48 protein-coding genes and 1 riboswitch (1 of these 49 running past the window's edge) are annotated in these 57,671 nt (G+C 44.0%); of the genes, 28 read left to right on the top strand and 20 right to left on the bottom strand.

All coding sequences use genetic code 11. From position 1 onward, the window contains the following. Positions 1–1,047 precede the first annotated feature (1,047 nt). The 3 genes from IEY18_RS16110 to IEY18_RS16120 all read left to right on the top strand — a co-directional run bounded on the left by IEY18_RS16110 (position 1,048) and on the right by IEY18_RS16120 (position 4,067). Positions 1,048–1,899: a nucleotidyltransferase domain-containing protein gene (locus IEY18_RS16110; protein WP_188922728.1), complete on the top strand. Its 852-nt coding sequence runs from the start codon at positions 1,048–1,050 to the stop codon at positions 1,897–1,899. Beyond that, a complete protein-coding gene (locus tag IEY18_RS16115; protein WP_188922731.1) occupies positions 1,892–2,692 on the top strand; it encodes a hypothetical protein in 801 nt (266 codons plus the stop codon). Before IEY18_RS16110 ends, IEY18_RS16115 begins: the two co-directional genes overlap by 8 nt. Positions 2,693–2,807: 115 nt before the next feature. Then, a complete protein-coding gene (locus IEY18_RS16120) occupies positions 2,808–4,067 on the top strand; it encodes a DUF3644 domain-containing protein (RefSeq protein WP_229779994.1) in 1,260 nt (419 codons plus the stop codon). 248 nt (positions 4,068–4,315) lie between these two features. Here IEY18_RS16120 and IEY18_RS16125 read toward each other — a convergent pair whose 3' ends face one another. Next, positions 4,316–4,858, bottom strand: coding sequence for a hydrolase (locus IEY18_RS16125; protein ID WP_188922735.1), 543 nt, complete (start codon positions 4,856–4,858; stop codon positions 4,316–4,318). Positions 4,859–5,144: 286 nt separating this feature from the next. Between IEY18_RS16125 and IEY18_RS16130 the strand changes: the two genes are divergently transcribed. The 4 genes from IEY18_RS16130 to IEY18_RS16145 all read left to right on the top strand — a co-directional run bounded on the left by IEY18_RS16130 (position 5,145) and on the right by IEY18_RS16145 (position 8,690). After that, positions 5,145–5,483, top strand: coding sequence for a P-II family nitrogen regulator (locus IEY18_RS16130; RefSeq protein ID WP_188922737.1), 339 nt, complete (start codon positions 5,145–5,147; stop codon positions 5,481–5,483). Between the two features lie 9 nt (positions 5,484–5,492). Beyond that, positions 5,493–6,743 (top strand): ammonium transporter AmtB, encoded by a 1,251-nt coding sequence (amtB, locus tag IEY18_RS16135; protein ID WP_188922739.1) that lies wholly within the window; start codon positions 5,493–5,495, stop codon positions 6,741–6,743. A 680-nt stretch (positions 6,744–7,423) separates the two neighbouring features. Next, complete coding sequence (locus IEY18_RS16140; protein WP_188922741.1) at positions 7,424–8,161, top strand: winged helix-turn-helix domain-containing protein; 738 nt, start codon at positions 7,424–7,426, stop codon at positions 8,159–8,161. Next, positions 8,154–8,690 (top strand): hypothetical protein, encoded by a 537-nt coding sequence (locus IEY18_RS16145; RefSeq protein ID WP_188922743.1) that lies wholly within the window; start codon positions 8,154–8,156, stop codon positions 8,688–8,690. The genes IEY18_RS16140 and IEY18_RS16145 overlap by 8 nt, the downstream gene beginning before the upstream one ends. A gap of 143 nt (positions 8,691–8,833) precedes the next feature. Here the strand turns inward: IEY18_RS16145 and IEY18_RS16150 are convergent, their stop codons facing one another. Then, on the bottom strand, positions 8,834–9,421 hold the full coding sequence (locus IEY18_RS16150; protein WP_188922745.1) for a hypothetical protein: 588 nt from the start codon (positions 9,419–9,421) through the stop codon (positions 8,834–8,836). A 10-nt stretch (positions 9,422–9,431) separates the two neighbouring features. Next, positions 9,432–10,253 (bottom strand): C-GCAxxG-C-C family (seleno)protein, encoded by an 822-nt coding sequence (locus IEY18_RS16155; RefSeq protein WP_188922747.1) that lies wholly within the window; start codon positions 10,251–10,253, stop codon positions 9,432–9,434. Between the two features lie 514 nt (positions 10,254–10,767). On the opposite strand from IEY18_RS16155, the gene IEY18_RS16160 reads away from it, so the two are divergent. The 3 genes from IEY18_RS16160 to IEY18_RS16170 all read left to right on the top strand — a co-directional run bounded on the left by IEY18_RS16160 (position 10,768) and on the right by IEY18_RS16170 (position 13,738). Then, the gene (locus tag IEY18_RS16160) at positions 10,768–11,667 is read left to right on the top strand and encodes a winged helix-turn-helix domain-containing protein (protein ID WP_188922749.1); all 900 of its coding nucleotides are present in this window, start codon (positions 10,768–10,770) and stop codon (positions 11,665–11,667) included. 29 nt (positions 11,668–11,696) lie between these two features. Then, positions 11,697–12,209, top strand: coding sequence for a hypothetical protein (locus tag IEY18_RS16165; RefSeq protein ID WP_188922751.1), 513 nt, complete (start codon positions 11,697–11,699; stop codon positions 12,207–12,209). A gap of 101 nt (positions 12,210–12,310) precedes the next feature. Continuing rightward, the gene (locus tag IEY18_RS16170) at positions 12,311–13,738 is read left to right on the top strand and encodes a hypothetical protein (RefSeq protein ID WP_188922753.1); all 1,428 of its coding nucleotides are present in this window, start codon (positions 12,311–12,313) and stop codon (positions 13,736–13,738) included. A 44-nt stretch (positions 13,739–13,782) separates the two neighbouring features. On the opposite strand, the gene IEY18_RS16175 is transcribed toward IEY18_RS16170, so the two are convergent. The 6 genes from IEY18_RS16175 to IEY18_RS16200 form a co-directional block, all read right to left on the bottom strand. Next, the gene (locus IEY18_RS16175) at positions 13,783–16,017 is read right to left on the bottom strand and encodes a PAS domain-containing protein (protein WP_188922755.1); all 2,235 of its coding nucleotides are present in this window, start codon (positions 16,015–16,017) and stop codon (positions 13,783–13,785) included. Between the two features lie 103 nt (positions 16,018–16,120). Further along, positions 16,121–16,723: a TatD family nuclease-associated radical SAM protein gene (locus IEY18_RS16180; RefSeq protein WP_188922757.1), complete on the bottom strand. Its 603-nt coding sequence runs from the start codon at positions 16,721–16,723 to the stop codon at positions 16,121–16,123. A 233-nt stretch (positions 16,724–16,956) separates the two neighbouring features. Then, entirely contained in the window at positions 16,957–20,085 is a 3,129-nt protein-coding gene (locus tag IEY18_RS16185) for an efflux RND transporter permease subunit (protein WP_188922760.1), read from the bottom strand. Continuing rightward, positions 20,085–21,326: an efflux RND transporter periplasmic adaptor subunit gene (locus IEY18_RS16190; protein ID WP_373290765.1), complete on the bottom strand. Its 1,242-nt coding sequence runs from the start codon at positions 21,324–21,326 to the stop codon at positions 20,085–20,087. Before IEY18_RS16190 ends, IEY18_RS16185 begins: the two co-directional genes overlap by 1 nt. A 282-nt stretch (positions 21,327–21,608) precedes the next feature. Beyond that, entirely contained in the window at positions 21,609–22,838 is a 1,230-nt protein-coding gene (srmB, locus tag IEY18_RS16195) for an ATP-dependent RNA helicase SrmB (protein WP_188922763.1), read from the bottom strand. A gap of 114 nt (positions 22,839–22,952) precedes the next feature. Further along, positions 22,953–23,711 carry a tRNA1(Val) (adenine(37)-N6)-methyltransferase gene (locus IEY18_RS16200; protein WP_188922765.1) on the bottom strand — a complete coding sequence of 253 codons (759 nt, stop codon included), beginning with the start codon at positions 23,709–23,711 and terminating at the stop codon, positions 22,953–22,955. Between the two features lie 520 nt (positions 23,712–24,231). Here IEY18_RS16200 and brnQ point away from each other — a divergent pair. The 4 genes from brnQ to recJ all read left to right on the top strand — a co-directional run bounded on the left by brnQ (position 24,232) and on the right by recJ (position 29,245). After that, positions 24,232–25,563, top strand: a complete 1,332-nt coding sequence (brnQ, locus tag IEY18_RS16205; RefSeq protein ID WP_188922767.1) for a branched-chain amino acid transport system II carrier protein — start codon at positions 24,232–24,234, stop codon at positions 25,561–25,563. Positions 25,564–25,645: 82 nt separating this feature from the next. After that, on the top strand, positions 25,646–26,542 hold the full coding sequence (xerD, locus tag IEY18_RS16210; protein ID WP_188922769.1) for a site-specific tyrosine recombinase XerD: 897 nt from the start codon (positions 25,646–25,648) through the stop codon (positions 26,540–26,542). A gap of 164 nt (positions 26,543–26,706) precedes the next feature. Beyond that, a complete protein-coding gene (gene dsbC / locus IEY18_RS16215) occupies positions 26,707–27,429 on the top strand; it encodes a bifunctional protein-disulfide isomerase/oxidoreductase DsbC (protein WP_188922771.1) in 723 nt (240 codons plus the stop codon). A 91-nt stretch (positions 27,430–27,520) separates the two neighbouring features. After that, positions 27,521–29,245 (top strand): single-stranded-DNA-specific exonuclease RecJ, encoded by a 1,725-nt coding sequence (gene recJ / locus IEY18_RS16220; RefSeq protein ID WP_188922773.1) that lies wholly within the window; start codon positions 27,521–27,523, stop codon positions 29,243–29,245. Between the two features lie 109 nt (positions 29,246–29,354). On the opposite strand, the gene lpxL is transcribed toward recJ, so the two are convergent. After that, positions 29,355–30,281, bottom strand: coding sequence for an LpxL/LpxP family Kdo(2)-lipid IV(A) lauroyl/palmitoleoyl acyltransferase (gene lpxL, locus IEY18_RS16225; protein ID WP_188922776.1), 927 nt, complete (start codon positions 30,279–30,281; stop codon positions 29,355–29,357). A gap of 104 nt (positions 30,282–30,385) precedes the next feature. Here lpxL and hldE point away from each other — a divergent pair, with 104 nt between their 5' ends. From hldE to IEY18_RS16255, 6 genes are all read left to right on the top strand, one after another. Continuing rightward, complete coding sequence (gene hldE / locus IEY18_RS16230) at positions 30,386–31,816, top strand: bifunctional D-glycero-beta-D-manno-heptose-7-phosphate kinase/D-glycero-beta-D-manno-heptose 1-phosphate adenylyltransferase HldE (protein WP_188922778.1); 1,431 nt, start codon at positions 30,386–30,388, stop codon at positions 31,814–31,816. Positions 31,817–31,943: 127 nt separating this feature from the next. Continuing rightward, the gene (locus tag IEY18_RS16235; RefSeq protein ID WP_188922780.1) at positions 31,944–32,783 is read left to right on the top strand and encodes a hypothetical protein; all 840 of its coding nucleotides are present in this window, start codon (positions 31,944–31,946) and stop codon (positions 32,781–32,783) included. Between the two features lie 142 nt (positions 32,784–32,925). Beyond that, positions 32,926–33,417, top strand: coding sequence for a TetR family transcriptional regulator (locus IEY18_RS16240; protein WP_188922782.1), 492 nt, complete (start codon positions 32,926–32,928; stop codon positions 33,415–33,417). A 283-nt stretch (positions 33,418–33,700) separates the two neighbouring features. Continuing rightward, complete coding sequence (locus IEY18_RS16245; protein WP_188922842.1) at positions 33,701–35,491, top strand: assimilatory sulfite reductase (NADPH) flavoprotein subunit; 1,791 nt, start codon at positions 33,701–33,703, stop codon at positions 35,489–35,491. Between the two features lie 88 nt (positions 35,492–35,579). After that, positions 35,580–37,280, top strand: a complete 1,701-nt coding sequence (gene cysI, locus IEY18_RS16250) for an assimilatory sulfite reductase (NADPH) hemoprotein subunit (RefSeq protein WP_188922784.1) — start codon at positions 35,580–35,582, stop codon at positions 37,278–37,280. Continuing rightward, positions 37,273–38,046: a phosphoadenylyl-sulfate reductase gene (locus IEY18_RS16255; RefSeq protein ID WP_188922786.1), complete on the top strand. Its 774-nt coding sequence runs from the start codon at positions 37,273–37,275 to the stop codon at positions 38,044–38,046. Before cysI ends, IEY18_RS16255 begins: the two co-directional genes overlap by 8 nt. Before the next feature lie 72 nt (positions 38,047–38,118). Here the strand turns inward: IEY18_RS16255 and arcA are convergent, their stop codons facing one another. Then, the gene (gene arcA, locus IEY18_RS16260) at positions 38,119–38,835 is read right to left on the bottom strand and encodes a two-component system response regulator ArcA (protein ID WP_188922788.1); all 717 of its coding nucleotides are present in this window, start codon (positions 38,833–38,835) and stop codon (positions 38,119–38,121) included. Between the two features lie 557 nt (positions 38,836–39,392). Here arcA and IEY18_RS16265 point away from each other — a divergent pair. The 3 genes from IEY18_RS16265 to IEY18_RS16275 all read left to right on the top strand — a co-directional run bounded on the left by IEY18_RS16265 (position 39,393) and on the right by IEY18_RS16275 (position 42,758). Next, a complete protein-coding gene (locus IEY18_RS16265) occupies positions 39,393–39,824 on the top strand; it encodes a DUF3293 domain-containing protein (RefSeq protein WP_188922790.1) in 432 nt (143 codons plus the stop codon). Between the two features lie 133 nt (positions 39,825–39,957). Continuing rightward, positions 39,958–40,134, top strand: a riboswitch (Lysine riboswitch). 149 nt (positions 40,135–40,283) lie between these two features. Next, a complete protein-coding gene (gene lysC, locus IEY18_RS16270) occupies positions 40,284–41,636 on the top strand; it encodes a lysine-sensitive aspartokinase 3 (RefSeq protein ID WP_188922792.1) in 1,353 nt (450 codons plus the stop codon). 3 nt (positions 41,637–41,639) lie between these two features. After that, positions 41,640–42,758, top strand: coding sequence for a succinylglutamate desuccinylase/aspartoacylase family protein (locus IEY18_RS16275; RefSeq protein ID WP_188922793.1), 1,119 nt, complete (start codon positions 41,640–41,642; stop codon positions 42,756–42,758). Between the two features lie 63 nt (positions 42,759–42,821). On the opposite strand, the gene IEY18_RS16280 is transcribed toward IEY18_RS16275, so the two are convergent. The 6 genes from IEY18_RS16280 to IEY18_RS16305 all read right to left on the bottom strand — a co-directional run bounded on the left by IEY18_RS16280 (position 42,822) and on the right by IEY18_RS16305 (position 49,546). Next, positions 42,822–46,697: a S8 family serine peptidase gene (locus IEY18_RS16280; protein ID WP_188922795.1), complete on the bottom strand. Its 3,876-nt coding sequence runs from the start codon at positions 46,695–46,697 to the stop codon at positions 42,822–42,824. A gap of 214 nt (positions 46,698–46,911) precedes the next feature. Then, positions 46,912–47,373, bottom strand: coding sequence for a transcriptional regulator AsnC (gene asnC, locus IEY18_RS16285; protein WP_188922798.1), 462 nt, complete (start codon positions 47,371–47,373; stop codon positions 46,912–46,914). 95 nt (positions 47,374–47,468) lie between these two features. Next, a complete protein-coding gene (gene rluA, locus IEY18_RS16290) occupies positions 47,469–48,146 on the bottom strand; it encodes a bifunctional tRNA pseudouridine(32) synthase/23S rRNA pseudouridine(746) synthase RluA (protein ID WP_188922800.1) in 678 nt (225 codons plus the stop codon). 153 nt (positions 48,147–48,299) lie between these two features. Beyond that, positions 48,300–48,590, bottom strand: a complete 291-nt coding sequence (locus IEY18_RS16295) for a hypothetical protein (protein WP_188922801.1) — start codon at positions 48,588–48,590, stop codon at positions 48,300–48,302. Between the two features lie 24 nt (positions 48,591–48,614). After that, the gene (locus IEY18_RS16300; RefSeq protein ID WP_188922803.1) at positions 48,615–49,136 is read right to left on the bottom strand and encodes a class I SAM-dependent methyltransferase; all 522 of its coding nucleotides are present in this window, start codon (positions 49,134–49,136) and stop codon (positions 48,615–48,617) included. Further along, on the bottom strand, positions 49,136–49,546 hold the full coding sequence (locus tag IEY18_RS16305; RefSeq protein ID WP_188922805.1) for a hypothetical protein: 411 nt from the start codon (positions 49,544–49,546) through the stop codon (positions 49,136–49,138). The genes IEY18_RS16300 and IEY18_RS16305 overlap by 1 nt, the downstream gene beginning before the upstream one ends. Positions 49,547–49,731: 185 nt before the next feature. On the opposite strand from IEY18_RS16305, the gene IEY18_RS16310 reads away from it, so the two are divergent. From IEY18_RS16310 to IEY18_RS16330, 5 genes are all read left to right on the top strand, one after another. After that, positions 49,732–50,721 (top strand): 2-hydroxyacid dehydrogenase, encoded by a 990-nt coding sequence (locus IEY18_RS16310; protein ID WP_188922807.1) that lies wholly within the window; start codon positions 49,732–49,734, stop codon positions 50,719–50,721. An 88-nt stretch (positions 50,722–50,809) separates the two neighbouring features. Then, positions 50,810–51,562, top strand: coding sequence for a spermidine synthase (locus tag IEY18_RS16315; protein ID WP_188922809.1), 753 nt, complete (start codon positions 50,810–50,812; stop codon positions 51,560–51,562). Positions 51,563–52,002: 440 nt separating this feature from the next. Further along, complete coding sequence (gene ahpC, locus IEY18_RS16320) at positions 52,003–52,572, top strand: alkyl hydroperoxide reductase subunit C (RefSeq protein ID WP_188922811.1); 570 nt, start codon at positions 52,003–52,005, stop codon at positions 52,570–52,572. A 76-nt stretch (positions 52,573–52,648) separates the two neighbouring features. Then, the gene (gene ahpF / locus IEY18_RS16325; protein ID WP_188922813.1) at positions 52,649–54,211 is read left to right on the top strand and encodes an alkyl hydroperoxide reductase subunit F; all 1,563 of its coding nucleotides are present in this window, start codon (positions 52,649–52,651) and stop codon (positions 54,209–54,211) included. Between the two features lie 100 nt (positions 54,212–54,311). Then, positions 54,312–54,725: a hypothetical protein gene (locus IEY18_RS16330; RefSeq protein ID WP_188922843.1), complete on the top strand. Its 414-nt coding sequence runs from the start codon at positions 54,312–54,314 to the stop codon at positions 54,723–54,725. Here the strand turns inward: IEY18_RS16330 and IEY18_RS16335 are convergent, their stop codons facing one another. The 3 genes from IEY18_RS16335 to IEY18_RS16345 all read right to left on the bottom strand — a co-directional run. After that, entirely contained in the window at positions 54,726–55,529 is an 804-nt protein-coding gene (locus IEY18_RS16335) for a substrate-binding periplasmic protein (RefSeq protein WP_188922816.1), read from the bottom strand. A 158-nt stretch (positions 55,530–55,687) separates the two neighbouring features. Then, the gene (locus IEY18_RS16340) at positions 55,688–57,124 is read right to left on the bottom strand and encodes a TlpA family protein disulfide reductase (RefSeq protein ID WP_188922818.1); all 1,437 of its coding nucleotides are present in this window, start codon (positions 57,122–57,124) and stop codon (positions 55,688–55,690) included. Positions 57,125–57,328: 204 nt separating this feature from the next. Continuing rightward, a protein-coding gene (locus tag IEY18_RS16345) for a hypothetical protein (protein WP_188922820.1) crosses the window boundary here: on the bottom strand, positions 57,329–57,671 show its 3' portion. The gene runs 107 nt beyond the window's last position; the window shows 343 of its 450 coding nt (coding positions 108–450); its start codon lies beyond the right edge, outside the window; the stop codon is at positions 57,329–57,331.

Genomic DNA, 57,671 nt, shown 5'->3' on the forward strand with positions numbered 1-57,671 from the left:
ACGCTTCCGATGGGGCGTCCCTTCCCCTCGAAAGCTAGCCAGACATCCATGTCTGGGCTTACGCCATTTACGCCAACACATTTCGGCAACTTCGATGGGGAACCATCGCAACCTGAAGGTTAATCTCGGTACTCCGAGTGAAGTGAAATCGAAGAGACGATTAACCCGTACAAGCGCGGCTGTGGATTTCCAAAACAGGGACGTTTTGGTGAAGCCCTCAGGGACGAGTCTACGGCATTCCACAGAAGCGCTTGTGCAAAAGCCTGCGGCAAGCAATAGATTGGATTGAAGTTATGGCCTTCAAACTGCCAATTTGATTAGCGGACAATTCAATTCCTTTTGGCCTCACGGCCAACCCAAGTCGTGGGTCTTCTACCCACACCTGACCAAGAGGGAAACAACAGCTTTCCCCTCTTGGATCTCCGAGCCGTCCCCATCTCGAAGTTGTTGTCCTCATGTTTATGGCAAAATGACTAACGCTTCCGATGGGGCGTCCCTTCCCCTCGAAAGCTAGCCAGACATCCATGTCTGGGCTTACGCCATTTACGCCAACACATTTCGGCAACTTCGATGGGGAACCATCGCAACCTGAAGGTTAATCTGGGTATTCCGAATGAAGTGAATTCGAAGAGACGATTAACCCGTACAAGCGTGGCTGTGGATTTCCAAAACAGGGATGTTTTGGTGAAGCCTACATGGAAGTATTTACGGCGTTCCACAGAAGCGGTTGTGCAAAAGCCTGCGGCAGGCAATAGGTTGGTTTGAGGTTATGGCTTTCAAATTGCCTAGTTGATTTGAATACAGCCATGAGTAACAAAAAATCACAGAGCACGACTAGTGTCAGCCCAAATTACCATTAATATGTAGCAATGCACAATTTACTAGTTAAACGTGCTCGTTTTGTCTACACCACCTTGATATAGTGTATATAAATCAATGGCTTTTCAGAGCGATTCTTAGATAATAGGTTTATTAAATGTGCATGCGCGTTTCGTCAATATACGCGCATGCGCACTATACAAATGTTAGAGCGCAAAAGGAGTTCAGTTGCCATATACAATCCCAGTGTCATTCGATAAATTTATCGAAAGGATATCAATTACAGGCAATCAGGCTGATACAGCAGAATCTCGATGTAAATCTATAGTCAATCTGTTGGATAAAGAATTTAATATATTAGAAGCCTTTCCCTTAGGTTCTTTAGTTAGTGGAACATCTTTGAGTGGGTTTGCAGATGCAGATGTAATGTTAGTCCTAAATTATGGAGCGCACGCTGAAAATAAGTCACCAACAGAATTCTTACAATCAGTACGTGATAAATTAAGTGAATATAACACTCGCATGGCTAAAAAAAATGGTCAAGCTGTGACACTGTATTTTAAAACTTGGCCTAGTGTGGATATCGTTCCCGCATTCAGAGTTTCCGATAACGGAAGCTTCTATTGCTACAAAATACCAAATATGAATAACAACTCATGGATCGAAACGAGACCAAAAATTCATATTAACAACATGAAGCAAGCGTCTGAACAAAAAATTCATCTTGTTAAAATGATCAAAGAATGGAACAGAAAACATTCTTCATATTTATCATCCTTTCATATCGAGGTTATGGCATTAAGCTATGATAATTTTTATAGCGATTATGCTTGGCATGTATTTCAGTTTTTTGAGCACATGCATACAGAAATACAAGAATACATTCCATCTCCATCTGGGCTTGATGGTTATGTAGATGATTGTTTAAGTTATTCTGACAGGCTAGAAGCAAGCAATAGAATTGAAACTGCGTTGGGTAAAAGTCGTGATGCTTGGTCTGCTCATTACAATAACAACGACAAAGAATCTATTGAAAAATTTGGCAAATTATTTGGAGATAGGTTTCCTTCATATGGCTAGTATTCAAAGTTTATCAAGCGCTGTTTTAGATAATGCAAAGAAGTATTCGAAATACGAAAATTTGCTGCATTTAGTAACTTTTATATGCGCTGCATCGTCAATTTTTCTTGCAGGTAACTGGTTGTATGTTGTCGCTTTAATAGCAATAACTTCAGAGTTTTCTTCATGGCTGCTATCAAAAACTACTAATAGTAAAAAGTCACTAGGCCAAGAACTGATTAGGTTAAATATAATTCAAAAGTCCTATGGCTCAGATATGTCTGTAGACTTAGCTTACTTAAAAAGTAAAGTGACAACCGATGAGTTCAAAAATGCTGGTAAGTTTGAAAATACTGATTATTACGCTACAGATGATTTTGAACCAGAGGTAAGGTTAGTAGAAATAATTCAAGAGAGTTGTTTTTGGTCGCAACACTTATATCAAGCTTGTAAACAAAGAGCTATTAGAAACTCAATCCTGTTAGCAGTATTGATTATTGCTTTAGTTGTCACAGGCTTATCAGTTACTTCAACTGATGCTAACTATTCCGTACCTAGATTAGCTCTTTTGTTTTTAATGTTTTTCCCTTTATGGAATGGCATTGATAAAGCTATTAGTTTTGGTCACGCGACGTCAAAACTTACAAGTATCGATCAACAACTAGGTGCTGCAAAATTAGCAACTCCTAATCTATTGTCATTATTTGCAGAATATAATGTTATTACGTCTAATACGCCTTTGATTCCGCAAAAAGTATTTGAATCAGAACAAGAAAAGCTAAATACATTATGGGCTGAAAGAGTTGCTAAGTAGCGCTCTAACAAGTCATTCAAGCAGGACAAAAAACAGCTGGTTTTTGCTCGTGCCTCGCTAATTTTAACCAGCTATTTTATTGCCTCTTAATGAGGCGTTAAATGGCTCAGGGAGTATGCCGTTGAATCGGAATCAAAGAGTAGAGCTAGCTTTTGATTTTATGCTAGCAAAAGAGAAAGCAGGAGAAGCTTTTACAATGGCTGAGCTTGCAGAAGCATCAGGCTGGGCACTTAGTAGTTGTCGTACATATCCGACTAAAAGGTGGCATCAATTCGTTCAAAAAGATGGTAGTCAATATACCTCTACAGGCCTTATCTATTTGAGTAAAGACGAATTTAGTCTTATACACTCACAAAAACTACAAGATCCAAATAACCAATCTTCTAAGAGCATACTACTTCACAAAGCAAGAGAATTCGCACTATTAGCTGTATCAACATACAACAATCCTTATACAGAATTTAAGACGTATGGCTTCATTGTAAATATTGTTATTGCTTACACAGCACTCTTTCATGCTATTTTCGAGAAAAAATCGGAAAACTACTTCTATCTCGATGATGAAGGAAACCCTAGACTGATTGATGGTGAAGAAAAAGCTTGGGAATTATCTCGTTGTTGCAGTGAATATTGGGGCGGTCAAGAAAACCCAGAAACCAAAAACTTGAATTTTCTAATTGGACTCAGAAATAAGATTGAACATAGAAGTTTACCTGCGGTTGATCTTGCTACTAGCGGTGAATGTCAGTCCGCGCTAAATAATTTTGAGTATTTATTAGTTGAAGAGTTCGGCGATAGTCATGCACTAATGGCAAGACTGGCAATTGCTATGCAGTTAACACGAACATCAGAACAAGCTCAATTGGAGGCATTAAAGCAATTTCAAACTGAAAACTATCGAGTTGTTCGTGAGTATATGGAAACATATAAAGATGATTTATCAGATGAAGTATTGGAGAGTCAAAAATATAGAATAAGAGCTTTCTTAGTCCCCAAACTAGGAAATCATGCAAAGTCAGCTGATTTAGCCGTTGAGTTCATAAATGTTAATAAACTCAACGATGATGAAATGGAAAACTATGAACAAGGTGTAGCTTTTATTAAAGGTATTGAATCTCCATTTAAATTAAAACCTAGTAAAGTTGTGCCAATCGTAAAAGAAAAGATAAAGGACTTTAATCCTACTTTGCACACAAAGTGTTGGAAGTTTTACAATGCTAGACCACGTGAACTTGTCACCACTTATAAAGGTGAATATGCGGCATATGTTGAAGGGTTCGACGGTTACTTATATTCACGTCGTTGGGCTGACTTTTTAATTAGGCAATTAAAAAACAAAGAAGAACTTGCAAGGGTGCGCAGACAAGCCATTTAACAAGTCGTTCAAAAGGACAAAAAACAGTTGGCTTTTGCTCCTTCGTCGCTAATTTTAGCCAACTATTTTGTTGCCTCTTAACGAGGCGTGAACCATTTGGGGTGTTTGTATTAGCGCAGCGAAATGCTGCATCGTTTCTCTAACAGCGAACTTAACTCATTATTCTTAAGCATTGGCAAGTGCATTGAAAACGCCCACAGGCCTTGGCAAAGTCTGTGGGCGTCTTTATAACTGCTCTACTTTTAATTCTACTTAATAATCTTCAACAGCTTTTTAAAGCGCTCGCCTTGGGCTTCATGCTGCAATTCAAATAGTAAGGTTTCTAACCCAGTAACTTGTGCGCCTTTGGCTTGCATCATTTGAATGCCTAGGTTTTTATTCTCAGCAGTTCGTGAAGACACACAATCAGAGACCACATGCAGGTTAAATCCTTGATCGATCAGATCAGAGCAGGTTTGATAGACGCAAATATGCGCTTCAATGCCAGCAATTATAATGTTTTTACGACCAAGTTCGGCCAATTGATTACGAAAAGCTTCGCAAGGCCATGCACTAAAGTGATGCTTGGCGATGGGGCTGCTTGTTTGCGCGAGCAAAGAATTTAAAGGTTCTGCGGTTGCACCAAGCTTGTCGGGGAGTTGTTCAAGCCAAACGATAGGCATCTCAAAAAGCTGCGCACCTAAAATAAGCCCGGTGAGCTTATTATGCAGTGATTCGGTTTGGTGCATAATTTGTGCGAGCTTACCTTGTACGTCAATAAAGACAATGACAGACTCTTCTGGCTTTAGCATTCCTTTCCCCTAAGTGATTCCTGCTTTTTCATAGTTAATCATTTGTTCCCCCTGTTCGCCAAGCAGAACAGTTAAAAAACTAGACCAAAGTCTGTTTTGGACGCTGCTTCGTTGTGCGCTGGATTGTGGCAATTGCACAAGTTTGGTGCGTTAGTCAATTGGTTTTATCGAGCTCAATTTGTTATCTCTTTGTATTTAAAGGGTATTTAATGTTGGCCTAACACTTGAATTGTCAGTGTAAGCAATAAATTAACAATTACAAGATTCGAAGGCTCGGGAGGTCTAGATGAAATTAGTCAGTGCGATTATCAAGCCATTTAAACTTGATGATGTTCGAGAAGCCATTGCGGCAATCGGCGTTGAAGGGATAACGGTAACAGAAGTTAAAGGATTTGGCAGACAAAAGGGGCATACCGAGTTATATCGTGGCGCTGAATATCAGGTCGATTTTTTACCGAAGGTGAAAATCGAAATCGCAACGAGCTCCGATAGTGTTGACTTGCTCATTGAGGCAATCACGAAAGCGGCACATACCGGCAAAATTGGTGACGGTAAGATTTTTGTAACTGCACTTGAGCAAGCAGTGCGTATTCGTACTGGCGAACTAGATAGCGAAGCACTTTAGGAGACGATGATGGAAGAATTAACAAAACTGGGGCTAACGGTCACTGAACTGCGTTTTGCTCTCGACACTTTTTATTTTTTGATTTCAGGCGCGTTAGTCATGTGGATGGCTGCGGGTTTTGCCATGCTAGAGGCGGGTTTGGTTCGCTCAAAAAACACCACTGAAATTCTAACCAAGAACGTTTGTTTATACTCTATAGCCTGTGTGATGTATCTGATTGTGGGATACAACATTATGTATGTGGATAACCCAGAAGCGGGCTGGTTACCTTCTTTAGGTAGCCTTATTGGTACCCAAGCGGGTGATGCGGACCATGCATTAGAATCAGATTTCTTCTTCCAGGTTGTTTTCGTTGCCACTGCAATGTCAATTGTATCTGGTGCGGTAGCTGAGCGTATGAAACTTTGGGCCTTCCTAATCTTCTCTGTTGTGATGACTGGCTTCATCTACCCAGTAGAAGGTTACTGGACTTGGGGTGGCGGTTTCGTCAGTGATGCTGGTTTCGTTGACTTTGCTGGTAGTGGTATTGTTCACATGGCGGGTGCTGCTGCAGCGATTGCTGGTGTGCTTTTACTTGGACCTCGTAAAGGAAAGTATGGGGCAAACGGCCAAGTTAACCCGATTCCTGGTTCAAACTTGCCACTAGCAACTCTCGGTATGTTTATTCTTTGGATGGGTTGGTTTGGATTCAACGGTGGTTCACAGCTACTTGTATCGGATGCTGAAAATGCTTCAGCAGTTGCAAAGATTTTTGTAAACACTAACTCTGCAGCAGCGTTCGGCGCGGTTTCGGCTCTGATTGTTTGTCGCCTTGTGTGGGGTAAAGCGGATTTAACGATGATTTTGAACGGTGCGCTTGCTGGTTTGGTTGCGATTACTGCTGATCCATTGTCACCTTCATTGATTGTTTCGGGTGTGATTGGTTTGCTTGCTGGTGCGTTAGTTATCTTCTCGATTGTTGCCTTTGATAAAATCAAAATTGATGACCCAGTAGGTGCAATTTCAGTTCACGGTGTCGCGGGTCTGTTTGGATTGATTTTGGTACCCGTTTCAAATGCAGATGCAACATTAACTGGTCAGCTATTTGGCGCAGGCGTTATCTTTACTTGGGTCTTCCTTGCTTCACTTGCAGTATGGTTTGTTTTGAAAATGACCATGGGCATTCGAGTTAGTGATGAAGAAGAGTACAACGGTATGGATGTATCTGACTGTGGTGTGGACGCGTACCCTGAGTTTGTGACGGTTAAATCTGGCGGATAACAAGTTGGAAGTGAGCGCTGACTTCGGTAGCACTATAACGACTTAATATTCACCTGTAGTAAAGAAAACCAGCTTCTAGTATTAGAAGCTGGTTTTTGTTTTGAAAGTTGTAATGCACCGCACTGACTGTACTTTTCGCCGTGCTCTGTTTTGATCCAATTTTGCGTTTGTTGTGGGCGTTGAACTTAACGTTAATCTCATGAGTGCACTATTGATGTGCGCAGTGGTCTAGACATTCGGACAGGAGCATTTGCGCTTCGTTTAAATTGCTTGTATCCCAATGTTGGAGCAGAAAATGTTGCTAGAGCGTTGAGCTCGTTTGGTGGTATGACGAAACAGACAGTGGGCGTTGGCGTCATTCTTTTTTCGATTGTTCGTGCTTCGGTTGTCGCTTTAATGGAGGGAGCGCGAGGATTTGATGCTTTTAGGGGCACCTGCCGTGGGTGCAGGTCATTACGTTGTGTTATTTCGGTAGCATTCTAGTTCACATTTGGCGCAATAGTGCTACATTTTAAACATTCCTATATTATGTTTTTCACCTTTGTATATGATACTTAAGGGTAAATGTGGAGTTGTTCACGAATTAGAAGTAAGCCCAATTGTTTCATGTTGCGATCACATTGATCTCGAAAATCTGCCTGTATACTGAGCAATAATTCGCAGATGTACGAGATGAAACCATGCAAATTGGCAGTTGCTGGTTTGATGCAAGCCAGCAAGAGTTGCGCAACCAAGCCTCAAATCAAGATTGGAAGATGGCACCATACGAAAGTGAGGTGTTGAGTCAACTCGTGCAGCATCGCGGCCAAGTGGTCTCAAATCAAGCCCTGCAAATAGCAATTGAACAACATGGTGAGACTGAAGCGAGTTTGCTCGCAATTATTCAAAAAATCCGCAGCTTTTTAGGCAAAGAGCATGATTCTTTAATAGAAACCGTATCCGATCAAGGTTTTTTACTACATCGCAAAACAAGCAGCAATCAGCAAAGCTTATTAGACCGACCTAAGCGGATGATTCCCTATGGGCGCTATTTTGCCATTAGTGCTTTGACCCTCGCGATCGTCGCTCTAATGTATAACGCGATCGGCCATGCAGACTTTTTCCAGCCACACTTCCAACATGAGGTTGTTACGCAGCAAGGCAAGCGAGTGGTTCTGCACTGGTATGCAACCGATGAGCAAGAAGCTCAATTACAAGAGCAAGTGAATGGTGTAGCGAAGGTATTACAATCTTGCCGAATCGTGCCTTGGACTTCCATATTATTGGCCATGTCCCATGACCAGCATATTGCCAGTGTATTGCTTAAGTCAGAAATGAAAGAGTCAGAGCACTATAAAAATATCAAAGTTATGTTGGATGAGCCCGGCCTGAGTTTTTTCAATAAAGAGTGGGCTGAAGAGGTGGGGGCTTGTGAGTAGTGTATTGGGCGTTTCTCGCCCGCAACCAAAGTTTTCTTTGTGGCCGATGTTTTTTACTGCGTTTTTCTTATTATGGGTCTGTTTAGGTTTGAACCATTTTGCCGCCTCTCGAGATATCCCTGAGTTTCGCTGTAACGCTGAACTACTGACTTCAAACCTACTGGGTCAAAGCGATGGCGAGTTGCTATTAAATATTAACCACCGTAATGACAGCGTGGTTTTAGAATACTTGCATCGAGTTGAAGGGAATATCCTCGGCTCATTATCGTTAACCTCTGATCTATTAGGATTAGAGATTGCCAGTATGACGTATAAGTTGCTGTTGAAAGAGGGGGAAATCACAGGAAATACAGCCTTAGATATGTTGCCTCAAAATATTCAAAAATTATTGATCACCCATACGAGTCAACCAAATCAAAGTCGTCTACCATTTGATATCCAAATCCTTGATATGGATAAAAATGCGGGTTATAGCGTGTTGCGCTTAAAGCCGGGTAATAACCTTTGGGTCTGTGAAATTCAGCATTAGTATTTAAAAGCACACGATCTTGCTATAAGTTGCTTCTTACATGGACAAGAGCTTCGCATCTGTTGCTTATGGTTACTGGTATTGGTTTGAAGCCCCAAAAAAAAGAACTCACTGATGAGTTCTTTTTTAGGGGAAAAATACAGCTAGATGGTAGGTTTATTCAGTTCGACTACATTTGTCGCTTGTGCGCCCTTAATCGAAATACCCACTAGATAACTCTTCACTGCTTTGGCTGGATCATCTGTCATTAAGTCCAAATCTGTTGCATTAAAAGCGTAACTGCCTTTGGTCGCGGTCTCACTTAAATTGCCTTGGCATTCTGCTTCATCACTGCTCTGACAATGGTACACATGTGCCACATGCCAACGTTTCCATGCTTTTGGTTTACTTGATTTCTCATTCGGATCAGGGAACCCCATGAACGCAATGTCGTAATCCTTTGCATTGGTTATCGCAAGGCCGTCGTCATCTTTGAGATCAAAAAGCAATGTACCACTGGCACTGTCATAGCTAGTCAAAGTTAGATTAATTGCTAATGCTTCGTCTGCTTCAATTGTAGTCACTTCCACTGGAGGGGTGACGACGACCGGTGGTTGTGGTGGATCGACGACAACAGGTGGTTGCGGTGGATCGACCACAACAGGTTCTTCAATGATCTCTGGATCGTCGGTACCGCAACCCGTTAATGCAATTGAACCAAGCATCATGGCTGTAAGAAGTTTGTGCTTCATAACAAACTCCTTAGTTGAAGTGGCCAGTATGGCAAGTTTGGCATTCCATGCCCGTCATTACGCTTGGGGCACCCATCATGGTTTCAGCTTTACCGTGACACGTTGTACAAGAGCCATTGTCTTCGTGCTTGGTTCCCTCAATTGCTTTTCCATCGTAAGCATCATTTAATAGCTCCACAAGCTTCATGGCAATTGCAGCGGCAAGCCTTGGGCAGCGCTCACCTTTTTGGGCGACCGTTTTCCCTGATGCTTCTGACCAGTTGGTTAATGAGGAGTGACATAAAGAGCTATTGGCTATTGATGCGGAAACAACGCTTGTGGCAGTCACATCTTGTGTTGATCCAATGCCAGTCACGAAAGCATCATCCATGTATGGGAGCTCTGTGATTTCATAAAAACGGAAAAGCGCTGCCACGACGGCACCATTTTGGCCATTGATGTCATCTAGAATATTGACCAGCATGCCTGCACCATTCAGGTTGCCACATACTGTACCTTGACCTGCGATACCGCCACCGCCATAAACGGCTAAACCCGTAGGAATGGTCTTAAACTTTGCAGCGTCCACACTTGTTGACTCGGAAAGCTTAGAAATCATCGCGTGAAAGACCTGATACATACAGCCACCAGATTTAGATTCATATGCAAGTTTTGCAACCGCCATTGGGTCGAGCTTTACATATTTTAGTTTTTCACCCTTACCAAGGATAAAATCTGTAGCAGCACCTTCAATCGGTGTTGCCGCTAAAGCTGATGGCGCAATTGCTGCACCAGCTGCGACTGAGGTGATACCAATAATGTGTCCAAGAGCTTGGCGTCTATTGATTGTCATCTTGTCCATCCTTCATCTATTTAGTTAGTTCGTTTACCACATCGTTGTGGTTTACCCTGCAAAGATTTGAGGCTCAATGTTGTGCCATTACACTTGGTTTTGGTGTTGTCACAACCGGCTTGATATAAATTCTAATGCCGTGATTTATGAAGAATGTGATCTGGATCTTGTGAAGGTTGGGTGTGCTCTTGCGTTGACACCTATCTCTAAATGGGTATTTCTATTCGCTTTTGTCGGTAAAGGTTGGTCTTTTTATCTGTTTAGGCGTTTAGGTTCGATGCTGGATCACTGTATTTGTTGTATTTATGTAAAATTCATACTTTTCATAGGTTTGGTTTACAAGATTTATCTTATGAATGAGTGTGATTTATCTCGCAAACGAACGATTTCCTTTCCGTGTAACTCAAAATTCAGCTGAGTAATTTGTCGATGAACTTACTGATCGCGATCACGGTAATCATTAGATTTAGTTCATAAACTTTTGTTTATGGCAAACCTGCAATAGCGATTGAAGATGCAGCTAGGAGATTGTCTGGTCGATCTGGCTAAAGGCGAAATGACCAATGTTTTGACTGGGAAATCTTGGCATTTGCCGAGAGCCGAATTACAAGTCTTAAGATTGCTTGTTGAAAATCAAGGAAAGGTTGTACTCAAGCAGCAGTTAAAGGCTGGTAATGCTGAGTACGCTGCACTCAGTGATTCTTCTGTAGCACGAGCAGTGTTTATGCTGCGTTCATTTATTGGACCCCAATATGAATATCTGATTGAAACGGTAAAAGGTAAGGGATATTTATTGCAAGATGTCGTGATTGATCTTGCCGACTCCAAATCAGTCGAATCATTATCCTCAGTAGGGGAAAAGCTTGATCCTGCTATTGCGAGTTTGGGATCTGTAGAAGAAAGGCGCCAACAAGCTATCTCGCAGAGCCAAAAGTCTGACTTTACTGAAATAGACGTGATGCCTTGCGCAACAGGGAAGAAGCGACCTTCCATTCCGTTAATTACCTTGGCTGCCTCGGCTCTCTTCTTGCTATTGTTTACTGCGCTGTTCTTGTCTTTGCCAGAACAGTCGAAAGAAGTCACTAAAACTAAGCCCATGCGTTCAGATGTTGTGAAGTTAAAAAGTGGTCAGTTCATGTCGATTCACCTCTATGCGGCTTCCAATACTAATAATCGATTATTGCTGCAACAAAGCCAAGAAATTCAGCAGGCTTTTGCTTTATGCGAACAGTCAGATTGGCGACATGTCTATATCGCTTTGTCTCATGATAATCAAGTGCTTAACATGACATTGCGTGGTGATTCCGTTGGGCAGTCAGTGGTTAGAAATCTCAAGATAACGGATAGCCGTAGTGCGAAGAATAAGCAATTTGTCAGCGTTCGATGGCTGCTAGATGCAGAAATCTGTGACTAATTGCGTATGACAACTTGGGGAGTATGAACGTGGCAAAACGCTGGGTTTGGACAATTAATTTACTAGTACTTGGTGCTTTAGTCGGCGCGATGTTTGTCATTGAGCGACTCACTGCGCAAGAGCAGCGGTTTATGCTCAATTGTGCTTCCGAATTAACCGATAGAAACGAGCTGCTTGATAAAGACGTACAGCACTATTTATTGGTGGACCTCGTAACCTCGGGTAGCACAGCGCAAGTGAATTATCGTTACTATTCTGTTGATGGCAGTAGCGCGGGTAGTATTTCAATGCAGGGTAAAGTAGACAAAATCGACCAAGACAGTAATACCTACTTTGTCTCGGTCAGCACGAAACAGGAAACCCCCAGTGTTGATATGCCGCAGCATATGCAGTACTTATCCTACGTGAGTAGCCTTAATATCAATGAAAAGGGCGAGCATAACTTGAGCTTGGAGCTGCTTGATATTGATAAAGCAAAAGACTATGCCGTGGTATTGTTCCAGCCAAGTAATACCGTGTGTGGTTGCCGTTTGGTTCATTAACGCTGGAGATGTCTAGCTTGAATAGGGCTGACCATGTCACAATGTGAGTCACTCTGTTTAGGCGCACTCAATCATGCGCCTAGTGTTTTTTGTAGGTACTCATGCCCAATATTCGTGTCAAACAAGAAGAATCATTATCCATCAAGCTCAGTCACTTGCTCGGTATTGATCAGTTTCGACGTCTTGACTTGTATTTCTTACTTCCAAAAGAGATGGGAATTGGGCCGCACACACTCACAGAGGAAGACTATTTTTACGGTAGTATCGTTGGCAGGCGTTCGTATTACTCAGAAGGTTTGCATTTACCTCTGGTGCAAACACGGTTTATTAGTCAGAGTAAAGGTTCGCTCGCACAATTCCGTCTTTATCAAAACTTGTTTTCTTATCAATTCGCTATCGCCGTAGAAGCCGACAGTCGGGAGCTTTCTCAACTACAAGATCCTGCTGAGTTTTATTCGGGGCTGGTCATATTATGTGATCAAATAGAGAAGCTATTAAGGAAGTTTCGACGCAACGAACCGGAAGAGCCGAAATGGGTCTCCTATTTCGAAAATGCAGACAACTATTTGTCGTGGTTGTGCGAGCAAAGGCTACTCAAACTGTTGGCGCATGCGCCAAGAAGCAGTGAACACAGTGATATTGTGAATCGTGTGGTTGAACTGTGCCGTCAAGAAAATGAGTATAGAAATCAGCGCCAATACAACTCGGCGCAAACTCGGTCAGAGCCCAATCGTATATCGAACAAAATGTTGTTGTTGAGACGACTAATTCAGCAGGGTGTTGTCCTTAAAGAAGAGCAAAAACCATTGGGTATTGGTGTCAAGAAATTTGCAACGGGCATCGCAACCTCTTTGATCATGATTATCGTTTCTAGCCTTATTTTGAAAGCCCAAGGTGTGTTTAGTGGATTGACGATTGTTTTAGTGTTGGTGTTGTCAGTGATTTATGGCTTTAGAGAAATTTTTAAAGATGATTTTCGTAATGCAATTTGGCGATGGCTCCGTAAGGGGAAGCCTCGCTGGAGTCGCACCTTGAGAGATACGACTTCAAAGTCGGTGGTTGTTCGGCAATTAGTTTGGCTCGATTACCTTAAACCTAAGGCGTTGCCTAAGGAAGTGACTGAAATCTTGAGTCGTCGTAATCGCCAAAACCAGGTTGATGTTGAAGTGCTTCACTATGGTGTAACGAGCCGGGTTCGAGTGAGTGAATTTTTATCCGGCTATTCGACGATTAAAGAGCAACTCACTTTTAGTCTCGCCCCATTCGCTCGATATTTGGAACGGGGTAAATCGAAAATTTATAAAGAAACGGACGGCAAAATTAGCAATGATTCGGTAGAGCGTCGTTACCAAGTCAATCTGGTTGTTAAGCTGATTGAGGATAAAGCTGCACCCAAATTTGCCCGTTATAAAATCACCTTGAGTCGCTCGCAAATTGTTGACATTGCTGAAATAAAACTACCTGCTGGGATATGCCCGATTGCGAGCCACAGCGCAGAGCCGCCGAAGACCGATTTAAGTACTCTATAAAGGATCAGTACTGGCTGACTGAGAAGTTAGCCATAAACACTATGCTAGGTTTGTCTAGTAAACGCTTGGCAAATGCTTTGATTGCCAATTTGTTTAGCCCGTTGCAATGCAACTTCAGCGTTACTGATAAACTGTTCTAATTCCTGCCCTTGTTGATAAGAAGCTATGCCCATGGTGACTCCTTCACCAATATTATTATCGTTTAGGCTGAGCAGAGTTTGCGATGCAAATGCGTGTGTATGAGTCGCATCGGTACCGGGTAAAATGACGATGATTTTTCCAAGTTGCCAATGGGAAATTTGATATGCATCGGGTAGTGTTTTGAGCATTAGCGTTTCGATTTCTTGTTGGCGTATTTCAAGCTGGCCGATATCACTCATATGACTCAGCATTCCTTCTGGGCTGATATCAATCAACAATAGGCTTGCATGCTCTCTCTCTGTTGTATTTAGGGCCTGAAAATATTCATTTAAATCGAGTAAATTGACTAGGATTGCACTGCGATGTGGTGTGATATCACCAACGGATTCAGGTTTAATTCGTGGTGCTGCTTGTTCCAGGGTGCAAACAATAAATTGCAGTTCACCTTCAGCATCCAGTTGCCCCTTGAGTGTCGCTTGCATGCATTGATTGGGGTGATCGTTGGGAGAACACAGGATTTGTCCCTGCCATAACCCTTGGGCTGCAATATGCTGCTTAATTCTTTGCCATTGGCTTCCGATATCGTTCTCAAGCAATGTTGAAATATTGATATCAATATTGCCGTCTAGCTGCATGAGGGAATCAAAGCTCTGATTCACTCGAACCAGATGGCCTCGCGCATCGGTGAGCGCAATCGCGACTGAGCTGTCGCTCAATAAATAGTTGAGTTCACTTTGTTCTTGGCAAGCACTCAGATCACTGACATCGACTAAGCTCATCAGATAGTAGGCTTGGCTATTTAAAGTGCCAGGAATTCTACGAATATAAAGTTTAAGTGAACCACCGCTATAAGAGCCTAAATTAATGTCTTCTCGCCACTCGCCAATTTTATCCAGTTTCTGCATCATGGTTTGATATTGTTCGTCTTCCTGGTGCAAAGTTCGTTGCAAGCTGCGATCGGTGAGTTCTTCACGGCTCAGGAGTAGTGATTTTGCCGCGGCATCATTTGCCGTGACAATTCGCCCATTCACATTGACGATGACATAGCCTGAATCACTGGTGAATAAACCATTGGCGAGCTCAATACTTTTCTGTCTTGACCTTTGTTCCAATCGATACAAGTGTGTCAGTACGATTGCAGCTGTAGACAGGAGCGTAATTGCAAATGCCAAAAGCACCAAAATATTACGCCATTGATTGAATTTGGATGCGATATCTTGATTACGCGTGTACGAAACTAAAAAGTACTCGCGCTGGGTTTCAAACTGAGTGGTCAGCTCAATTTTTAAAAAGACAAAAGTGGCATCATCGCCATGAAACTGACCAAAGTTGTTCATGGCCATTTTTCGCCATAGCGCAGGATAACTTTGTTTGAGGCTGCCTCCCATGGTTTCGGGAATTCGAGGCAAAGGATTGGACTGTCTAGCGCCTGCATAGAGTAGCCCTTGGGTATCCAGCATCAGCATTGGGGATTTGTTATTGGCAAATGCTGGGCGCACCGCTTCAAGCATTTTGAATATTGAATTATAGGTAACTAAGTAGCCTTTGATACTTTGATCTGGATTTTCAAGCCAGGCAACTTGATAGATATAGGGCTGAAGCATACCGTCTATCGGACTAAACGAAATTGCTGAGGTGAAAATTTCTTTGCCGCCCATATTGCGGTTATCAGCGAGAATTTCAGCCGGGAGTGCTTGGCGGCCAAAGTTTGAATTTGTCGCGGTTTTGTATTTACCATTGGCGTCAAATAGGGCAATGCCGAGTAGCTCTGGAATGTTCTTCATCAGATTATCCCAGTTACTTTTTAGTTTTTTCTTTTTTTTGCGACTGGGTTTGGCCAGATAGTCGCTCAGTTGCTCTTCTCGGGCGAACATTTGCGTTCTGAACTGTTGAAACGCAACTTTATCAGCGATCAACGTGCCGACGGTTTGCAGTTCACTATATCGTTGGGTTGCCCATTCTTCTTGTAGGCGCCTCTCACCTAGCGTAATGGCAATATTCGTTAATAAAACAAATGCAATCACCAGCATGATGATCTGGCTCGCTACCGCCAAAATACGTTGCCGAGACCAATGGATTCCCTGTGCAGAGATTAAAATCGTTTTTAACGACTGAGGCGTGCTTTTGCTCGTTAACATGCTGTGATGAGTTCTTCGGTACCAATAGCGTCACATGCTAGCATGAAATAGTTTCATCCGCATTGCTTGCTCATCTGCATAACTTATTTATCAGCAAGGAGTTCTAGCCGACTTGTCCGAGAATCCGGTGTTTAAATTTGCAGTTGGCACCTTCAACAATTTTCCGGCACGCTTCGATATTGACACCTGCAAGGCCGTCCAGCGCCGACACTTGAACATCGTCAAAGTACTGGGGAGCAAGTTGGATAAATTCATTCACTGCTTGGTAGGCGTTTTTGAGTTTAGGCTTGCAATGTTGAATGTATACTGCCTCGGTGTCGGCATTGATTGAAACCGATAAGCTATCTACACATTCAGCCAGTTCTGGCAAAATGTTTCGACGATGAAATAAGTTCCCTAAACCGTCGGTATTAACCCGAACTTTTCCGCCACGGCTCTGGATCTCTGTGGCAACAGCTAAAAGGGTATCGAGATTAAGGGTCGGCTCGCCATAACCACAAAACACATATTCATCAAATTGGGAAACATCGCCGAGCAGAGGAATTATTTCACTCGCTTTCGGTTGATGTTCGAGATCGAGTTGATACTCATGAACTTGTTTGCTGCCATTGTGCTTTGGACAAAAATCACATCGAAGTGTGCAACGGCCTGTAATGTTTAAATAACGGCTGTTACGGATGTCATAAACAAGAGTTGAAGTCGTCATGCTGCTCAGTTTTAGCGTTCAGGGAACTCATTATTATATCAAGCTTAGAAACGAGGTTCTTGCGACTCTGTCTAGAATTTGAAGATCGCTCAAGTAGTCCACCTGAGAAATAAGTCGGTTGCTTGAGTTGCCGCAGAAAATTATGGTCGGAATATGTCGCTGTTGTCCCTCGCGAGCGCAAGTCGAAAAAGGGAAGCCATGCTTCCCTGTTTTCATTTTGAGCTTAATGTTTTTTAAGATTCGATGGCACTCGGTCTCCACCACCATGTCAATATACGACGCAGCATACGCTTGATATCGTCGAGCACTATGTATAGCAGTGGCACTAGGATCAGTGTCACAAGCGTTGAAAACAGAATGCCAAATGCTAATGACGTTGCCATGGGAATGACAATCTTTGCCTGTAGACTTTTTTCCATAATGATGGGAACGAGGCCAAAGAACGTGGTTAATGACGTGAGAATAATGGCCCGAAAACGGAAGCACCCTGAGTCAATTGCTGCTTGTTTGATCGGTAAGCCTTTGGCGCGTGCACGGTTGACAAAGTCGACCAGAATTAATGAGTCATTCACTACAACGCCAGCCAGTGCAACAATGCCACATAAACTCAGCACGCTCATGTTGAGACCTAAAATAAAGTGACCAAATAGTGCGCCGATCATACCAAATGGAATAATGGACATAATAATTAGCGGCTGACTATAGGAGCGTAAAGGTATCGCCATTAGCGCGTAAATCGTGAAGAGTGCAAAAAAGAAACCTTGCAATAAGGCAACCAAAGCACTTTGCTCATCGGCGCTACCGCCATCAAGCGCAGTCGACACACTTGGGTATTGCTCGGTCAGTTGCGGAAGGAACTTCTCTTGAATCTCGGCAACAACCTTGGCGGGTTCGACAATATTTGAGTTCGCGTTGGCACTGATTGTGATTGCGCGACGGCCATCAACACGGGTAATTGACGCATAAGATTCTCCCAACTCGATGTCTGCAACGACTGAGAAGGGGACTGATTCCCCTGTTGGAGTGCGGATTAGCATATTTTCAAGATGCCCTAAAGTGCGGCGTTGATCTTTCGGGTAACGCACCATCACTTTGACTTCTTCTTTGTTGCGAAGTATCCGCTGTGCTTCATATCCATAGAAGCCATAGCGAACCTGAGTTGCCAGATTCGCTAAGGTTAAGCCAAGGGCTTCCGCTTCAGGGCGGATTTTCAGGCGTACCTCTTGACTACCAGAAGAGAAATTATCGCTAATATCATAAATGCCTTCATATGTGGCGAGTTTATGCTTCAACTCGTTTGCGGCCTTTGATAACTGGGAGAGATCATTCGATGTTAAACGGAATGACACATCACCGCCGGTATCATTGGTACTTGCGTTGATACTTAGCTTTTTGACGCCGATCATTTCGGGCAGCGCTTCTCGCCATGCCGTGGCAATGGCTTGACCGTCGACTTCTCGATCTTCCCCTTTGGATAGCTCCGCAAAGATAAAGGCTGATGTTCGAGAACTCATATTGATGAAGCTATGGGCGACGACACTGTCGCCATGTTTTAGCGTCATCTCGTCATTCATTTGATATAGGGCTTCCTCAATATTCTGCACCACCTGCAGGGTATTCATCTCTGAACTGCCCTCATCCATTTGCAACTGCACTTGAATAAAGTCTGATGGAATATCTGGGAAGAAAACCCAGCGAACTTTGCCACTGACGACCAATGCAATGGAGAAGATGAGAACACCAATAAACATGGCAATAACGCTATAGCGCTGGCGAATGGCGAATTCGAGGAAATTGCGGTATTTATGGTGGATAAAGTATTGCACATTGTCGTTAAAACGCGCTTTGAGGCGCCCAATATAGCCCTTTTTTGCCTTTGGATTTTTTGGACGCATATGGGCTAAGTGCGCCGGTAAAATGAGTTTGGATTCGACCAAGGAAAATGCGAGACACAAGATTACAACGGCACCGATGGATTTCCAAATCACCCCTTGTGTACCAGATACCATCAACATGGGCATAAATGCAGCAATGGTGGTAAGTACACCAAATGTTGCAGGCATTGCGACTTTTTTGGCACCTCGAATGACATTGTCGATCGAGTGGCCATGGCGCTCTACTTCTGCATAAGCGCTTTCGCCAATGACGATGGCATCATCCACCACGATACCGAGCACTAAGATAAACGCAAATAAGGTCAGCATATTGATCGACATTGAAACGGGTTCATAGGGCATCAGCATTAAGGCACCCAAGAAGCAGACGGGTAAGCCGAGCATCACCCAAAATGCCAACTTCAAATCGAGGAATAGTGCAAGGATCAGAAACACCAATAGTGCGCCAAAAAACATGTTAGAAAACATCATGTTCATGCGGCCTTCAAGGTAGTGAGTTAAATCCCCCCAGTAATCGAGCTGTGCACCGTTGGGGAGAGCGGCTCTATGAGTCTCGATATAGGCTTTGACTTGCTTGGCTATTTCAATCGCATTTTGATCATCAACACTCAGCACTTCAATGATGGCTGCAGGTTTGCCATTGAAACGGGTGTACTCTAAGCGTTCTTCAAAATCATCTTTGATGGTTGCCACTTGTGGTAGCATGATGCGGCTACCATCGGCGCGTGTACTGACGACGATGCTGGCAAAATCTTCACCGGTATAGGCTTGGCCTTTGGTTCTTAAGAGGATATCGCCACTGGGGGCATTAATCGAACCTCCGGGTAAATCGATAGATGAGCGCTGCACCGCTTGTGCTACCGAATCAAATGTAAGCCCGTACTCGCGGAGTTTATCCTCCGAGACTTCAATCCCAATTTCGTAATCGCGAACACCAGTAACTTGCGCGCGGGTAATCGCAGGTAATGCACTGAGATCATCCCGTACGGTTTTGGCTAGCTCTTTCATCTCATGTAATGAAATATCGCCGTAAACAGAGACCCAGATGACATTATTCTCAGGCTTCACTTGGAAAATATCTGGCTTTTCAATATTTGCGGGGAAGGTTGATATTGCGTCGAGTCTGAGCTTTGTTTCGTCAAGTACGTCCTGTACGTCGTATCCATCTTCGACTTCAATCGTGACTTGCCCATTACTCTCGCTGGCAATTGAGGTGATTTTTTTAATTCCATCAATGTCTTGAACTGACTCTTCAATCTTGATGTTGATGCCTTCTTCAATCTCTTGCGGCGCAGCTCCTGGGTAGGCAACGGATATCCGTAATAGGTTGAATTCAAAGGATGGAAATACTTCTTTGTTGATAATCAGTGCGCTAAATGCGCCGCCCACAAGTAACACGACCATCAGTAAATTAGCCGCAACGCTATTGCGTGTGAACCAAGCAATAATACCTTTACGAGTATCCATTATTTAGTTCCCGCAACATTGGCATCTTGCTGGCTTTCTTTGGCTGCACTTGTCTCTTTGGGTGTCTCTACTTCATCTGGGGTGCTGGCTTGAGGTGACGCTTCACCAAGAATTTTAACCGGACGGCCATCTAAAGTTTTATTCAGAGAGGTGATTGCAATTCGCTCGCCAGTATGAAGACTCCCGCGGACATATGAAAACTCAAGATCTGTCAGGATGCTATTGACGGTACGAAACTCAACAATATTGTTTTTGCCAATCACGGCAACTTGGCCATTTTTCACCAAATGGCGGGGAAGCTTTACAATGCCGTCTAAAGTTCGGCCTTTAATGGTTGCTGTGACAAAACTGCCGTACTTCAGTGGTAGCTGTTTGGCTTGGTGTTGGCTTTTTAAATATGGATCAATTACTTCTGCGACCAGATACACCATACGATTTTCGGTGTCGATTACGCCTTCACTACGAATAATTTCACCTTGCCAAGATACGGTCTTACCGGCAAGGGATGCACTGAGTGTGACTTCGGTATCGGGATTGTCTACGGATTCTAAATAGGCTAAGTCTTCATTGGCCACAGGTAAGCGGATTTCGGCGACGGCAATATCATACAGCTCGCCTAAATTGGTGCCTTGGCTAACATATTGACCTAAATCAACATGCCTAGCCTTAATCAAACCATCAAATGGTGCGCGGATGACCGTGCGTTGTAAATTTCGTTCTGCACGAGCCAGCGCTGCTTGAGCGTATTTGACATTTGCTTGCTCTTTTTTCAGCTGTGGTAGCCGCAACCCTAGTTGTGGTGCAACGCCGTTTTTGTATCCTTTCCAATCATTTTTTGCGACTTCACCGCGGGCTTTTTCTTCGTCAAGGGCGGCGATGGCTTGGGCAAGTGTGGCTTGGGCTTGGATCAGATCTGCTTCGTAGTCTGATGGTTCTATGGTTGCGAGTTCATCGCCTTGTTTGACCATGCCACCTGCAGCAAACTGAGTAGATATGCTGAGCAATCTGCCTTTGACTTCAGTGACTAATTGCGTCTTAAACTTCGGTTGCACGACACCATAAGAAGGCAAATTTAGTGACATGGTTTGTTGTTCAACTTGCTTGACGTCAATGATCGGTAAAGGGGTGTCCTCTGCCTTTTGTTCTGGCTCTTGCTGAGTTGAAATAAGATAGGCGGCGGCTGCCGCGAAGAGGGCCAAAATAATTAAAGGAGGCAAAGCCCTCCTTAAAAAAAGTAAGATCATTGTTTTTGCTTATCCATGCTAACAGCTTAATTATGCATAAATTTAACAGACAGTTAGCTCGCTACAAACCTATTTTTGTAAAAAAAATGTATCAGTCGTTAAATATAATGGTTTCGCTGCACGGGTGGTTATTTATTGAACGGCTACCGTTGGCAGAGCAAGATCACAAAGGGTACATTTTATTTGCGCGCTAAGTTGTCGATGTACGATAAACCAATATAAAAAAGGAGCCGTGGGGCTCCTTAATTGTTCTTCTTCGTTGATTGAGGCAACAGTAAATTATTTTTTCTTTTTGCGCTTTTTACTACTTCCTTTTTTGGCCGCATCTTTTGCTTTGGCTTTTTTCTTTCCCGGTGCTTTTGCTTCTTTATTATTTGGACGCAAGCCTTCAATAACGCGGCGCTTCAGAGGTTGTTCAATATAGCGTTCAATTTTACCTACGATACGGATATCATGGGCTTCTACTAGTGAGATGGCAGTACCTTTGGCGCCAGCTCGACCCGTTCGGCCAATTCTGTGTACGTAAGTATCGGCGCTGTGTGGCATATCATAGTTAATGACGTGGGTAATATTGTCGACATCAATACCGCGGGCTGCAACATCTGTTGCGAGTAGCACTTTCACTTCGCCTTTTGTAAAACGCCCTAGTGCTTGAAAGCGTTTTTTCTGTTCCATATCGCCACGCAAAAATGCACATGGAATCCCTGCTTTCAGTAATAACCCTTCTAAGCTGGCTACTCTTTCTCTTGTTTTCACAAAGACAATAACACGCTCTGCATCGGGTGAGTTGAGCAAGCTACAGAGGAGCTGAAATTTATGCTGGGCATCATCAGCTAAATGCAGCCATTGATGTATTTTTGCTTTTTCGCTGCGAGGGGCTTCAGCATCGATACGAGCAGGATCCGTAAGCAACTCACGGGCAAAGCGAGACACACCACCGCCTTCAAGTGTTGCAGAAAACAACATGGTTTGTTTTCTGCCTTGGGCCTCAATTGCGATAGTTTGTACGACTTGAGCAAACCCCATGTCGAGCATACGATCGGCTTCATCAATAATTAACATTTCAACGGATTGAGCATCAAAAATGTTTTTATCTAAATATTCGTGAAGGCGACCTGGTGTGGCGACGAGAATATCTACATTGCCTTTTAAAGCAGCTTCTTGGGGCGCATAAGGCACGCCTCCAGTAACGATGGCGATGTCAAGATCAAGCCCCGTTGCTAGGTGGCAGGCATAACGATGGATTTGGCTGGCTAATTCGCGTGTTGGAGTCAACACCAATATGCGTGCTTGACCTGAGTATCGTCGAGGAAAATCAATGATATGCTGCAGTGCAGGTAGCAAAAAACTCGCTGTTTTGCCCGTTCCTGTTGGCGCGCATGCGAGAACATCTTTTTGCTCCATCGCCAAAGGGATCGTTTGTTTTTGGATTGTGGTGGGCGATTTATGCCCCATTGCCTTTAAAGACTCAAGTAAATTTGAGTCAAGGTCGAAATCTTCAAATTGCATCTACATCTCTCGCTATCATTTAGCCGGACATTATAGAGTGAATCCGCAGTGACGGATACTCGCGCATGCAATTTGTTGCGGCTTTTCTATTATTCCTTGGCAGAAAACTCGTTGTTACATTGCAAGATAGAATTCCTGAGTGAGTGCTACCATTTCTTGTGTGTACCGATTTTGCTGGTCTCGAACCGTTAATTGGTTTGTGTAGGCTGCCCTATTGACTGAATTCAAGCGGCTATGGAGCTGAGTGGTTTCAAGGGGCTGATGGCCGAGTGCAATCATGACTAATTTGGATGGTTTTCCCACCACCCCTACTATATCCGTTTTGTGGGTGAGACCGAGCCCGACGAGGTTCGCTTCAATGAGGACTTTGTCCAAACTGGCTTGGGGCAAAATTAAACTCGCCATCGCAGATGTTGCGAGCAACTTTTGAATGCATTGCATGAGGGTCTTAAAGTCGAGCTGTTGCGTGTGCCGGGCTTGGGCTCTGCTGTTGCAGTCGGCTCGGGGGCCACTTTCAAAATAAGGGGGGTTACAAATGATGTGATCGTAGAGAACAGCAACGTCCGAGGTCAAATATTGTGCAGTATAATCGAGAATTCCAGTGTGATGTATGGATAAACGATGGCTCCAAGGGCTTGCTGTGAAATTGAGCTGGCTTGCCTGAGCAGCGAATGCATCAATTTCTACGGCGTCTATGGTCGCTAAACTTCTTTGGGCGGCCATTAAAGACAAAAGTCCGCTACCTGCGCCAATATCGAGAATCCGTTTCGCTTGGCTTAAATCAGCCCACGCTCCGAGCAGTACGCCATCGGTGCTGACTGGCATACCGCAACGGCGGTCATCGACATGGAATTGTTTGAAGGTAAACGGCATCGACAGAATTCTAGCAAAGGAAGACAGTTTTATTGTATCCAAAAAGTATGGATGTTGAGAACTCTATTTGGTTTTTCGACTCATCCGTAACATGAATCTTTCCGCTTTAGACGGCGCGAGAATGAAGGTGTTTTGATCGGCTGTACAGCACCATGTATTACTGATGGGTTCTACATATGAATCTAAATTTGAGCGTCCGAATGCCACATCTTGGTAAATGAGCTTAATAAATGCGCATCCCGTCTGTTTTTCTTTGCGTTTTCTTTGTGTATTTGATATCAGTGTTGGCCGCTTGAGCACAAAACTGTGATCTGGAATTGGGTTTGCAATGAATGATCCTTTAGGGATTGCGTGTTCAGTAAGGATTCGCTGAAATACCAGTTACATCGCACCGATTTATTGAAACTTTAGCGTTGGTATCGGGTGTAAATATTTATTTACAGCCGATTGTCCTTTATAGAAGGGCATCACTTAAAACGACAGAATAATAAGAAAAAATTTTAAAAGGATAAGACCTCCCGTGCAAAATCAACAGATGACAATGACTGACGTATTAGGTTTAGGTTTTATGACCTTCGCCTTTTTTTTAGGAGCGGGTAATCTTATTTTTCCTCCCCTAGCGGGCTATTTGGCAGGTGAACATATGCCTTTAGCGATGGCGGGGTTCTTGTTCACCGCAGTGGGAATGCCGTTGATTGCGCTGATTGCTGTCGCTAAAGCCAAAGGCAAAATTATGGCTTTGTTGCCAGTTTTCGCAGCGACCGTGCTGGCTATTGCAATCTATATTATTATCGGCCCTGCTTTTGCTGCACCTCGCACGGGACTCGTCGCATATGAAATTGGCGCAAAACCATTTTTGACCGATACCAGTGCTGCAGTGGTGTTCGCTGGGCAGACGTTAAATCTCTCCCGACTCCTATATACATGTGCCTTTTTTGCGATCACCATGTTGCTTGCGTTATTTCCAGGTAAGTTGTTGGATAATGTTGGCAAGTTGCTCACCCCAGTTCTATTGCTGCTGCTGATGGCTTTAGCATGTTCAGTGATTATCTTGCCCGGTGCTGCGGTCGGCTTGCCGGTCAGTGATTATGAAAATAGCCCACTTATCAAAGGCGTTCTGGAAGGCTATAACACGATGGATACGCTTGCATCACTGATGTTTGGCGTTTTGATTATCGATATCTTGCGCAAGAAAGGGATTCATCAGGCCAAAGCGCAAACACGATATTTAATTCAGGCTGCAATTATTGCGGCTGCGGGCTTAGCTTTTGTCTATATTTCCTTGTTTTATTTGGGCGCTACGGCAGGCGAACTTGCTCAAGGTGCTGAAAATGGTGGTGAAATTCTCACGAACTATGTGACTAAACATTTTGGTACCGCAGGTATTGTGTTGCTAGCAACGGTTGTGACCCTTGCATGTTTAACGACAGCGGTGGGGTTAGTGAGCGCTTGTTCGGAATACTTTAACGAGTTATTGCCGCGCATTTCCTACAAGTTATTTGTCGTTATCTTTAGTTTCATTTGTGGGGTGGTGGCAAATGTTGGATTATCTCAACTCATTCAAATTAGTATTCCTGTACTTTACACTGTCTATCCCGTTGCAATTGCTTTAGTGATGGTGACATTTTTGACCGAGCGCTTTGCTCGCCCTGCAATGTCTCATCGACTAACCCTGAGCGTAGCGTTAATTTTTGGATTGTTGGATGGATTGAAGGCGGCTGGTGTGGATATGAGCATGTTTGATTTTATGCCACTATACACAGAGGGCATGGCGTGGTTAATCCCGACCCTCGTTTCAATTTTGTTCTGTTTCACTTTAAGAGAGAAGCCTGTAGCCGTATTAAGCTCATAGAATTATCGAGTTTAATGAAGTGAACATGTGTTATGAGAGGCTGTTTTTGAGCGGCAATTTGCAATAATCAAGGAAAAGTTGAATGGCATATCAAAGTGATCCCATCATTGAACAATTCCTTGATGCAGTATGGGCTGAACAGGGGTTAAGCGATAATACGTTAGCTGCTTATCGAACGGATCTCCGCCATCTGGATAAATTTTTACAGCAACAATCATCCGCTTTATTGCTGGCAAATCAATCATTAATCCTTGCCTTTCTGGAGCAGCGTGCGCAGGTTGGGGAAGCAAAATCGAGCAGTGCCCGGATGCGTAGCAGTTTGCGTAGTTTTTATGCTTACATGTTGATTCAAAAGCAAGTCATTTGTGATCCAATGGCTCGTATTGGTTCGCCTAAACTCGAAAAACGTTTGCCTGATAGTTTAAGTGAGCAGCAAGTCGAGTCTTTATTGGCTGAGCCCGATAGAACGATTGCGATTGAATGTCGTGATCGTGCAATGCTTGAACTCCTCTACGCTACCGGGCTTCGGGTCACCGAACTTGTGAGCTTGACCATGGAGCAAATGAGCTTACGACAAGGGCTGGTGAGAGTTATAGGTAAAGGGGGCAAAGAGCGGCTTGTTCCTATGGGGGAGCCAGCGATTGTCGCCGTTGAAGAATATTTGAAATTTGCCAGAGCAGAATTGCTAAATTCAAAAACAAGCGCGGTCGTGTTTGTGTCGAAGCGGGGGCAAATGATGACGCGGCAAACATTCTGGCACCGAATCAAACTTTATGCACTTCGGGCCAATATCGCCAGTGACTTGTCTCCTCACACGATACGCCATGCGTTTGCGACTCATTTATTGAATCACGGTGCTGATTTGCGAGTTGTTCAGTTGCTGTTGGGGCATAGTGATTTATCAACCACACAAATTTACACCCATGTGGCGAAAGCCAGATTACAGCAGCTACATAGTGAGCATCATCCTCGAGGATAAATACTATCTAAACCGCTGATTAAAAATATAAATAGCTATTCCATTAGAATTTGTTACTGAATAAACTTGCTTTCAAAGAGACCAGTCTGTAACTTTTCACTCCATTGGCGGGTCTACTGTATAACGGCGTAAGCTCAGCCCCACTTTTTTAAATAGGATGTTTTATGAAGTTATCTCATGTGTTGTCATTGGTTTTCGCACTGGCCATCACACCTGTTGGCGCAGCAAGTAATAGTAATCAAGATCAGCAAAATGAGCTCAAAGCTAAACTTGCAGAGACCTTAAATATTCAGGTTCATCAGCTGCAAGACTCTCCTGTTCCTGGATTATATGAAGCATTGACCAATCGCGGCGTAGTTTATGTAACGCATGATGGCAGTAAACTCTTTCATGGTAACCTTTACGATCTGGATGCAGGTATGAAGAATCTAACCGAGGCCGCGATGGCTGGCCCACGGTTGAAGATGATGAAGCCGCTTGAGAAGAACATGTTGGTCTACAAGGCGAAGAATGAAAAACATGTAGTCACCGTGTTTACTGATATTAGCTGTGGCTATTGTCGTAAACTTCATCAGCAAATGGATGAATATAACGAACTGGGAATTACCGTGCGTTATCTTGCCTACCCTAGAGCGGGTATTCCTTCCGCGAACGCCGATGAAATGGAAGCGGTGTGGTGCGCAAAAGAGCCATTAAAAGCGATGACCTCTGCGAAAGCGGGCCAAAATGTAAAAGCTGCTAAATGTGATGCTAAAATTCAAGAGCAATATAATTTAGGAACCAGCTTTGGTATCAACGGGACTCCTGCAATTGTGCTTGAAAATGGGAGTTTGATTCCTGGTTACCAGCCTCCGCAGCAATTGCTTGGTGTTTTACAATCAATATAAGCTGACCCGACAATCGTGAAAGTAAGGCGGGCTGATAGCTCGCCTTTTTGTTATCTTTAAGCTTCCAGCAATATAGAATAGGTCAACGCAATTGTTCCATAAAATCGTTCGTCGCCCTCAAGTAGAACACCATCACCTTCCGACTCATTTATCGCCATTACTTCGGCAGATTTATGCGGCTCGTGGCGTACAGGCAGAAGAAAGCGAACTTGGCTTAGCACAGTTATTAAAGCCTCAAAATATGGCCGGTGTAGCTAAAGCGGCCACACTGATTGCTGATGCCTTAGCTGCTCAACAATCAATTTTGATTGTGGGAGACTTTGATGCCGATGGTGCAACCTCGACAGCTTTGTGTATGTTGGCATTGCAAGCGATGGGTGCCAATGTGGATTATCTGATCCCGAATCGATTTGACTATGGCTACGGCTTAAGTCCTGATGTTGTTTCGGTAGCGCATCAAAAGCAAGCGCAGCTCATCATCACCGTTGACAATGGTATTTCTTCAATTGAAGGCGTCGCGGCCGCAAAAGCGCTAGGCATGCAGGTTGTCATTACTGATCATCATTTGCCGGGACAGCAAGTTCCAAATGCGGACGCAATTGTAAATCCAAATCAGAACGGCTGTGATTTTGCCAGTAAGTCTATTGCCGGAGTTGGCGTCGCATTTTATCTCATGTCCGTGTTGAACTCTGAACTTAAGCGGCGCCATTGGTATCAGCAGTCGGAATTGCCAGAGCCTAAGAATTTTGCCCACTTATTAGATATTGTGGCTTTGGGTACGGTTGCCGATGTCGTTGGCTTAGATAGAAACAACCGAATTTTGGTCGATGCGGGACTCAAAAGAGTGCGTTTAGGTCAATGTCGGCCCGGAATTACAGCGCTCTTAGAAGTTGCCCGGCGAACACCTCAGCGAATCGTTGCTGCGGATTTTGGATTTGCCGTCGGGCCTCGATTAAATGCCGCTGGGCGGCTAGATGAAATGGCGCTCGGTGTCGAAACCTTGTTATGTGCTGACATTTATCAAGCTAGAACCATGGCTGCGGAATTAGATGGCCTGAATGCTCAGCGCCGTGACCTAGAAGCGGAGATGCAGCAAGAAGCGCTTAAATCCCTTGAGACGATCGAATTCAATCAAGCGCAGATGCCATGGGCGATTGCGATCTATCAACAAGATTGGCACCAAGGGGTCATTGGGATCCTCGCCTCACGGATTAAGGATAAATATCATCGGCCTGTAATTGCTTTTGCTGAAGCGGGGAATGGCGAAATAAAAGGTTCCGCGCGTTCAATTAAGGGTTTGCATATGCGTGATCTCTTGGAGCGAATTAACACCCTAAACCCAGGCATGATAAAAAAGTTTGGTGGACATGCCATGGCCGCAGGACTGACTTTGAATGCAGCACAATTTGATGACTTTGCGAAAGCGTATGAATTTGCCGCGCGAGAGATTTTGAAGCCAGAGCAACTCACCGGTGAAATTCTTTCCGATGGCGAGCTTAAAGCGACAGATTTGAATATTGAAGTTGCCAAAGAGCTCCGGCATGGCGGCCCTTGGGGGCAGGGATTTGAAGAACCATTGTTTGATGGTCACTTTCAGGTTTTGCAACAACGCATTGTCGGTGAGAAGCATTTAAAGTTGGTTTTGGAAACCGAATGTGGGCAAACAATGGTGGATGCGATAGCATTTAACGTCGATTTAAAAACTTGGCCTGATGCAACGATTAGACATGTACGTTTAGCTTATCGGCTTGATGTGAATGAATTTAGAGGCAATGAGAGTTTGCAGTTGATGGTTGAACAAATCGAACCTTTATAGCTTGGATTGATTTGAAGGAAAATTGCGCAGCAACCATGTGTAGCGCTAGGATTAAAGAAAAGCCTGCAATAAGCAGGCTTTTTTATGGTATCGAGGCGTTTCACGGTAACTATTTGTAGAGCGATGGATCCGTCTTATTTGGTCGCGTTTTAAAGCGCCGGTGTAGCCACATATATTGTGGCAAATTACGGCGAATAAGAGACTCAATGATCTGATTACCACGCAGGGTATCCTTCATTTCATCTTCGCCTGGAAAATTATCTAAAGGTGGCAACATCTCAATGGTGTAGCCAGTGTCTTGAGCATCTCGCTCCACAAAAAACGGAATGACTTTGGCCTTACCCATTTTCGCTAATGAGGTAGCGCCGGTAATTGTAGCTGCGTCAGGAACAGCGAAAAAGGGCAGGAATAACGCGCTTGAGCGCCCAAAGTCTTGGTCAGCGGTGTACCAAATAAATTCAGGTTTGCGTAAGCTGCGGATCATTTGACGAATATCTCGCTTTGGCACTAGCGCCTTGTTAGAGCGCAGGCGCCCTTTAACTTGTAGGTATTCCATTACGGCATTGTTATGGGGTCGGTAAACGCCAACACCCGGCTGGAATTGACCTAGTACTCTTGCGCCCATTTCTAGCGGTAAGCAATGGACTGCAAACAAAATGACACCTTGGCCGCTATCTAATGTTTCCCTTAAATAATGCTCGCCTTTAATTGTCATGTGCTGCTGGACGCGTTCATTGCTCCACCACCAAGCGTTCACCGAGTCGAATACGGCTTTGCCCGTTTCTTCAAAATTGCGTTTCAGTAGCGTTTTCCTTTCTGCTTCTGGCATGTCGGGAAAACATAGCGCTAAATTACGTTTGGCGGTATTGACTCGGCTACCAGCTACCACCATGACGAAACGGCCGATTGCTGCACCAATCTTCATTTGCAATCGAAGCGGAAGGAGTTGCGTTAAGCGAATAATGCCGACGCCGAACCATAGCAGCCAGTATTTAGGGTGACAAAGATGAGATGAAAATTGAGCGCTCTCGACCACAGTAAACTCTTCGATTCATAAAAATTACCGCATATTCTAACCCAATTTGTGCAGAAAATTAGGTACAATCAGCCTTTAATTTTTTGCAAAAGATAAAGAGCGCTATGAAGGTTTCATTGCCAGCATTTGAGAAGGCCAGAGTTTTAGTGGTCGGTGACGTGATGTTAGATCGGTATTGGGTCGGCCCTACAGGGCGAATTTCCCCTGAAGCGCCGGTACCGGTTGTCAAAATCGATCAAGTCGAAGATCGCCCCGGTGGCGCGGCTAACGTCGCCTTAAACATTGCCACTCTCGGTGGGCAAGTGCAGCTGGCTGGTATCGTTGGCCAAGATGAAACGGCTGAGGCGCTCACTCTTGGTGTGCAAACTCTTGGTGTTGAACCGCAATGGTTAAGGGTTACGGATAAGCCGACAATTACAAAGTTAAGGGTTTTGTCGCGCAACCAACAATTAATTCGTCTGGATTTTGAGCAGGGCTTTTCGCGTCAAGATAGCGAAGAACTGCTTAGCCAGAGTGAGGCTTTGCTCGAACAACATGACGTCGTGGTGTTGTCTGATTATGCGAAAGGCGCGCTTGTTGAGCCGGCCTCATTTATTGCAACGGCCAACTCGAAAGGTGTCAAAGTGCTGGTGGACCCCAAAGGGAGTGATTTTAGTCGCTACCGTGGCGCTTATTTGTTAACGCCAAATATGAGTGAGTTTGAGCAGGTTGTTGGCCCCGTGCATTCAGAAGCTGAATTGGTCGAAAAAGCCCAAGGGCTGCTCAAGGCGTTTGATATTACGGCAATGTTGGTGACCCGATCGGAAAAGGGGATGACGCTGATTACTGCCGAGGAAAATGAGCTTCATATTCCGACAGTGGCCAGAGAAGTTTACGATGTGACCGGTGCTGGTGATACTGTGATTTCAGCACTAGCGACTTCAATCGCCGCTGGTGCTGAGCTACCTCAGGCCTGCGCCATTGCCAACTCGGCAGCTGGTATCGTTGTTGGGAAGCTTGGGACTTCAACAGTGAGTCGTATTGAGCTGATCAATACACTTGCCACCACGCAGGGAGAGTCCGGTTTCGGCGTCGTTAGTGAAGAACAATTGGTTTACGCCCTTGAACAAGCACGTTTACGCGGTGAACGTGTGGTCATGACCAATGGCTGCTTTGATATATTGCATGCAGGGCATGTGAGCTATTTAAAACAAGCGCGAGAGCTTGGTGATCGCCTAATTGTTGCTGTAAATAGTGATGACTCTGTTAAACGTCTAAAGGGAGAAGGGCGACCAGTTAACCAAGTTGATCGCCGCATGGCTGTTCTTGCGGGTCTTGCATCTGTGGATTGGGTGGTTCCTTTCAGTGAAGATACTCCGCAACGTGTCATTGCGCGTTTATTGCCTGATCTGTTGGTGAAAGGTGGTGACTACCAAGTGGAGGATATCGAAGGTGGAAAAGAGGTTATCGCAGCCGGTGGACTAGTGAAAGTCCTGTGTTTTGAAGATGGTGTTTCAACTACCAAAATTATTGAAAACATTATGGCCAATCAATAGTTATTCCAGAGTAACAATTTGATGGTTTCAAATTTGAAGCCAAATAAGCGGGTGGCATTGAAAACTCCTATTTTGCCGGAGAATCATATAAGTATAAGGGCGAAGACATCATGGAAAGACAGCAATTTTGATTACCCTGCAGGCTGTTTTGCCGACCTTGATGCTCGCATTAGAACTCGGAACGCAGCAGGCGCTCGTTTGTGATATTGCAAACGAAGCCTGCTTGCAGCAGCTTCCTGTTGAGGTGAGACGGCAATTACCACGGGATCACCAACAAATGCAGCTAGTGCTGGGACACCAAGGTGCAGTGGCTTTGCCTGTAAAACACTCGCTATATTCCGGTGTCGTTGTACTCAATCCTCTTCAAATCCCCCGTAATTTAGGCGCCATGATCGATGATGAATATTTTCAGTTTCCCCTAAGTCATCAGCAACAATTGACGACATGGCATGAACTTGGACACTTGGTCGTCCCACAGTACCAAGGTCAAATACTGCCGTTATCCTTAACGCCGTTTCAACATGAATGGCTTGCAGACTGCTATTTACTTTGGCGAGTCGCTCGAGAATACGGCAGTTTAGACTTGGCTTGGCAACAATTGCACCGACGAAATTTAGCTTTAATCGCATCGAGTGAAAATATGTCACATTGGAGCGTCCCTTTGTTGCAGCAGTTATTGTCAAATTATGATGCCGAACAGGTGCAAAGTTTTACGACGTTCCGCGCGTTTTTAAAGGATTTTTACCCAAGAATAATTGAGCAGAGTCGTGACGAGCGCCGTGAAATGAAAAGCTTAGTAAAGCAACTGTTTTCGAGTACGACAGTACAGACAACATCTGATTATATGTATTGGCGTAAACCTGCATTGAAAACCTACCTTTTCCCTACGTTACAGCTTGCATTGGGGACCGACAAAGCCCACCGTTGGTGCAAGAAGTACCTTTCTGCACCACAAACGGGATCTTGAATCTCATTTGCTGAAATTTAGCTGAACCTTAGCTGAACAAAGATGAAATACCCATAGATATGGCCGTATACCAGCAGCACTTCAATGCTGACTTTGATAGTATTTTTGCTATTAACTTGAGTAATTCTAATGAGAGGGTTTCATGGCTAAGCGTTCAAAAGCTCAAACTGAGCTAACTATCAATCAAATATTGGATGAGGCATTAAAGCAAATCCTAACGATTGGTTTTGATGCGATGTCATATACCACACTTTCAGAGGCGACCGGTATCAGTCGCACAGGGATTAGCCATCACTTTCCCAAGAAAATCGATTTTTTGACGCGATTGGATGCCAAGATTGCTCGCTTTTTTGTTGCGGCACTTGATTTTTCAAGCACTGAAAAGCTGGAGCTTTCATGGATTGCAGCCCAAAGAGAGCCTCATTACCGAGCCGTTTTAAGATTGTTCTTTAGCCTCTGTGGTCAGGGTAAGTCAGATATTACGTTGTTCCGAGCGGTTAGTTTAGCGAGAGAAACTGCAGTGATGGAGCTAGGCCATCAAGGTGAGCGAATGATTAATCACTTACTGGGGAGAAGCGCGGTTTCTTTGCTGTCTTTAAGTGAGACGCAATTTGTTCAAGAGCGCGCAGCTTAACAGAGCTGATCAGCAAAATTACAAGATTTAGGGAGCATTCGCTCCCTTTTTTTTAGACGGTACCTTTCCATGCCGTGAGCAAGCCAAAGCCCTCTTAGACTCCAGCCTAGAGTTATTGCCGGACTATTTCAGGTCGCTTTCTCTTGCTCTATCCCATCATTTCAAATTGACCATGGGATACCTTTATTCCTAAAAGTAATTAAAAATTATGTTTTATTCTTTTTTATCCTTCCAGTGAGCGTCTATGCTGTGGCAACTACTCTGTCACTGGGCCGTATTCATCATGTTGTTAAAAGAACTCTCATCTCTCGCATCTCCTCTATCTGAGCCTCAGGTGGATAAACTTAAACAGCTCACGAGTGAGCTAAATACTGTGCAGTTGGCATGGGTTAGTGGTTATCTAGCCGCAAGCGCTAATGCGACCGTTACTCCAAGTGTTACTGAGCCTGGAACCGAACAGACGATTACCATTTTGTATGGTAGCCAAACGGGAAATGGCCGCGGGATAGCAGAGTCTTTTGCTGAAAAAGCGCAGGCACAAGGTTATGCGACCAACTTGGTTTCTATGAGTGATTATAAAGCGCGTCAATTGAAGCAAGAAACGATTGCCATATTCGTCGTGAGTACTCACGGTGAAGGCGAAGCGCCCGATGATGCGATGGAATTGCATCAATTTCTAGCGTCAAAGCGAGCACCTAAATTGGATAGTTTGCAATATAGTGTGTTGGCTCTTGGTGATTCGAGCTATGAGTTTTTCTGTCAGACCGGTAAGGACTTTGAGGAAAGGCTTAGTGCTTTGGGAGCTCAGCCATTGCATGAACTGGTGGAGTGTGATGTTGACTATGAGGCTAGCGCAGAACAATGGCAGCAGGATGTATTGCAAGCGGTTGAGCCTTTGATTAAAGCATCTAATGCGACTGTGGTGCCGATTTCAAGTGCGAGCGCGACCAATGCTCAAGCATTTAGTAAACAGAAGCCGCTGCATGCTGAGCTACTGGTTAGCCAAAAAATCACTGGCCGAGACTCTGACAGAGATGTGCGACATGTTGAAATTGATTTAGGTGAATCAGGCCTCACTTATCAAGCGGGTGATGCATTGGGCGTATGGTTTGAAAATTCAGCGGCATTGGTCGCTGAGGTGATTGAAAAGCTGGGCCTTTCTTCGAGCGAAAATGTAACGGTTGCAAAAGAAAGCTATGAATTGGCGCAAGCACTGATAGAGAAAAAGGAACTGACGCAAATTTATCCGGGCTTAGTAGAAGCTTGGGCCGAGCTCAGTGAAAATGATGTACTACGCTCTTTAGTTGCTGATAAGGAACAAACGAGGCAGTTTGTCCTTGAGAATCAGTTAGCAGATTTGATTGAGCAATACCCGCCGGCGAAATCGATTACCGCTCAGTCTTTAGTTGATTTATTGCGCCCGATAACGCCGCGCCTTTACTCTATTGCATCAAGCCAAGATGAAGTCGATACCGAAGTTCACTTAACCGTTGCTTTGGTTGAGGACACTGAAAAACCAACCCACAGATTTGGCGGCGCTTCGCATTACCTTGCTAATGCCGAGGAAGGTCAGGCTGTAAAGGTTTATGTCGAGCCGAATAAACACTTCCGTTTACCAGAAAACCCAGATACGCCAGTGATTATGATTGGCCCCGGAACAGGTGTTGCACCGTTTAGAGCATTCTTACAGCAACGCGCTGCGGATGGAGCTGCGGGTAAAAATTGGCTGTTTTTCGGTAATCCGCACTTTGAGCAAGACTTTTTGTATCAAACAGAATTGCAGCAATTCTTAAAATCTGGCGAGTTAACAAGATTAGATGTGGCATTTTCCCGAGATCAAGCTGAAAAAGTATATGTACAGCATAAGCTTAAGCAACAAGGTCAAGCTGTATGGCAATGGTTGGAGTCTGGGGCACATCTATATGTATGTGGTGATGCTCAACGAATGGCAAAAGATGTGCATCAAGCTTTGATTGAAGTGATAGAAGAGTTTGGCGGGTTAGAGCACGAGCAAGCTGTTGCGTATTTAGAAAGCTTAAGAAGCAGCCAGCGCTATCAAAAAGATGTGTACTAACGGTTTGGTATCGAATTTATAACCGCATCCTGAATGACCCAGAGTAATACTCTCGGTTTAATTGAAAAGAATATTGAGAGAACGCCCCATGAGTGACCAAAAACTGGCTGTAAATGAATACCTAAAAACCGATAGTGACTACTTACGTGGAACCATCAACGAAGGATTACAAACCGAAGTCACTGGTGCATTCAGTGAAGGAGACCAGCAACTCATTAAGTTTCATGGTTTCTACCAGCAAGATGACCGTGATTTGCGAAATGAGCGTAAAGCGCAAAAGCTTGAGCCGCTATACAGCTTTATGTTGCGTGCAAGAGTACCTGGTGGTGTGTGTACTCCAGAGCAATGGTTAGGTGTCGATAAAATTGCGAGTGAATTAACAAGTTCAAATAGCATCCGTTTAACTACGCGACAAACTTTTCAATACCACGGGATCCCTAAGCGAAATTTAAAAACAATCATCCAGGGGCTAGATCGTCAAGCGCTTGATTCGATTGCCGCATGTGGTGATGTAAACCGAAATGTTATGTGTAACCCAAACCCTGTTGAGTCTAAATTACATCAACAGGCTTATGAATGGGCGAAGAAACTATCTGATCATTTACTGCCCCATACACAAGCTTACGCAGAGATTTGGCTTGATAAAGAAAAGCTCGTCTCTACAGCGGATGAGCAACCGCTAGAGCCGGTGTACGGAAAAACATACTTACCGCGTAAGTTTAAAATGGCAGTTGCAGTGCCACCAGATAATGATGTCGACGTATATACCAATGATTTAGGTTTTGTCGCAGTAGCAGATGGAGATGAGCTGGTTGGTTTTAACTTAACCGCTGGAGGAGGAATGGGGTCAACCCATGGTGAAACCGATACGTTCCCTCGGCTTGCTGATGATTTTGGCTTTATTCGCGCTGAGGACACTTTGAAGTTCGCGGAAGCTGTCATGACAGTTCAGCGTGATTGGGGAAATCGAGTGAACCGTAAGCGTGCGAGGTTGAAATACACCATCGTTGATCATGGTTATGACGCTTTTAAAGCAGAAGTTGAAAAACGTGTAGGGAAAGCTTTTGAAGCGAAAAGAGAAGTGATCATTGGTGACCGCGGCGATCGCTATGGCTGGGTTAAAGGAATCGATAACCAATGGCATCTGACGCTTTATATTGAAAGCGGCCGAGTTAAAGATCAGCCTGGAAAAATGCTACAAACGGGTTTAAGAGAGATTGCTAAAGTCCACAAAGGGGATTTTAGAATGACCTCAAATCAAAATATGATCGTGGCGAGTGTTGCTGAGCAAGACAAAGCTGAAATCGAAGGGCTCGCACGCCAACATGGCCTCCTTGGTGAGGTGATTAGCCAAACACGAGGTCATTCAATTGCATGTGTGGCATTGCCGACTTGTTCATTGGCGATGGCAGAAGCAGAGCGTTATTTTCCTGACTTTATTAGTAAAGTCGAAGCCTTGCAGGATAAACATGGTTTTGCTGAGCAGGCAATCGTAGTCAGAATTACTGGTTGTCCAAATGGCTGTGCACGGCCGTTTGCCGCTGAAATTGGACTTGTGGGTAAAGCTCCAGGCCGCTACAACCTCTATTTAGGTGCGAGTTATGAAGGGACACGACTCAATAAAATGTATCGTGAAAATGTCCAAGAAGCAGAGATACTCGAGGTGTTAGATACTTTATTCGCACAATATGCCACAGAGCGACAAAAGGGTGAAACCTTTGGTAACTTTACAGTGAGAACTGGCGTCGTGGGTGCTGTTTTAGATGCGGCTAAGGATTTTCATGGATAGCTCGTTAAAGTCAAAACCGCTAGAAGCTTGGTCCGCTGTGGATATGCGCGCGCTATTAGATGCGCCAGAAGTTGAGCAAGCCGCCGCGCTGATAAAATTGAATCAAGCTCTTCAATTGCTAAATGCGCAGGAACGAATTGAATGGGCCTTCAAATATTTACCTGGTAACCATGTGCTTTCATCTAGCTTTGGAATTCAAGCTGCAGTGATGCTAAGTCTTGTTACGACAGTAGAAGCGAAAACGCCGATTGTATTGACGGATACCGGATATTTATTTGCTGAAACTTATCGGTTTATTGATGAACTCGTAGAGCGGTTGTCATTAGATTTGAAGATCTATCGTTCGGAGCAAACCGCGGCATGGCAAGAGGCGCGTTATGGGCAGCTATGGCAACAAGGGCTTGAGGGGCTAGCGCTGTATAATCGTATAAATAAGGTCGAGCCGATGCAAAGAGCGCTCGCCGAGCAGCAAGTTGGAACTTGGTTTGCTGGATTGAGACATGTGCAAGCAAGTAGTCGGGAAAGGTTGCCGATTTTAGCGATTCATGGACGCCGTTACAAAATGTTGCCAATTGTTGAATGGACGAATAAGACGGTACACGAATATCTAACTAGCAATGATTTACCTTATCACCCATTGTGGGAGCAAGGATATGTTTCCGTTGGTGATACACACTCAAGCCAACCACTGTCTTTAGGAATGAGCGAAGAAGATACGCGCTTTAATGGCTTAAAGCGAGAATGTGGTTTACATGATGAAATATAGTGAGCATTGCCCATTGGCATAAAGCGAATAAAAAAGGCACCGTGTGGTGCCTTTCTTTTTGCTGGATTTGGATTAGCTTTCCAGGTTGCCACAGAAACGGTAACCCTCACCATGGATGGTGGCAATAATTTCAGGGGTCTCTAAATGGCTTTCAAAATGCTTACGGATTCGACGAATGGTAACATCTACCGTTCGGTCATGTGGCTTAAGCTCTCGGCCTGTCATTTTCATTAACAAGTCAGCACGAGTCAAAATCTTTCCTGGGTTTTCAACAAAGTTGAGCATGGCTCTAAACTCACTACGGGGAAGCTTATAAGACTCACCTTCAGGGCTAACGAGCGAGCGACTATTTATTTCTAAGCTCCAGCCATTAAAGCGATAATGCTCAACTGCTGTCTTTTCTTCCACATCGTTATTACCCGTACTCACACGGGTTAACAAATTGCGAGCTCGAATGGTTAGCTCTCTAGGGTTAAAAGGCTTGGTAATGTAGTCATCGGCACCAATTTCTAGCCCTAGAATCTTGTCGACTTCATTGTCACGCCCGGTGAGGAAAATTAAACCTATATTGTTTATTTCGCGTAACTCGCGAGCAAGTAATAAGCCATTTTTTCCTGGCAGGTTAATGTCCATCACGACTAAATTAACGTTACTTTCTTGCAATGCTTTGTGCATTTCTGCACCATCATTTGCCTCGGTAACCACATAACCTTCTGCCTCGAAAATACTTCTTAGCGTGTTACGGGTAACTGCTTCATCTTCAACGATCAGAATGTGTGGATTTTGCATGTAATTTACCTAACTTAAATCAAAGAATTCTTCAGATGAGTAGTGCGCTGGCTACTCTACAATGTTGTCTGTGCTACTAACTATCCCAGAGATATAAAAAGTCAAAATGATAAAATAAAGACTCAAATTAAATATGCTGAAAATATGACTTTATATAAATTTGTTCGCTAGAAATTATTGGATACGCAATTGGGAGGATTAGTTCCTTAGCAATTGTTTTATTTTGAACTTTATCTAGCAATCCACAATATCGTCGAAATTTCCCTTATGAATAGTTAGCCCTAGAGTCCGTCCTAAAAGCAAGTAACAATTCGTGTCACCTGGCATGCTAGAAAGGTAGGTGTCTATTGCCACGCATTGTACTATCTTTGCCCATTTGTTAACAAATGAAATGTTAACAAAATCCCATTAGGATTTGATTCATCTCACAAAGCTGTATAAATAAACGCCAATACACGTCATTTTAATCAAAGAACATACATTTTTTTAAACCGTCATATTGGCTTCACCTTGTCTTTGCTACAATTTCTTGCGTTAACCGTGATATAGAGGAAAGCATGGATTTAGCGCATGAAGAACTGTGGAAGCAGTATCAGCACACTCACTTTTTAATGACGCAAAAATTGGCTAGAGAAAGTGAGTTTGCCATTATTACCGCACACAACCCCCTTGGTGAAGTGTTGAGTTCCAGTCAAAATCGGCTGTTGGACCGAAAACTTCAAATATGTATTGAATCGCTCAGCGTCCCTTACCGGATTGTTTTGGGGTGCTCTACGGATCGCTCACATATTGAGAAAAGCTGGGTGGTTATGGTCGATCAGCGTACTGCAATAACACTTGGCAAACAGTTCAACCAGAATGCTATTTTCTACGTAAAACGAGACCTGCTTTGGTTGATCCCCTGTTGGTATCAGGCAGATGCAGTGAGCTTAGGCAGTTTTGCTGCGCGATGTGAGCAAGTGAATGAGCTACCAGATTTTGATTTATAGATAGACTACGGATTTAGACTTATAGATTTGTTACTTCTTTCTCTATATTGTTGAGGAAAATTCATTCAAAACTAGTTTAGCGTTGACTTGAATATAGCGAATTGCTAATTTTTGCTCTACTTTCTTAACGAGAGTATGCAGAAGAGGAGCGTTAACTAGGTAGTAAGCGAGAGGGCAATCACCCCGCGGACAGCTTATTAGGGAGATTAACGCCGAGGTACGATAGTGGTGATGCACTGTTTGTATCGATCGCCTAGGCTGAATCCTAGCGATTGTCACCTGTTAATTGTGGTGGAGAGCTTCTGGTAGCAATAATTGTATCCCCTTGATCTGAATTGGATTAGGCGCCTCATCTATAGCTCCAGGCTCTTCGAACTGACGTAAGTTCGGAGCAGTACAAATGTTAAAGTCATATAAATTATCAATCTCTTTTCATCACCTCATGTTGGAGGTGTTGTTATGTCGTTAGTTGTCGCTAAATTTGGTGGAACCTCAGTTGCTGACTATGAGGCAATGCATCGCTGTGCAAAAATTATCATGGATAATCCGCAAACTCGTGTGGTTGTTGTTAGTGCTTCTAGTGGTGTGACGAACTTGTTAGTAGAGCTCACTCAAGCAACGATTAATGATGAGCGTCGTTTGTCCTTATTAAAACAAATTGCGCAAGTTCAATATACAATCCTCGATGCATTAGGCCGTCCACAACAACTGTGTGCAACGATAGATGCTCTGCTGAGTCGTATTTCACAATTGAGCGAAGCACTGGTGCTTGACCGTAGTAAACAAATTATGGATGAGTTGCTTTCATTAGGCGAGCAATGTTCATCGCAGATGTTTGCTGCCGTGTTACGTGAATTGGGCGAACAAGCAACGAGTTTTGATGTTCGCCAGGTGATGCGAACGGATAGCCATTTTGGTAAAGCCGAGCCGCAAGTTGATGAAATTTCCGCACTAGCACAAACACATTTGGCTCCTTTGTTGGCTGAGCAGAGAATCGTAACCCAAGGCTTTATGGGTGCTGATGAGGCGGGTGCAACTACGACGCTTGGTCGTGGCGGCAGTGACTATAGTGCAGCCTTGCTTGCAGAAGCATTGAATGCGGACTCGGTGGAGATTTGGACCGATGTCGCCGGGATCTATACCACCGATCCTAGATTGGCTCCTAACGCGACACCGATACCAGAAATTAGCTTTAATGAAGCGGCTGAGATGGCAACATTTGGCGCTAAGGTTTTGCATCCAGCAACGATATTGCCCGCGGTACGACAAAAGATCCAAGTGTTTGTTGGTTCGAGTAAAGCCCCAGAGCAGGGTGGCACATGGATCCGTCATCAGATCGAGCAAGCACCAGTTTATCGTGCCGTTGCGGTTCGTCGAGACCAAACCTTACTGAATTTACACAGCTTACAAATGCTGCATGCCCAAGGTTTTTTAGCCGAGACCTTTGCTACGCTTGCCAAGCATAAAATTAGTGTGGACTTGATTACGACTTCAGAAGTTAACGTGGCCATCACTTTGGACAAAACGGGTTCAGATTCTTCGGGGCATGGGTTACTTAGTGAAGCGTTAATGCAAGAGTTGTCTCAACATTGTCGAGTGCGCGTTGAAGATAAGTTAGCTTTAGTTGCAATTATTGGCAACCGCATAGCGACGACCCCTGGTGTTTGCCGCCGTGTCTTTGAGGTGCTCGAAACCCATAACGTGCGGATGATTTGCCAAGGTGCTAGCCCTCATAATTTGTGTGTATTGGTGTCAGAGTCGGAAGCTGCACAAGTGGTACATGCACTACACCAAAACTTGTTTGAAGGATAACGTATGTCTTTGACTCAGCACTGGCAGGAGGTTGGAGAGCTAGCCGCTGGCCAGCATTTGTCTATTCCTGTCTATCGATTTGGTGATGCCGCTAGTGATGGATTGCATGTATATATTCAAGCAAATGTTCATGGTGCTGAAGTCCAAGGAAATGCTGTTATTTTTCAGTTGATGAAGCGTTTTGAATCCATGGATATTAATGGCAGCATCACCTTGGTGCCATTGGCCAATCCGCTGGGTATTAATCAGAAAAGTGGCGAATTTACGTTAGGTCGATTTGACCCCATAACTGGTGTGAACTGGAACCGTGAATACGTTGCGCCAGATTTCGATATGTCAACGTGGTTTGCAGCACATGCTCACCTTGATGATGCTGAATTATTTGCCGCCTTTCGCCAAGAGTTAATCACTGGCTGCAAACGACAGCTTGATAATGATTGGGGAGTGAGTACCGGGACTCGTTTGGCTGCAGAGTTGCAACAGATGGCCCACCAGGCAGACATTGTGCTTGATTTGCACACTGGTCCCAAATCTGCAAAGCATTTGTATTGTCCTGAATATGATCTGGCGGCGGCTTGTTATTTCTCTATACCACATACACTGGTAATGCCAAATGAATTTGCTGGAGCCATGGATGAATCAGCATTTTATCCATGGTGGCAACTATCAGATATCGCAGCACAACATGGCCGTCAAATAGAAGTTCCTGTGTCAGCATTTACTTTAGAGCTAGGAAATCAAGAGCGCATTGATCTAATTGATGCTGAGATTGATGCAGAAGGTATTTTGGCTTATCTCAGTCATCGACATGTTATTGATGACCATGTTAAGCCAAGAAAAATGCGACGCAATGCCTGTGCACTTCAAGATTATAAAAAACTATACGCACCTATGGCTGGAATGGTGGAGTATGTGGCGCCGCTAGGAAAACCCATTCGTGCAGGGCAAGGGCTGGTTAATATTTTAAGACTGGATTTATACGGCACAGAGCAAGAAATCGTTGAAATTAAAGCACCTGAAGACTGCGTCCCAGTTTTACATTTTGCATCGGCGTCGGTTCACTTAGGCACAGAAATGTACAAAGTGATGACGAACGTTTTTGAATTAAGCTGCGACGAATAGAAATCGCTTAGACAGAAATCAAAAAGGGAACCCTAAGGTTCCCTTTTTCGTTCGTAATCTAATTTAGTGCTTGCGACGACGCAGAGCAGCTAAAGGTAGAAGTAACGCGGTTAACCAACCTAACGAACCACCAGAGCTAGGCTCTGACTTAGCGTTCACTGTAATTGTTGCTGTTCCTGGCTCACTTGAAAGCTCACCATCAGAAGCGACAACAGAGAAAGTTAAGACGTGATCACCAGCAGGGGCTTTAAAGCTAATTTTGCTTCCGCCATTGCTAAAGCTTACTGCCTCACCACCTGTTTGCGTCCAAGTATAAGTCAACGCATCGCCATCCACATCACTGCCGTTTGCTTCTGCTTTAACAGAGAAGCCTTCGGTACTAGTCATACCTGTCGGTGCAACTGCTGGTGCATCGTTAACGTTGTTGACGGTTACCATCACTTTTGTAGGCGCTGAAACATTGCCTTCACTATCTGTTGAGGTGTAGCTGAAGCTATCCATACCAAAGAAATCATCATTTGGCGTATAGCTAATTGCACCTTCTTCAGAAATTGTCACTGCACCATTTGCAGGCTCTTCTGCAATCGCAGCAGCTCCCAGCTCACCTGCTGGCGCAACATCGATCAACTTTTGCGCTGAAGCAGTCATACCATCACCAGTGACTGAAACGCGGGCAACTTTTTCTTCACCCATATCGTTTTCTAGTACATTGGCTTCTAGTGTGCCTTCTTCATCGACAGTTAAAGTATCAACTTGTCCAGGGTTAAAGCTGGTGGACATGGCTTGGTATTCGATATTGACACTGCCCGGTGTAGTTGCACTGACCTCAACCCAATCATCGGCAACTACGGTTCCGCCTTCACCATTGTAATGGAAGGTCGTACCGATTGAACCGCCAATGTTTTCTGCGCCAATAGTGAGGTTCGCAGGCATGTTGGGCACATCGAAGTAGTTGAATGTAACTTCTTCCGTGTCACCAGTTCTGAACCAAACACTAAAGCTATATTCATTGCCTGAAGTATCGTTCCATAGTTGGGCATCATTCCACTCAACTACGATCCACTGATTGTCACCTGAAGAAACAATGCCAATTGACATCGCACCACCACCAGAATCTGTACCGGTATCATCGCTTAGGTCAAAATCAGACCAAAATGGTGCAACGATATTATTTGGCGTTCCAGAATCAGGAAGCTCTTTGTTATTCCAAGTTCCTGCGGTGCTGCTATTACCTGGAATTACAATACCATTATCAGACATTGTGATTTGAGTATAAGTTTGGCCATTATAACGGTAGGCAGGAACGTTAAATACGAAATTCGTTTCGTCACAGCCATCTGTACAAGTCGGTGTATACTCTAACCCAAGCGCTGCAATATTTGGATATGAACCGGTTCCTTGGCTAGTTCGCATTTCTGGTAAGTCCATGCTACCAACCCAAGTTACTGTGCCGAGTGCTTCGTTGACGTCCATGCCATTTTGAGTCGCACCAGAAAGGGTCACAACGACATCGTCTTCAGAAGTTAAGGTTGTGCCTTCAGGCGCTTTGGCCGTGATGGTTACAGCGTTTTCAAATACTGTGTTGTTTACAACAGATTGAACTGTAAATGCTTTACCTGCTTCAATGTCGGTATCTGGCGTCATGGTTGAAATCAGTGATGAGTCACTTGATTCCTGAGCAAGCACCGCAAGAGGGAGGTGTGCATCTTGCTTACCGTCATTACTTTTAATCATGACGTTGCCAAATATCCACTCACCATAGTCAGCGAATGTTGAGTCAACAGTGACGGTAAACGTAGCGGAAGCACCAGCTTCTAGCTCCAAGCTTGCAGGTGCTACCGTGATACCACCTGCATCTGCCGTCGCTGAAAGTGACCAAGATGTTGCTGCATCGCTTTTGTTGTATACCGTACGTGTAAATGTACATGGTCCTACACATGCGTCAGCAGCAATTGATGGTTTGTCAAATGTCAGCACTGCCTTAGCTGCTGCATCAAGATCCATGCGGCCTGCTCCCATTGCAAATGGTGTAGCAGGTGTTGCCGCGTCATCATCTAAAATACCAGCAACCTGCGCAGTTGATGTTAGCGCAGTTTTAATGTCGTTTGCCGACCAGTCTGGATGAAGTTGGCGCATCATTGCTGCGGCACCAGCGACATGGGGGCTCGCCATACTTGTGCCGGAAATAGCATTAAATTCTAAACCTGCGCCACCGTCATCAGGTGAGTAAGCTGATAAAATATCTGAACCTGGTGCAGCAATATCCGGTTTAAGAATATTTTCGTTGCCGTTTGGACCGCGTGAACTAGAGCTGCTCATGATGTCTGCAAATGATTTGTCAACGATACGTTGTACTTCGACTGATATCGTTGCCGTTGTTGTGTCTTCACCTAACGACTCAACGATTGCATTGCCATCTGTTTGGGATACCATGACCGCGGGGAGTGTTGCGTCAGGCATAAACATGGTTATTGGCGCGCCAGCTTTGTTGTTGTAAACAACAATCGCTTCTGCACCAGCAGCAGCTGCATTGGCCGATTTGTCCGAGAATGCACAGGCTCCACGAGAAACTAAGGCAATGCTGCCGGCAAAAGCTGTGCTATCAGCATAGGGGGCACAACCTTCAAAGTTGTCTGCTTCTACGTGCATAGACGCAACAATAGGCAAGCTAATATCAGCTTCTAAATCATTCAGTAAGCCGTTGTTGCCTTGGATAGCAAGCAGATCATCTCCACCGACATTCAGAGAGTTCGCAAAAAAACGTCCATGGGTCGTATTTGCGACAGCGATCCCTGATTCTATACAAGCTGGGCAACCGATTGTTTTTGCACCATTACCATCATTACCTGCTGCTGAAACGACCACGACACCAGCAGCTTCTGCAGCTTCAAACATGGTTTTATAAGGGCTGCTTGCTGGATCCGCTCCTGCGCCACCACCCCATGAGTTATTGATAACATCTGCGCCATCGTTGACTGCATGCTCTAGCGCTTCCATCAGCATGATATTTGAGCCTGAACCTCGCTCACATTCAGTGTTTGTATACAGCGCTTTATATGACATTAAGTATGCCGCTGGTGCGACACCCGATAGCTCGACTTCGACGTCGTTATAGGTTGTTGTGACTTGGTTACCAACAGCTGTTCCCGCAACGTGGGTTCCGTGTCCGCCAAACCCAAGTGGGCTCATGTGTTCATCCGCACAAACAGGGAATGTTGGTTGAGACCAGCGCGCAACGATAAGTTTGTTGTTACAAAAGCTTGTATCAACAGTTGAACAATAGTCGTCCGTCGGCAGGGCACCTGTTGGTGCTTCGAAGCCTTCATCAGAGAACATTGGATTCTCAGGACGAATACCGCCGTCGATCACCGCTACACGTATGCCTTTACCTGCATTCTCTACACCAGAGACTGCAGACCACATGGCTTCGCTATTGATTACATCATGAGAAGCATCCATTTGTGCTTCATACATAGTTTCAGGATAAACACTTTTTACGCCAGGCAGTGCCGCTAATTGTTCAAGGCTTAATCCTTGACCTGCAACGGTAACACCATTGAATAGTGTCTTAAATTGGCGCTCTACTTTGGCATTTCCAGAGAGCTTAGCAAGTGTTTGGGAAAACTTTGCTTGCTCTTGAGCGAGATACGTAGCGTAATTTTTTACTGAAGCGGATTGCGCATTCAGCTTCTGATCTTTGCTTTCTAGCGCTGTTGCGGTCAATTGACCTATGCCGCCTTGGTAAACTGCAATCGCAGGAGACTCCAATTCGATAATAAATCGCTGCGGAGCCGCAATGTTATTTGCGATTGCTGATTTTTTGTAGTGATCTGCAGAGACAATTTCTGGTGAGTAAGGTTGAGCCGTATATCCACTATTCGCATACGCTGAACCTGACAAAAGTGCCGCCGAAATGGCGATAGATAATTTTGTTTTCACAACTTCTTCCTTGTCTATTAACCCAAAGCGCCGATGCGAGAATTGCGTAAGGCGCTGAGTAATGAATTTTTATTATGGGACGGCATAAAAATGCTGACTGAAGAGTTGTATCACAAAATAACAGAGGAGTTAACAATTTGGATGAATTATTTTACATTTGGGTAACATACGGTCTGGCATACTGTAACAATGTATGTTAAGCGGGAGCCGTCGCCTAAGGCTTTACGGCTCTAACAATCGGATTTTGCAGACTAATTAGTGTTTCTGTTGATTGGATTTCATCTATCGATTGGATGCGATTTATTAACACATGCTGTAATCCATCGATCGACTGACACATTACTTTAACAAATACGCTGTAATTGCCTGTTGTGTAATAGGCTTCAACGACCTCTTCTAGTTCATTCAGTTTCGATATTGCGGCGGGATAATCGCCGGCACTTTTGAGGTTGATACCAATAAAGCAACACACATCGTACCCTAGTGCTTTTGGGTTCACGGTAATCTGCGCGCCTGTAATGATGCCTGCTTGCTTCATCTTTTCCACCCGCACATGGATGGTGCCAGCACTAACGTTAAAACGTTTGGCTAGTTCTGCAAACGGCGTCCTTGCATCTTCCATCAAAGCTTCAAGGATTTGATTGTCGAGTTGGTCTCGCTGAAATGAAACATCCATAGCTATATGTCATATAAATTCAAATATACTCTCAAATTTACGACTTTAAATGCAGAATTTCCACATTTTTCACAAAAAACATTCTGTAAGTGCAATTATTGTTCGTCTGTGGGCTCGCAAAAAGGGACGTCTGCAGTAAATGTCAATTCTGCACCAGAATAGGGGTGGCTAAGAGTAAGTGAATGTGCATGGAGAAGTAGTCTTGAAGCAAGATTTTTGGCGAGAGGGTCGGCGTAAAAATTATCACCGAGTATAGGGTGCCCTAAAGCCATCATGTGTACTCTGAGTTGATGAGAACGTCCGGTAATCGGCGTTAGTTTTACCAGAGTCGACCGCTTGCCGTAGCTTACGACTTCAAAATGCGTTGTAGATGCCTTACCAGTAGCATGATCTACTTTTTGTTTTGGGCGGTTTGGCCAGTCGCAAATCAGTGGCAGTTCTACTATTCCAGACGATTTTTTTAGATGTCCGGCCACACGAGCGAAGTATATTTTTTTTGTTTCCCGCTCTCTAAATTGTTTTTTTAACTCTTTTTCGGCATTTCTTCGCAGTGCAACGCATATAACGCCGGATGTGGCCATATCTAAACGATGAACAATTTGTGCATTGACGTGCTCTTTGAGCACTCTCGCGTAGATTGAGTCATGATATTCAGGCTTTCGTCCAGGCACAGACAATAGTCCGGATGGCTTGTTAAGGACGATTATATCCTTATCTTGATGTATGATTTCGAGCCAAGGTTGAGTTGTTGGGTTATATATGAAATCTGCCATAACGTGCACTAAATTTGAACTGTTGAACCAAAATTTTCGGCAACGATACGCTGGCCTATTGCAGGATGCAAGTTTGACGTATTTGAGTTTAGCTCTGATCTTCAGACATATCGGTGGTGAGGTTTGATATTGTGCGGCAAAGCCTTTATTTATCTAGGAAAAGCCGTTCCCGCCCACATGCATTATGGTAAATGTCCAAACAACGAACGCTAATGGGCCATGGATGAGACTATAAAAACATTGATCGAGCCGTTTCATGCCTTGGGCATCCCAAATCAACAGGATATGGATCACGATAATACCTGGAAATAAAAAAAATAACGGTACTAGACCAATTAAACTACCAGGGGGAAGAACGAGCTGGCTTAACAATGCCCAAATGACCATGATGCTTGTCGCAACCGGAGGTGCTGCGTATTTGAAGTGTTCTGGGTAGGGAAACATCCGTATTCGTTATCCTTTTGGGTTCTAATTAAGCTTTTGGCTTACTAGCTGTGCCTTATAACTTTGAGATTGATCAGCGCTGTTTTCGATAAGTCCTTCTGTATAAGTTATAGCATGCCAACAAGAAAATGTTTGCTTGAGTTCGTTAGGCTTTAATAAAAAGCTGGGATTCTTAGGCCGACCAATATTTGCTTGTTGTGTAGTAAAGGTTTGGTAAAACAACAGGCCACCTGGTTTTAGGGCTCGTTTTATTTGATCAAACAAAGGTCGGTGCAAATAGTGAAACACCAAAATGATATCGTAGCTTTCAACGGCCAATGTCTTTGCTGGTACGGTCTCCATATCCCAATCTGAAAAAGTGCAGTGAGGATAATCTGACTTTGGGTAAATTAAACGGGATAAATCTTTATCAACGAAATGTACCTGACTTCCTTGCTGCGCAAACCAAAAACCGTTGATACCGCTTCCACAAGCTAAGTCCAATACTTTTAAATTCTCAACGTTCAACTTGCTCCAGTCGAAGCTAGCGATGAGTGGGGCAACCATCAACCTTTAATTTCCTTTTTTCCGTGGATTTGTTTGCGATGGACGATGGAATAGTGTCGGAGTCCTGCTGGCCCGTGAGAAACTAAGACTGATAACAGTAAGATCAGAATAAACAAAGCGGGTTTGTATGCTGCAAGTGGGATGAAGAGGCAAAGCAGAACTATTTTTACAATAGTTAACACGCCTTTGAGTTGAATTAGCCACTGCCAATCACGTAATACCTCCCAGGCCATTAAGATGGCTCCTGTGCTCATCGCTAAAATCCAATAATTTAACCAGATGTCATCATTCACCCCCAGCAAAATGCCTCCACCAGCCCCGACAATACCGAGAATATGTAAAGCTCGAAGCGCTGTTTTCGCTATGCGCTGGAACCAAAATTGTGCTTCTGAAAGGTGGTCTTTGCTCATATGACTTATCATTCCGTTATCGAGTTGTTGGATATGTTAGCAGTAATTTCATCGGTATCGGTATTTCTTCTTCAACCGATGGAGAAGGAAATCAAAAATTACTTATCTTGGCGTTACAGAGCAGGACATTTGTCAGCATTTCTTTTAAAATGTAATTAATTTACGAAAACAGAATGGGCAATACCATGAAAATCGGCTTTTTTAGCGCCAAGAATTATGATCTGGAATATTTTGATCGTTTCAAATCTGATTTTGGAGCAGACATCGAATATTTTGATTATCGATTGAGTTCGCAAAACGTAAAACTTGTTCACGGTTATGATGTTATCTGTGCTTTTGTGAATGATTCTCTATGTGAGCCTATTTTGGTTGAGCTTGCGAAAAACGGCACGAAAATTATCGCTATGCGTTGTGCTGGCTTTAATAACGTCGATTTAGAAGCCGCGCAACGCTTGGGTTTAAAAGTCGTCAATGTACCAGCGTACTCTCCAGAGTCAGTTGCTGAACATACTCTCGCTTTAATGCTCACTTTGAACCGCAAATTGCATAAGTCTTATCAAAGAACTCGTGATGCGAACTTCTCTTTAGAGGGCTTGGTCGGTTTTAATATGTATCAAAAGACTGTCGGTGTTATTGGTACTGGCAAGATAGGAATAGCAACGATCAAAATATTGCTTGGCTTTGGCTGTAAAGTGCTTGCATATGATCCATATCCGAACCCAGAAGTTGAGAAGCTTGGTGTCAGATATGTGTCTTTGGAAGAGATGTACCCAGTTTGCGACATTATTAGTTTGCATTGCCCTCAAACTGAAGCCAACCACAACCTTTTGAATGCATCGACATTTGCCCAAATGAAAGATGGTGTGATGGTGATTAATACCAGTCGAGGCGGTCTTTTAAATGCTACGGATGCAACAGAAGCTCTGAAAACAGGAAAAATCGGTGCACTTGGCCTTGATGTCTATGAAAACGAGAAGGAATTGTTTTTCCAGGACAAGTCGAGCGAAATTATTCAAGACGATGTATTTAGGCGTTTATCAGCGTGTCATAATGTCGTTTTTAGTGGGCATCAAGCATTTTTAACTCAAGAAGCTCTGAGTGCCATTGCAGAAACAACATTAAGAAATGTTCAGCAGCTTTGTGCTGGTGAAAGTTGTCCTAATGAGTTGTTTTAGGTTTTGAACCTGTAACCGAATAGATAGGGCTTGGTTTGGTATATCAAGCCCTTTTTATATTTCAGTCAGTTGGTGGCTATAAATAAAGATGCTTGATCCTCAAGAAATCTATCGCGTTGAAGATGAGTTTGGCTTGATCTCCGTATTCGATGACAAGGAATGCCGGACACTTTCTTTCGGCTTAAACGATGAACAAAGTAAGCTATTAAAGCTTTCCCCCCATATACCGCAACATACTTATGTACAAGCTATGCTGTTGGTATTGCTGTTTTGTCAGCCAAGAAGCGCGATTGTTCTCGGTTTAGGCGGGGGCGGATTGGTTCATGCATTGCGGCACTATGATGCCAGTATGAAGCTGACTGCCGTTGAATTAAGCGCAAAAGTAATCGAGATTTCGAAGCGATTTTTTCAATTGTCAATCGGTAAAAAATTAAATGTTGAAAATGTAGATGCGACCGAATTTTTGAGGAAAGGAGCGCACAAAAAGGTAAATGTCATCTTTGCTGATATTTACAACGTTGATGGTGTGATAGAGCAGCAGCTCTCGGAACAATTTATTAACGATGCTCATGGCTTACTAAAAGAAGATGGTTATTTAGTGTTAAATTGCTGGAAAGAGCAAAAATTTAACCAAGCGCTGTTGCAATATTTGCAAGCTCATTTCGCTGAGGTTCGAGCCTGTTTAACGGGAGGTGGCAATTGGGTTGTGTTTGCTGCGAAAAAACCTAAAGCCATTGCAGGATCTGAGCTAAAAAATAGAGCCACGCAGCTTTCAAATAAGCTCGGTTTTCCATTATCAAAGCACCTAAATCGATTTGATGTATGGGAGTCCGCGCGGTAGCCAAGATGAGTTTCTGCGCATATCTAATCTTGTATATTGAATGACGCATGGTGGGCTTGATACATTTTTTGAGAATGAAGTGTATGGGTTCCACGCATGATGTTTATGATTGACTGTTTAATAATTTGCTGCAAATTTTTTGTTAAAATCGCTAGAGGCAAACTCTCCTTTTTCGTAGATTTCTACACAAGATGATTGTTTCAACGTTGTTTACTCAAAATAAATGACACTTTTTCTCCAGAATTAAAGCCTTTCTCAGAACTAAGCCTATTTGAGAACTAAGCCCCTTCTCAAAAGTTAACTTCTTTTCGTAAACAAAAGTTTTAATATTTGGTTTTGTTTTATCGATTACCCTTATTTATTTTGTTCGCTTTATTCGTTTGGTTGGTTTGGTTACATTAGATTTAACGAAAACATTGAAGCAAAATTAAGGAATAACCATGTCACATTCAATCATTAACTCACAGCTACAACCATTCTCCGCAACAGCGTTTCACCAAGGTGACTTTGTCGATGTGACCGAGCAAACCTTACTTGGCAAGTGGTCAGTTGTGTTCTTTTACCCTGCTGATTTTACTTTTGTTTGTCCTACAGAGCTCGGTGATTTGGCTGAACACTACCAACAACTTCAACAAATGGGAGTAGAAGTATATTCAGTGTCCACGGATACTCATTTCACTCACAAAGCTTGGCACGATAGCTCTGACACCATTGGCAAAATTGACTTCCCAATGTTAGCGGACCCGACTGGAAATATCAGTCGCAACTTTGGGGTGTTGATCGAAGAAGAAGGCTTAGCACTTCGTGGCTCATTTGTAATCAACCCTGAAGGTGATATCAAGGTTGCAGAAGTACACGATCTTGGAATTGGTCGAAGTGCAGCAGAACTTGTTCGTAAAATTCAAGCCGCTCAATATGTGGCCGAGCATGATGGTGAAGTTTGTCCCGCTGCCTGGCAGCCCGGTGAACAAACGCTTGCGCCTTCACTCGATCTTGTCGGCAAAATCTAACGGTTGTCTAGGCGCTTGTTGCCCTTACGCACGAGTCGTTAGGGCTTTATTTCCATAATCGAATTCTGGAGTCATCATGTTAGATGCAAAGCTAAAATCTCAACTTCAAACATACCTTCAAAACCTCAAGCATTCAGTTGAGCTCATAGTCTCTGCCGATGACACTGCTAAAGGCACCGAGTTGAAAACACTTGCTGAGGATATTGCGCAACTATCGCCTCTCGTCACTGTAAATTATCAGGGATTAGAGAGGACACCGTCAATGCTGGTTACAAACGCTCAAACAAATAGCAAAATATACTTCGCTGGGATCCCAATGGGCCATGAATTCACATCGTTGGTATTAGCTTTGCTTCATTCTGGTGGCCACCCGCTTAAACTTGAGCCTGAAGTGATAGAACAAGTGAAAAATTTGACGGGTAGCTATAAATTTGAGACATACGTTTCGCTAAGTTGCCAAAATTGCCCAGACGTCGTGCAGGCACTCAACATGATGGCGGCACTCAATTCAGGCATTGAAAATACCATGATTGACGGCGCCTTGTATCAAAGCGAAGTTGATGAAAAAAATATCATGGCTGTACCTTCTGTTTATTTAAATGGTGAGCTATTTGCACAAGGACGGATAAGTTTAAGTGAGATCTTAAACAAGCTTGATTCTGGTGCTCAGCAGCGAACAGCCGAAGCATTAACAGCTCAAAAGCCCTATGAAGTACTGATTGTCGGTGGTGGTCCTGCAGGGGCGTCGGCGGCCATTTACTCAGCACGTAAAGGCTTACGAACGGGAATTATTGCAGATAAATTTGGTGGTCAGGTGGCCGAGACTGTCGGGATTGAAAACTTTATTTCCGTAAAGTCTACTGAAGGCCCCAAGCTCGTTGCCAATTTGGAAGCTCATGTGAAGGATTATGATGTCAATATCATGGATAACCAAAAAGCATTGCACCTCAAGTCTGGTGATCTATTTGAACTTGAATTAGAAAGCGGCGCAATTGTAAAAAGCCACTCTGTAATTATTGCGACTGGCGCCCGCTGGCGAGAAATGAATGTTCCTGGTGAGCAAGTATATCGCGGCAAAGGAGTCGCATATTGTCCCCATTGTGATGGTCCGCTATTTAAAGGTAAACGAGTTGCAGTGATTGGCGGTGGTAATTCAGGTATAGAGGCAGCTATCGATCTAGCTAATATTGTAGAGCATGTGACCGTACTCGAATTTGATAATCGTTTAAGGGCTGATGAAGTTTTGCAGCGTAAAGCGGCGTCTATGAATAATATAGAAATCATTACCCAAGCGATGACCACAGAAGTTGTCGGCGATGGTTCTCGAGTAACGGGGTTGAACTATACCGACAGAGCAACAAACTCTCAGCACCATATTGAGTTATCGGGCATCTTCGTACAAATAGGTTTAGTTCCCAATGCAGAATGGCTGCAAGGCACAATAGAGCAGACCAATCGTGGTGAAATCGTGGTGAATAGTCGAGGTGAGACCTCTATGGCTGGTGTATTTGCGGCGGGAGATGTAACTAACTCTGCTTATAAACAGATCATTATTGCGATGGGGAGTGGGGCTACGGCATCTCTGAGTGCATTTGATCACCTCATTCGCTCAGACAGCAGTTCAAGTCAAGCCGCCTAATTAAACGAGAAAAGGGATAAAATGATTAGACACAGTCTAATCATTTTTTTTTGCAAACAATTGAATTAACATGGGGCTTTTCATGTTTGCAGGGAATGTTATGAAAGGTGCTGGTGGAACGTCTGGCGGGATAGGTCAGTTTTTAATTGGGCTAGCCATGATGTGTGGTGGATTCTATTTACTGTTGAACTCTGTGCATGTTAGCTCAGGGTTTGGGCTCGGATATCGATTATATCAACTCAATAGTATGGGGATGAATATGTCGATTACGAGTGGCATGGTTATGTTGCCCTTTATCTTTGGTGTCGCGATTCTATTTTACAACGGTAAAAACCCGATCGGCTGGTTACTATCTGCAGGCTCTTTAGTTGCACTAGTATTTGGTGTGATTTCTTCTATTCAATTTCGATTCAAATCGATGAGCGCGTTTGATTTGATTGTCATTTTGGTACTTGCATTCGGCGGTCTGGGTCTGTTTTTGCGCTCATTGAAAGGAATGCCAGAATCTGAATAGCTATTGCTCGGCGCTAGGGACTTGTCGCCATTCTTCTAAGTAGGCTTGTGTATATTCATTTAATAATTGATTAACCCTTTGCCGATAGCGCTCGCTTTGCATCGCTTCTTCAATAGCAGGCAATAAATGATGTAAATTTGAATGATTTGAAATGGATATATGCAAGTTACCAACGAGGATTGGGGTTGGGAGAATGAGGATTTCGTTTTCAAGCCCCATCATCTCGATCAAAATCCTCGCTGAAAAGCGTCCCATCGGCACAAAATCAACGCGACCAGATTGCAGCATTTTCAAACTCTGAGCGGGATCTCGTACTCGAAATATTGCGGCATGTTCATTTAAAAATGTATCAAACGCTTCACCAATACTGACACCCAGAACCATACCCGCCAATTTACCCTTCAAATCTTGCCATTTTTCGAATTGAAATGTACGCAAGTGGTGGACAAGGACGACTTGGTCATTGTGTCCCATTGGAGTATCAATAAATGTGGAATAGCTTTCACGGACAGGATTGATAAATGCACAAATATTGATGTCGACTAAACCTTTACCAATATTTCTTTGGCATCGAGCCCAGGGGCCAACATAGCTGAAATCAACTTCAATGCCTTGCTGCTCGAATAACTCTTGAACAACTTGGGCGCATACTCCTTTTATTTTTCCTTGGCTGAGCCAGTTCCACGGTGGGTAATCTTGATGACCGCATGCGTTAACCACATGGGCTGCCTGGGCAGTAGGAAGCAGTAAAATCGCCATGACGGCGCCGATAGTCCAGGGAGCGAGCTTCAGTTTATCGTCCATAAGAAACCATCGCACTTTAAGTGGATAAGTCCAGGCAGTATTTAAACTGTCCTTGTCGGTTTTATGAGTATAGACGAGAAGGGCGATAAAACTAAATGGCTGAGCCTATTCACTTATAAAGCGATTAGACCCAGCCACAGAATGATCGATTGGGAATGCTATTTTTTCGACTTTGCGAGCATTTTTCTAGTGACCACAATCATGCTGGTAAGAATTATAGAGCAAAGGATTAAGCCAACAGCTAGCGTTACATTTTGTAATGATGTCGGGTCGACTGCGAGCATGCCGCCAAGTCCTACCATCATAATACCTGACATGAGTTTCAGTGTTTGACCTTCTTTTTCGGTCAGTTTTCGTTTCCCTAGCGTTAGTGAGAAAACAATAACGATAATAGCCAGTGGAATGACGTATACAACATTATACAGCACTAGATAGAGGTAGCGTTCTAGATCCGGAAGCTCATGCATAGCTAAGACACTGGTATAGATCATCGGAAACCCAGCAGTACACAAGAGTTCATAGGCGTTTGCCAAAATGGCCAGAACAGTGGTTCCAAATATCATTGCTGCCATACTACTGGCGCTTGAGAGTTTCCCCATGCGTTTGATAAGCCCAGTTCGGTTTTCTGCTGACATGGATAGGGAAACTTCGCCCTTGGTAAAGAAATATTCTTTGATATTAATTGAGCCAGCCACGAGCGCGAGTAAACCTGCGCCTAAAATAATGAGCCCGCCATCGCTTCCTGCACCGAGTAGTTCAAACATGTTCAGCCATGCGGTCATAAATAGGAAGTAAATGAAGCCGGAGAAAAATACGAAGATGCCGCCCACAATCAACATTCGAGTACGACTTTTTGCATTGACCATGATGGACAACAAGAAAAGCAAGACGAAGAATGCACATGGGTTAAAAGCATCGACACCACCCAATACCACGGTGAGTAGAGGTAAGGAGAGAGTTTCTGGGGTTACGACACCAACTAGGGGCAGTTCGATAGGTTGTACATCTGACGTGGCTTCAATTTCGGTTGTGACACCAATGTCGCAGGTGCCATCATCGGAGCCACCGTCACTCGCACCGCAGGTTTCAAATAGCGGTAAGGCATCAGGATCTGCTGCAGCGGCCGCTGGTATGTCTGACTCAGCAGCGAGTTGCCCCCCTAGTGACTGATAGCATGACTTCAAGCGGTTTAATAAAAACTGACCCGTGACAGCCTCGCTGCTATATCCCACGACTGCTTTTTCACAGCTAGCCATATAAGGCACGGAGCGTGCCTCTGAGCCAGTTTGTTCGGCAATTTTTTTCCACTTTGTAAGAGATTCTTTCTCTGAGACCACATAGGAATGCAACTCAATCCAAGGATACTTTTTAGGTAACGAGTCAATAAATGGGTGTGCTTGTGCACAGTGGGGACAGGTTTTAGACCAAAAGAAATATAGCTTAACTTTTAAGTTGCCTTCAGCATCAATGTAATGCCAAGTCGTGTCTTGCGCAGCCGTTGTGTTTGCCGGCGTGCTTGGCTCAGAGGCAAAAGAGCCCCATGAAGTAAACGTCATCAAAGTGATGAAGAAAATAGATAGGATTTTATTTGTCATAGTGTCCCCCACCAAATGTGGGTAAATCAGAGAAAAATTATGGAAGATTAGAGGGTTACACTTTACCTAGAACTGGCTTAAATTTGGCTTAATAATCGCCTAGATGGGGCAAGATTTAGTCATTTTTGTGCGCTAGATCGTCTTAAAAGAGCAAAATGTTTTCTGCTTGATGGTATTCATCTGTGGCGGCTTTATAAAGACTAGCTACTTGATGCGTATATTTAAATTTTCTACTGCTGCCAACATGCCTGACGGTAAAGCGCTGTTGTGGCACAGCTGAATCGTGACACTACGATCACTAATCGCACTTGCGGTATTGATCTGGCTAACAATTGGAGTACTCGATAGTTGAGTCGCGAGATAATCTTTGACGCGAGAGATACGACGATCAGCAAGCCAGCGATTATACTTAAAAGATTCTTGATCAAGGCTGGCTTGGTTAAGTTTGTATTCTAATACAAAAACAGGATCTTCTTGCTCTGCGACAGCCGACTTCTCGATAAATTGCTGGAGTAGGGTATCAAGCTGTTGCGTAGAAAGGGAGTTA

The sequence above is a fragment of the Shewanella gelidii genome, from assembly GCF_014647855.1.
GTDB lineage: Bacteria > Pseudomonadota > Gammaproteobacteria > Enterobacterales > Shewanellaceae > Shewanella > Shewanella gelidii.

Excerpts from the sequence above, each read along its gene's own strand:
- IEY18_RS16115 (WP_188922731.1), top strand. The coding sequence starts at position 1,892 with ATGGCTAGTATTCAAAGTTTATCAAGCGCTGTTTTAGATAATGCAAAG.
- IEY18_RS16120 (WP_229779994.1), top strand. The coding sequence starts at position 2,808 with ATGCCGTTGAATCGGAATCAAAGAGTAGAGCTAGCTTTTGATTTTATG.
- IEY18_RS16125 (WP_188922735.1), bottom strand. The coding sequence starts at position 4,858 with ATGCTAAAGCCAGAAGAGTCTGTCATTGTCTTTATTGACGTACAAGGT.
- IEY18_RS16130 (WP_188922737.1), top strand. The coding sequence starts at position 5,145 with ATGAAATTAGTCAGTGCGATTATCAAGCCATTTAAACTTGATGATGTT.
- amtB (WP_188922739.1), top strand. The coding sequence starts at position 5,493 with ATGGAAGAATTAACAAAACTGGGGCTAACGGTCACTGAACTGCGTTTT.
- IEY18_RS16140 (WP_188922741.1), top strand. The coding sequence starts at position 7,424 with ATGCAAATTGGCAGTTGCTGGTTTGATGCAAGCCAGCAAGAGTTGCGC.
- IEY18_RS16150 (WP_188922745.1), bottom strand. The coding sequence starts at position 9,421 with ATGAAGCACAAACTTCTTACAGCCATGATGCTTGGTTCAATTGCATTA.
- IEY18_RS16155 (WP_188922747.1), bottom strand. The coding sequence starts at position 10,253 with ATGACAATCAATAGACGCCAAGCTCTTGGACACATTATTGGTATCACC.
- IEY18_RS16160 (WP_188922749.1), top strand. The coding sequence starts at position 10,768 with ATGCAGCTAGGAGATTGTCTGGTCGATCTGGCTAAAGGCGAAATGACC.
- IEY18_RS16170 (WP_188922753.1), top strand. The coding sequence starts at position 12,311 with ATGCCCAATATTCGTGTCAAACAAGAAGAATCATTATCCATCAAGCTC.
- IEY18_RS16175 (WP_188922755.1), bottom strand. The coding sequence starts at position 16,017 with ATGTTAACGAGCAAAAGCACGCCTCAGTCGTTAAAAACGATTTTAATC.
- IEY18_RS16180 (WP_188922757.1), bottom strand. The coding sequence starts at position 16,723 with ATGACGACTTCAACTCTTGTTTATGACATCCGTAACAGCCGTTATTTA.
- IEY18_RS16185 (WP_188922760.1), bottom strand. The coding sequence starts at position 20,085 with ATGGATACTCGTAAAGGTATTATTGCTTGGTTCACACGCAATAGCGTT.
- srmB (WP_188922763.1), bottom strand. The coding sequence starts at position 22,838 with ATGCAATTTGAAGATTTCGACCTTGACTCAAATTTACTTGAGTCTTTA.
- IEY18_RS16200 (WP_188922765.1), bottom strand. The coding sequence starts at position 23,711 with ATGCCGTTTACCTTCAAACAATTCCATGTCGATGACCGCCGTTGCGGT.
- xerD (WP_188922769.1), top strand. The coding sequence starts at position 25,646 with ATGGCATATCAAAGTGATCCCATCATTGAACAATTCCTTGATGCAGTA.
- dsbC (WP_188922771.1), top strand. The coding sequence starts at position 26,707 with ATGAAGTTATCTCATGTGTTGTCATTGGTTTTCGCACTGGCCATCACA.
- hldE (WP_188922778.1), top strand. The coding sequence starts at position 30,386 with ATGAAGGTTTCATTGCCAGCATTTGAGAAGGCCAGAGTTTTAGTGGTC.
- IEY18_RS16240 (WP_188922782.1), top strand. The coding sequence starts at position 32,926 with ATGGCTAAGCGTTCAAAAGCTCAAACTGAGCTAACTATCAATCAAATA.
- IEY18_RS16245 (WP_188922842.1), top strand. The coding sequence starts at position 33,701 with ATGTTGTTAAAAGAACTCTCATCTCTCGCATCTCCTCTATCTGAGCCT.
- cysI (WP_188922784.1), top strand. The coding sequence starts at position 35,580 with ATGAGTGACCAAAAACTGGCTGTAAATGAATACCTAAAAACCGATAGT.
- IEY18_RS16255 (WP_188922786.1), top strand. The coding sequence starts at position 37,273 with ATGGATAGCTCGTTAAAGTCAAAACCGCTAGAAGCTTGGTCCGCTGTG.
- arcA (WP_188922788.1), bottom strand. The coding sequence starts at position 38,835 with ATGCAAAATCCACACATTCTGATCGTTGAAGATGAAGCAGTTACCCGT.
- IEY18_RS16265 (WP_188922790.1), top strand. The coding sequence starts at position 39,393 with ATGGATTTAGCGCATGAAGAACTGTGGAAGCAGTATCAGCACACTCAC.
- lysC (WP_188922792.1), top strand. The coding sequence starts at position 40,284 with ATGTCGTTAGTTGTCGCTAAATTTGGTGGAACCTCAGTTGCTGACTAT.
- IEY18_RS16275 (WP_188922793.1), top strand. The coding sequence starts at position 41,640 with ATGTCTTTGACTCAGCACTGGCAGGAGGTTGGAGAGCTAGCCGCTGGC.
- asnC (WP_188922798.1), bottom strand. The coding sequence starts at position 47,373 with ATGGATGTTTCATTTCAGCGAGACCAACTCGACAATCAAATCCTTGAA.
- rluA (WP_188922800.1), bottom strand. The coding sequence starts at position 48,146 with ATGGCAGATTTCATATATAACCCAACAACTCAACCTTGGCTCGAAATC.
- IEY18_RS16295 (WP_188922801.1), bottom strand. The coding sequence starts at position 48,590 with ATGTTTCCCTACCCAGAACACTTCAAATACGCAGCACCTCCGGTTGCG.
- IEY18_RS16300 (WP_188922803.1), bottom strand. The coding sequence starts at position 49,136 with ATGGTTGCCCCACTCATCGCTAGCTTCGACTGGAGCAAGTTGAACGTT.
- IEY18_RS16305 (WP_188922805.1), bottom strand. The coding sequence starts at position 49,546 with ATGAGCAAAGACCACCTTTCAGAAGCACAATTTTGGTTCCAGCGCATA.
- IEY18_RS16310 (WP_188922807.1), top strand. The coding sequence starts at position 49,732 with ATGAAAATCGGCTTTTTTAGCGCCAAGAATTATGATCTGGAATATTTT.
- IEY18_RS16315 (WP_188922809.1), top strand. The coding sequence starts at position 50,810 with ATGCTTGATCCTCAAGAAATCTATCGCGTTGAAGATGAGTTTGGCTTG.
- ahpC (WP_188922811.1), top strand. The coding sequence starts at position 52,003 with ATGTCACATTCAATCATTAACTCACAGCTACAACCATTCTCCGCAACA.
- ahpF (WP_188922813.1), top strand. The coding sequence starts at position 52,649 with ATGTTAGATGCAAAGCTAAAATCTCAACTTCAAACATACCTTCAAAAC.
- IEY18_RS16330 (WP_188922843.1), top strand. The coding sequence starts at position 54,312 with ATGAAAGGTGCTGGTGGAACGTCTGGCGGGATAGGTCAGTTTTTAATT.
- IEY18_RS16335 (WP_188922816.1), bottom strand. The coding sequence starts at position 55,529 with ATGGACGATAAACTGAAGCTCGCTCCCTGGACTATCGGCGCCGTCATG.
- IEY18_RS16340 (WP_188922818.1), bottom strand. The coding sequence starts at position 57,124 with ATGACAAATAAAATCCTATCTATTTTCTTCATCACTTTGATGACGTTT.